The 57671-nt window shown below is 55.6% G+C and carries 53 protein-coding genes (2 of these 53 cut by a window edge); 36 read left to right on the top strand and 17 right to left on the bottom strand.

Going from position 1 to position 57671, the window contains the following annotated elements:
• On the top strand, nt 1-528 hold the end of the coding sequence (gene ubiH / locus ACTG1K_RS15840; protein ID WP_440005987.1) for a 2-octaprenyl-6-methoxyphenyl hydroxylase. It extends 696 nt beyond the left edge of the window; only the last 528 of its 1224 coding nucleotides appear in the window; its start codon lies beyond the left edge, outside the window; its stop codon occupies nt 526-528.
• Between the two features lie 136 nt (nt 529-664).
• Nucleotides 665-1933: an FAD-dependent 2-octaprenylphenol hydroxylase gene (locus tag ACTG1K_RS15835; RefSeq protein ID WP_440005985.1), complete on the top strand. Its 1269-nt coding sequence runs from the start codon at nt 665-667 to the stop codon at nt 1931-1933.
• Nucleotides 1934-2145: 212 nt separating this feature from the next.
• Here the strand turns inward: ACTG1K_RS15835 and ACTG1K_RS15830 are convergent, their stop codons facing one another.
• On the bottom strand, nt 2146-2373 hold the full coding sequence (locus ACTG1K_RS15830) for a hypothetical protein (RefSeq protein ID WP_033138042.1): 228 nt from the start codon (nt 2371-2373) through the stop codon (nt 2146-2148).
• On the opposite strand from ACTG1K_RS15830, the gene gcvT reads away from it, so the two are divergent.
• The 18 genes from gcvT (at nt 2350) to ACTG1K_RS15740 (ending at nt 22599) form a co-directional block, all read left to right on the top strand.
• Entirely contained in the window at nt 2350-3447 is a 1098-nt protein-coding gene (gcvT, locus tag ACTG1K_RS15825; protein ID WP_440005983.1) for a glycine cleavage system aminomethyltransferase GcvT, read from the top strand. The genes ACTG1K_RS15830 and gcvT overlap by 24 nt on opposite strands.
• An 86-nt stretch (nt 3448-3533) precedes the next feature.
• Entirely contained in the window at nt 3534-3923 is a 390-nt protein-coding gene (gene gcvH / locus ACTG1K_RS15820; RefSeq protein ID WP_005333898.1) for a glycine cleavage system protein GcvH, read from the top strand.
• A gap of 298 nt (nt 3924-4221) precedes the next feature.
• Complete coding sequence (gcvP, locus tag ACTG1K_RS15815) at nt 4222-7098, top strand: aminomethyl-transferring glycine dehydrogenase (protein WP_440005981.1); 2877 nt, start codon at nt 4222-4224, stop codon at nt 7096-7098.
• 538 nt (nt 7099-7636) lie between these two features.
• Complete coding sequence (gene hxsD / locus ACTG1K_RS15810) at nt 7637-7927, top strand: His-Xaa-Ser system protein HxsD (protein ID WP_157868080.1); 291 nt, start codon at nt 7637-7639, stop codon at nt 7925-7927.
• Nucleotides 7917-9224 carry a His-Xaa-Ser system radical SAM maturase HxsB gene (gene hxsB, locus ACTG1K_RS15805; protein ID WP_440005978.1) on the top strand — a complete coding sequence of 436 codons (1308 nt, stop codon included), beginning with the start codon at nt 7917-7919 and terminating at the stop codon, nt 9222-9224. Before hxsD ends, hxsB begins: the two co-directional genes overlap by 11 nt.
• An 86-nt stretch (nt 9225-9310) precedes the next feature.
• Nucleotides 9311-10453 carry an IS4-like element ISAs18 family transposase gene (locus ACTG1K_RS15800; protein WP_041204923.1) on the top strand — a complete coding sequence of 381 codons (1143 nt, stop codon included), beginning with the start codon at nt 9311-9313 and terminating at the stop codon, nt 10451-10453.
• 191 nt (nt 10454-10644) lie between these two features.
• The gene (gene hxsC, locus ACTG1K_RS15795; RefSeq protein WP_011899283.1) at nt 10645-11850 is read left to right on the top strand and encodes a His-Xaa-Ser system radical SAM maturase HxsC; all 1206 of its coding nucleotides are present in this window, start codon (nt 10645-10647) and stop codon (nt 11848-11850) included.
• Nucleotides 11851-11858: 8 nt separating this feature from the next.
• A complete protein-coding gene (hxsA, locus tag ACTG1K_RS15790) occupies nt 11859-12425 on the top strand; it encodes a His-Xaa-Ser repeat protein HxsA (RefSeq protein ID WP_158513278.1) in 567 nt (188 codons plus the stop codon).
• Between the two features lie 41 nt (nt 12426-12466).
• Complete coding sequence (locus tag ACTG1K_RS15785; RefSeq protein ID WP_042657574.1) at nt 12467-12739, top strand: DUF5334 family protein; 273 nt, start codon at nt 12467-12469, stop codon at nt 12737-12739.
• Between the two features lie 76 nt (nt 12740-12815).
• On the top strand, nt 12816-13127 hold the full coding sequence (locus ACTG1K_RS15780; RefSeq protein WP_011899280.1) for a M48 metallopeptidase family protein: 312 nt from the start codon (nt 12816-12818) through the stop codon (nt 13125-13127).
• Nucleotides 13128-13569: 442 nt separating this feature from the next.
• Nucleotides 13570-14418, top strand: coding sequence for a TnsA endonuclease N-terminal domain-containing protein (locus ACTG1K_RS15775; protein WP_440005975.1), 849 nt, complete (start codon nt 13570-13572; stop codon nt 14416-14418).
• Nucleotides 14419-14508: 90 nt separating this feature from the next.
• Entirely contained in the window at nt 14509-15456 is a 948-nt protein-coding gene (locus tag ACTG1K_RS15770; RefSeq protein ID WP_019706001.1) for an IS30-like element ISAs2 family transposase, read from the top strand.
• A gap of 62 nt (nt 15457-15518) precedes the next feature.
• Entirely contained in the window at nt 15519-17702 is a 2184-nt protein-coding gene (locus ACTG1K_RS15765) for a hypothetical protein (protein WP_011899278.1), read from the top strand.
• Nucleotides 17703-17704: 2 nt separating this feature from the next.
• Nucleotides 17705-19144 carry an AAA family ATPase gene (locus tag ACTG1K_RS15760; protein WP_011899277.1) on the top strand — a complete coding sequence of 480 codons (1440 nt, stop codon included), beginning with the start codon at nt 17705-17707 and terminating at the stop codon, nt 19142-19144.
• Nucleotides 19141-20100 carry a TniQ family protein gene (locus tag ACTG1K_RS15755; protein WP_042657575.1) on the top strand — a complete coding sequence of 320 codons (960 nt, stop codon included), beginning with the start codon at nt 19141-19143 and terminating at the stop codon, nt 20098-20100. Before ACTG1K_RS15760 ends, ACTG1K_RS15755 begins: the two co-directional genes overlap by 4 nt.
• Before the next feature lie 3 nt (nt 20101-20103).
• On the top strand, nt 20104-21720 hold the full coding sequence (locus tag ACTG1K_RS15750; protein ID WP_011899274.1) for a TnsD family Tn7-like transposition protein: 1617 nt from the start codon (nt 20104-20106) through the stop codon (nt 21718-21720).
• Nucleotides 21721-21774: 54 nt separating this feature from the next.
• Nucleotides 21775-22074, top strand: a complete 300-nt coding sequence (locus tag ACTG1K_RS15745; RefSeq protein WP_011899273.1) for a hypothetical protein — start codon at nt 21775-21777, stop codon at nt 22072-22074.
• Between the two features lie 168 nt (nt 22075-22242).
• Nucleotides 22243-22599 carry a hypothetical protein gene (locus ACTG1K_RS15740; protein WP_011899272.1) on the top strand — a complete coding sequence of 119 codons (357 nt, stop codon included), beginning with the start codon at nt 22243-22245 and terminating at the stop codon, nt 22597-22599.
• Between the two features lie 133 nt (nt 22600-22732).
• On the opposite strand, the gene ACTG1K_RS15735 is transcribed toward ACTG1K_RS15740, so the two are convergent.
• Nucleotides 22733-23116: an antitoxin Xre/MbcA/ParS toxin-binding domain-containing protein gene (locus ACTG1K_RS15735; protein ID WP_223945911.1), complete on the bottom strand. Its 384-nt coding sequence runs from the start codon at nt 23114-23116 to the stop codon at nt 22733-22735.
• Between the two features lie 904 nt (nt 23117-24020).
• Nucleotides 24021-25238: a tetracycline efflux MFS transporter Tet(E) gene (gene tet(E) / locus ACTG1K_RS15730; RefSeq protein WP_120414009.1), complete on the bottom strand. Its 1218-nt coding sequence runs from the start codon at nt 25236-25238 to the stop codon at nt 24021-24023.
• 80 nt (nt 25239-25318) lie between these two features.
• Between tet(E) and ACTG1K_RS15725 the strand changes: the two genes are divergently transcribed.
• Entirely contained in the window at nt 25319-25951 is a 633-nt protein-coding gene (locus ACTG1K_RS15725; RefSeq protein WP_011899269.1) for a tetracycline resistance transcriptional repressor TetR(E), read from the top strand.
• A gap of 522 nt (nt 25952-26473) precedes the next feature.
• Here ACTG1K_RS15725 and ACTG1K_RS15720 read toward each other — a convergent pair.
• Entirely contained in the window at nt 26474-28027 is a 1554-nt protein-coding gene (locus tag ACTG1K_RS15720) for a methyl-accepting chemotaxis protein (RefSeq protein WP_100645568.1), read from the bottom strand.
• Nucleotides 28028-28230: 203 nt separating this feature from the next.
• Between ACTG1K_RS15720 and ACTG1K_RS15715 the strand changes: the two genes are divergently transcribed.
• On the top strand, nt 28231-28941 hold the full coding sequence (locus tag ACTG1K_RS15715) for an HAD family hydrolase (protein WP_139747419.1): 711 nt from the start codon (nt 28231-28233) through the stop codon (nt 28939-28941).
• Nucleotides 28942-29066: 125 nt separating this feature from the next.
• Here ACTG1K_RS15715 and ACTG1K_RS15710 read toward each other — a convergent pair whose 3' ends face one another.
• Complete coding sequence (locus tag ACTG1K_RS15710) at nt 29067-30137, bottom strand: permease (protein ID WP_425854352.1); 1071 nt, start codon at nt 30135-30137, stop codon at nt 29067-29069.
• Nucleotides 30138-30243: 106 nt separating this feature from the next.
• Between ACTG1K_RS15710 and ACTG1K_RS15705 the strand changes: the two genes are divergently transcribed.
• Nucleotides 30244-30558: an ArsR/SmtB family transcription factor gene (locus tag ACTG1K_RS15705; protein ID WP_179902034.1), complete on the top strand. Its 315-nt coding sequence runs from the start codon at nt 30244-30246 to the stop codon at nt 30556-30558.
• Nucleotides 30559-30658: 100 nt separating this feature from the next.
• Here the strand turns inward: ACTG1K_RS15705 and ACTG1K_RS15700 are convergent, their stop codons facing one another.
• Complete coding sequence (locus ACTG1K_RS15700; protein WP_005333893.1) at nt 30659-32041, bottom strand: amino acid permease; 1383 nt, start codon at nt 32039-32041, stop codon at nt 30659-30661.
• A gap of 347 nt (nt 32042-32388) precedes the next feature.
• Between ACTG1K_RS15700 and ACTG1K_RS15695 the strand changes: the two genes are divergently transcribed.
• Entirely contained in the window at nt 32389-32724 is a 336-nt protein-coding gene (locus ACTG1K_RS15695; protein ID WP_319890379.1) for a hypothetical protein, read from the top strand.
• 239 nt (nt 32725-32963) lie between these two features.
• Here ACTG1K_RS15695 and ppsR read toward each other — a convergent pair whose 3' ends face one another.
• Nucleotides 32964-33776, bottom strand: coding sequence for a posphoenolpyruvate synthetase regulatory kinase/phosphorylase PpsR (gene ppsR / locus ACTG1K_RS15690; RefSeq protein ID WP_005333888.1), 813 nt, complete (start codon nt 33774-33776; stop codon nt 32964-32966).
• Between the two features lie 347 nt (nt 33777-34123).
• Between ppsR and ppsA the strand changes: the two genes are divergently transcribed.
• Nucleotides 34124-36496: a phosphoenolpyruvate synthase gene (ppsA, locus tag ACTG1K_RS15685; protein ID WP_440005970.1), complete on the top strand. Its 2373-nt coding sequence runs from the start codon at nt 34124-34126 to the stop codon at nt 36494-36496.
• 68 nt (nt 36497-36564) lie between these two features.
• On the opposite strand, the gene ACTG1K_RS15680 is transcribed toward ppsA, so the two are convergent.
• Both ACTG1K_RS15680 and asp read right to left on the bottom strand, forming a co-directional pair.
• On the bottom strand, nt 36565-37023 hold the full coding sequence (locus ACTG1K_RS15680) for a serine protease chaperone (RefSeq protein ID WP_440005968.1): 459 nt from the start codon (nt 37021-37023) through the stop codon (nt 36565-36567).
• Nucleotides 37024-37041: 18 nt separating this feature from the next.
• A complete protein-coding gene (asp, locus tag ACTG1K_RS15675; RefSeq protein WP_159163359.1) occupies nt 37042-38916 on the bottom strand; it encodes a serine protease Asp in 1875 nt (624 codons plus the stop codon).
• A 523-nt stretch (nt 38917-39439) separates the two neighbouring features.
• On the opposite strand from asp, the gene ACTG1K_RS15670 reads away from it, so the two are divergent.
• Nucleotides 39440-40306 (top strand): MetQ/NlpA family ABC transporter substrate-binding protein, encoded by an 867-nt coding sequence (locus ACTG1K_RS15670; protein ID WP_440005966.1) that lies wholly within the window; start codon nt 39440-39442, stop codon nt 40304-40306.
• Between the two features lie 85 nt (nt 40307-40391).
• Here the strand turns inward: ACTG1K_RS15670 and ACTG1K_RS15665 are convergent, their stop codons facing one another.
• Together ACTG1K_RS15665 and ACTG1K_RS15660 are read right to left on the bottom strand one after the other, a co-directional pair.
• Nucleotides 40392-42242: a DUF3413 domain-containing protein gene (locus ACTG1K_RS15665; protein WP_005352950.1), complete on the bottom strand. Its 1851-nt coding sequence runs from the start codon at nt 42240-42242 to the stop codon at nt 40392-40394.
• 47 nt (nt 42243-42289) lie between these two features.
• Nucleotides 42290-42517 (bottom strand): YejL family protein, encoded by a 228-nt coding sequence (locus ACTG1K_RS15660; RefSeq protein ID WP_005333874.1) that lies wholly within the window; start codon nt 42515-42517, stop codon nt 42290-42292.
• Nucleotides 42518-42590: 73 nt separating this feature from the next.
• On the opposite strand from ACTG1K_RS15660, the gene yejK reads away from it, so the two are divergent.
• The 5 genes from yejK (at nt 42591) to ACTG1K_RS15635 (ending at nt 49066) form a co-directional block, all read left to right on the top strand.
• On the top strand, nt 42591-43640 hold the full coding sequence (gene yejK, locus ACTG1K_RS15655) for a nucleoid-associated protein YejK (protein ID WP_005333872.1): 1050 nt from the start codon (nt 42591-42593) through the stop codon (nt 43638-43640).
• A 408-nt stretch (nt 43641-44048) separates the two neighbouring features.
• Nucleotides 44049-45230: a maltose/maltodextrin ABC transporter substrate-binding protein MalE gene (gene malE, locus ACTG1K_RS15650; RefSeq protein ID WP_005333871.1), complete on the top strand. Its 1182-nt coding sequence runs from the start codon at nt 44049-44051 to the stop codon at nt 45228-45230.
• Nucleotides 45231-45305: 75 nt separating this feature from the next.
• Nucleotides 45306-46958 carry a maltose ABC transporter permease MalF gene (gene malF / locus ACTG1K_RS15645; protein WP_005333870.1) on the top strand — a complete coding sequence of 551 codons (1653 nt, stop codon included), beginning with the start codon at nt 45306-45308 and terminating at the stop codon, nt 46956-46958.
• A 12-nt stretch (nt 46959-46970) separates the two neighbouring features.
• Complete coding sequence (malG, locus tag ACTG1K_RS15640) at nt 46971-47861, top strand: maltose ABC transporter permease MalG (protein WP_005333868.1); 891 nt, start codon at nt 46971-46973, stop codon at nt 47859-47861.
• A gap of 68 nt (nt 47862-47929) precedes the next feature.
• Nucleotides 47930-49066, top strand: coding sequence for an ABC transporter ATP-binding protein (locus ACTG1K_RS15635; protein ID WP_201915034.1), 1137 nt, complete (start codon nt 47930-47932; stop codon nt 49064-49066).
• A gap of 112 nt (nt 49067-49178) precedes the next feature.
• Here ACTG1K_RS15635 and ppk2 read toward each other — a convergent pair whose 3' ends face one another.
• Entirely contained in the window at nt 49179-49994 is an 816-nt protein-coding gene (gene ppk2 / locus ACTG1K_RS15630) for a polyphosphate kinase 2 (RefSeq protein WP_139442065.1), read from the bottom strand.
• 114 nt (nt 49995-50108) lie between these two features.
• Here ppk2 and ACTG1K_RS15625 point away from each other — a divergent pair, with 114 nt between their 5' ends.
• Complete coding sequence (locus ACTG1K_RS15625; protein ID WP_440005963.1) at nt 50109-50909, top strand: alpha/beta fold hydrolase; 801 nt, start codon at nt 50109-50111, stop codon at nt 50907-50909.
• 114 nt (nt 50910-51023) lie between these two features.
• On the opposite strand, the gene ACTG1K_RS15620 is transcribed toward ACTG1K_RS15625, so the two are convergent.
• Genes ACTG1K_RS15620 through ACTG1K_RS15610 form a run of 3 tightly spaced genes read right to left on the bottom strand, consistent with a single transcriptional unit; the run spans nt 51024 to nt 53195 of the window.
• Nucleotides 51024-51830, bottom strand: coding sequence for a MipA/OmpV family protein (locus ACTG1K_RS15620; protein WP_139411890.1), 807 nt, complete (start codon nt 51828-51830; stop codon nt 51024-51026).
• Between the two features lie 35 nt (nt 51831-51865).
• Nucleotides 51866-52936: an AI-2E family transporter gene (locus ACTG1K_RS15615; RefSeq protein WP_323887548.1), complete on the bottom strand. Its 1071-nt coding sequence runs from the start codon at nt 52934-52936 to the stop codon at nt 51866-51868.
• 25 nt (nt 52937-52961) lie between these two features.
• Nucleotides 52962-53195 (bottom strand): sulfurtransferase TusA family protein, encoded by a 234-nt coding sequence (locus ACTG1K_RS15610; RefSeq protein WP_236317642.1) that lies wholly within the window; start codon nt 53193-53195, stop codon nt 52962-52964.
• 121 nt (nt 53196-53316) lie between these two features.
• Between ACTG1K_RS15610 and ACTG1K_RS15605 the strand changes: the two genes are divergently transcribed.
• A complete protein-coding gene (locus ACTG1K_RS15605; protein WP_005352930.1) occupies nt 53317-54771 on the top strand; it encodes a beta-barrel assembly-enhancing protease in 1455 nt (484 codons plus the stop codon).
• Between the two features lie 90 nt (nt 54772-54861).
• Here the strand turns inward: ACTG1K_RS15605 and ACTG1K_RS15600 are convergent, their stop codons facing one another.
• Entirely contained in the window at nt 54862-55344 is a 483-nt protein-coding gene (locus tag ACTG1K_RS15600) for a TlpA family protein disulfide reductase (protein WP_440005960.1), read from the bottom strand.
• Nucleotides 55345-55404: 60 nt separating this feature from the next.
• Between ACTG1K_RS15600 and arsC the strand changes: the two genes are divergently transcribed.
• Nucleotides 55405-55755 carry an arsenate reductase (glutaredoxin) gene (arsC, locus tag ACTG1K_RS15595; protein ID WP_005361425.1) on the top strand — a complete coding sequence of 117 codons (351 nt, stop codon included), beginning with the start codon at nt 55405-55407 and terminating at the stop codon, nt 55753-55755.
• Nucleotides 55752-56135, top strand: a complete 384-nt coding sequence (locus tag ACTG1K_RS15590) for a DUF2069 domain-containing protein (RefSeq protein WP_005352922.1) — start codon at nt 55752-55754, stop codon at nt 56133-56135. Before arsC ends, ACTG1K_RS15590 begins: the two co-directional genes overlap by 4 nt.
• A gap of 56 nt (nt 56136-56191) precedes the next feature.
• Here ACTG1K_RS15590 and ACTG1K_RS15585 read toward each other — a convergent pair whose 3' ends face one another.
• Nucleotides 56192-56800, bottom strand: a complete 609-nt coding sequence (locus ACTG1K_RS15585) for an ACP phosphodiesterase (RefSeq protein WP_440005957.1) — start codon at nt 56798-56800, stop codon at nt 56192-56194.
• Between the two features lie 386 nt (nt 56801-57186).
• Between ACTG1K_RS15585 and ACTG1K_RS15580 the strand changes: the two genes are divergently transcribed.
• Nucleotides 57187-57671 carry the 5' portion of an ABC transporter substrate-binding protein gene (locus ACTG1K_RS15580; protein WP_440005955.1) on the top strand. 298 nt of this gene lie beyond the right edge of the window, so the window shows 485 of its 783 coding nt (coding positions 1-485); the start codon lies at nt 57187-57189; its stop codon lies beyond the right edge, outside the window.

Genomic DNA, 57671 nt, shown 5'->3' with positions numbered 1-57671 from the left:
CTGGTGTGGAGCGTCGGGCAGCATGAGGTGGATGAGCTGATGGCCCTCGATGAGGCGGCGTTTCTCACCCGTCTGCAGCAGGCCTTTGGCTGGCGGCTTGGTCGCTTCGAGCGATGCGGTGTGCGTCACGTCTATCCGCTCATTCTGACTGCCTGCGATTACCCGCTGGCCCAGCGCACCGTGCTGGTCGGTAATGCCGCCCACGCCCTGCACCCGATTGCCGGACAGGGCTTCAACCTCGGGATGCGGGATCTGGACCTGCTTACCGGCGCCGTAGCCAAGGCGTTGGCAGAGGGGGAGGATATTGGCAGCTTCAAGGTACTGAATGGCTACTGGCAGCAGCGTCAGCGCGATCAGGTGCAGACCGTCTGGCTCACCTCCTCGCTGGCCCAGCTCTTCTCCAATGGTCACGATCCGCTGGTGGCGGGGCGCAATCTGGCGCTCACCCTGATGGGGCGGCTCCCTTGCCTCAAGGCGCCGCTTGCCTCGCGCACCCTGGGCTTTGTCGCTGATGTGTGCGGCAACTAGCCAGCACTTGTTGAGTGGAACCTGTTGACCGGAAGATGGTGACCGCTATTCGTTGAGCAAAACCTATTGAATAAAGAGGCGATGCCTGCGGGCATCCCCTCGCTGGCCAGCCGGTCAGCCCTGAGAGGATGAGATGATGCAGATGCAAAATGTGGATGTGGTGATTGTCGGTGGCGGCATGGTGGGGTTGGGGCTCGCTGCGGCCCTGAAACATAGCGCCCTCAAGGTGCTGGTGGTGGAGGGGCAACTGCCCGACCCGCAGCTGGGGGAGGTGGCCGATAACCGGGTCAGCGCCCTGAGTCTGGCCAGCCAGCAGATCCTGCGCCATGTCGGCGCCTGGGACGGCATTGAAGCGCGCCGCCTGCAGGCCTACGACAAGATGGCGGTGTGGGAGCAGGACAGTTTTGGCCATATCGACTTCGATGCCGCCAGCCTGCGTCAGGCCAACCTCGGCCACATCGTCGAGAATCGGGTGATCCAGCTGGCGCTGCTTGAGGCGATTGAAGGTGCCAGCAATATCCAGCTGCTGACCCCCGCCAGAGCCAAGAGCCTGCAGAGCGGACCGGCGGGCGCCTTGCTGCTGCTGGAAGATGGTCAGGCCATCTCGGCCAGACTGGTGGTGGCCGCCGATGGCGCCCACTCCTGGGTACGCCGTCAGGCCGATATCCCGCTCACCAGCTGGGATTACGGCCACCATGCGCTGGTGGCAACGGTGCGCTGCGCCGAACCCCACGAGGCGGTGGCTCGCCAGATCTTCACCCCGGATGGCCCGCTCGCCTTTTTGCCGCTGTGGCAGGAGAACCTCTGCTCCATCGTCTGGTCGCTGCCTGCGGCCCGCGCCGAGGCGCTCTGCGCCTGCGATGACGAGCAGTTCAACCGTCAGCTCACCACCGCCTTCGATGCCCGCCTCGGTCTGTGCAAGGTGGGGGGGCCGCGCAGCGCCATTCCGCTCACCGCTCGCTATGCCCGCGACTTTGCCCGCGAGCGGCTGGTGCTGGTGGGGGATGCCGCTCATACCATCCATCCGCTGGCGGGGCAGGGGGTCAACCTCGGCCTGCTGGATGCCGCCGCGCTGGGGGAGCAGATCTTGCAGAACCATGCCGCTGGCGAGGATATCGGCCTGCTCGCCAACCTGCGCAGCTACGAGCGCTGGCGCAAGAGCGAGGCGGCTCGCATGCTCGCTGCAATGGAAGGGCTCAAGCGGCTGTTCAGCGGCGCCAACCCGCTCAAGAAGCTGGTGCGGGGCGTGGGGTTGCGCGCGGCCAATCTGCTGACGCCCTTCAAGGAGGGGGTGATCCGCGCCGCCATGGGGCTGGAGGGCGAGTTGCCCGCACTGGCCCGTCCTGACTGGGCTGTGGCGGCGACCAAGGGCCGTGCCATGCAGGCCAAGGGTGAAAAAAACTAATATTACCCGCTGTTTTTGGCAACAAAAGTAATCCGACAAGGCTGATGACCCGTTTTGGGTGTCAGCCTTTAATTTTGCTCTGGAGCGAAACGTTTTTCTGTAAATTGTGACGAAACGGTAAAAATCAAAATTTAATCTCGCCTGAGTCGGCTTATGGCTGTTTTTATCACTGTATTTATCTTAGTGTCTGGAGTCAGTTTTACGGGAGGGGATTAGTTTTTTTTGAGCGGCACGCTCGCCTGCTTGTCATATAATCCGCTCCGTTCAAGGAATCCCTCTTGCCTGGCAAGGGCAGGAGCGAGCACACACTTTTGGATCCGGTCGCTTTTTGCTGCGCGCAGTGCAGTCAGAGCGGTGGCACGGGTCGCAAGGGTGGTCGCTAAAGCGAAAAGGCTTTTTGCTAAGGAAAGAATGCGATGATCCAGACTACTGTACTGCATCCCAAACACCTGGAAGCCGGCGCCAAGATGGTGGACTTCCACGGTTGGGAAATGCCCATCAACTACGGCTCCCAGCTGGAAGAGCACCACGCGGTGCGCAGCGATGCCGGTATGTTCGATGTCTCCCACATGACCATCGTCGATTTGACCGGCGAACGGGTCAAAGCCTTTCTGCAACACCTGCTGGCCAACGACGTGGCCAAACTCACCGTCTCCGGCAAGGCCCTCTACAGCGGCATGCTCAATCCGGAAGGCGGCGTGATCGATGACCTCATCACCTATTACTTGACCGATACCTTCTACCGGCTGGTGGTCAACTCCGCCACCCGCGAAAAAGATCTGGCCTGGATCCGCCATCACGCCATCGATTTCGACGTCACCGTGACCGAGCGTCCGGAGCTTGCAATGATCGCGGTGCAGGGCCCCAACGCCAAGGTCAAGGCAGCTGCCGTGCTGAGCGCTGCCCAGCGCACTGCCGTGGTGGGGATGAAACCCTTCTTCGGCGTGCAGGCTGGCGATCTCTTTATCGCCACTACCGGCTACACCGGCGAAGATGGTTATGAAATCGTGGTGCCGCAAGAGAAAGCCTGCGAGCTGTGGCAAGCGCTGCTGGATAATGGCGTCGCCCCCTGTGGTCTCGGTGCTCGCGATACCCTGCGCCTCGAAGCGGGCATGAACCTCTATGGTCAGGATATGGATGAGTCAATCTCTCCACTCGCCGCCAACATGGCCTGGACCATCGCCTGGGAGCCGAGCGATCGCAACTTTATCGGCCGCGCTGCGCTGGAAGCACAGAAAGCGGCGGGCAACCAGCCCAAGCTGGTGGGTCTGGTGATGGAAGATAAAGGGGTGCTGCGTGCCGGTATGCCGGTCACCTTCACCGCGGCAAATGGTGAGAAGCGGGAAGGTGTGATCACCTCCGGCTCTTTCTCCCCCACCCTGGGCTACAGTATTGCCCTGGCGCGGGTGCCCCGTGATATCGGTGAGCTGGCCGAGGTGGAGATCCGCAAGAAGCTGGTCACCGTGAAGGTCACCAAGCCCGCTTTCGTCCGTAACGGCCAGAAGCTGGTTTAACATCGTCTTGGGGGAGGGCTGTGCCTCCCCCCCATCCCTTTTCATATTCGTTTTTAAACGCGACTCAAAGATCAAAGGAAGCACAAATGAGCCATATCCCGAGCGAACTGAAATATGCCACTTCCCACGAGTGGATCCGTGTTGAAGCCAACGGCGAGGCCGTGGTCGGTATCACCGAGCACGCCCAGGAGCTGCTGGGTGACATGGTGTTTGTCGAGCTGCCGGAAGTGGGCAAGCAGGTCAGTGCCGGTGACGACTGCGCCGTGGCCGAGTCGGTCAAGGCGGCCTCCGACATCTACAGCCCGGTGAGCGGCGAGATCATTGCCGTTAACGAAGAGCTGGAAGGGAGCCCCGAGCTGGTCAACTCCGACCCCTACAGCGCTGGCTGGCTGTTCCGCATCAAGCTCGATGACGAGAGCGAGCTGGCCAACCTGCTGGATGCCGAAGGCTACCAGAACGTGGTGGACGAAGAGTAATGCCCCCGGGCCCTGCCAACACAGCAGGGCCCCTTTGTATGACCGCCAGCCGGGCAAGCACCGGCCGGTGGAAGGGTGAAGTCGTCCGCGCCTGCCGTTTGCCAGCCTGGGAGCCTAGGGGCAAACGGGCCGGTTCGCAACAAGGCGATCCCCTCTCGATGCTGCCGTAGCATCCGGTGCCGCGTCCTGTCTGCGGGACCCAGAACATGAGTGGAGTCGGTATCAGCCGACGATCAGGAACATCAGGTCTTGGTTATCAGGATGTCATGCCAAGACTTATTTATCAGGAAATAGGGAAATGACCCAGTCACTGTTTGAACTCGAGCAAAAAACCGATTTTGTCCGCCGCCATATCGGCCCGGGCGAGGAAGAGCTGCGCCAGCTGCTGGCGACCGTTGGGGCCGAAAGCCTGGACGATTTGATTGAACAGACCGTGCCCGCCGCCATTCGCCTGCCGGGTCCGCTGGGGATCGGTGCCGGCATGACCGAAGTGGAGGCGCTGGCAAAGCTCAAGGGCTATGCCGCCCAGAACAAGATTGCCAAGAGCTATATCGGCATGGGTTATCACGATACCCATGTGCCCCACGTCATTTTGCGTAACGTGCTGGAAAATCCGGGTTGGTATACCGCCTACACCCCCTACCAGCCCGAGCTGGCACAGGGCCGTCTCGAAGCCCTGCTCAACTTCCAGCAGCTGACGCTGGATCTGACCGGCATGGATCTGGCGAGTGCCTCCCTGCTGGATGAAGCGACCGCCGCCGCCGAGGCGATGGCGCTGGCCAAGCGGATGGCCAAGTCCAAATCCAACCTCTTCTTCGTGGCCGATGACGTGCACCCGCAGGTGATCGACGTGGTTAAGGAGCGCGCGGTTCACTTTGGTTTCGACGTGGCGGTTGGCGCCGCGAGCGACGCGGTGAGCGAAGAGGTGTTCGGTGCCCTGTTCCAGTACCCCACCACCACAGGTGAGGTGAAAGATCTGCGCGCCCTGATTGCCGCGGTACAGGCCCAGAAAGGGCTGGCCTGCGTCAGCGCCGATCTGCTCTCCCTGCTGCTGCTCAAATCCCCGGGCGAGCTGGGTGCCGACGTGGTGTTGGGCTCCGCCCAGCGCTTTGGTGTGCCCATGGGTTATGGTGGCCCCCACGCCGCCTTCTTCGCCACCCGCGATGCCTACAAACGTTCCATGCCGGGCCGCATCATCGGTGTCTCCAAGGATGCCCGTGGCAAGAGTGCCCTGCGTATGGCGATGCAGACCCGCGAGCAGCATATCCGCCGCGAGAAGGCCAACTCCAACATCTGTACCGCTCAGGTGCTGCTGGCCAATATGGCGAGCTTCTACGCCGTCTACCACGGTCCGGTGGGACTGAAAACCATCGCCTCCCGCGTGCACCGTCTCACTACCATTCTGGCGCTTGGCCTCAAGGCCAAGGGGGTGGCCCTCAAGCATGCCAGCTGGTTCGATACCCTGACCGTGCAGACGGCAGATAAAGCTGCACTTATTGCCAAGGCTGAAGCCAATGGCATCAACCTGCGTGCCGATCTCGACGGTGCGGTAGGGGTGTCTCTCTCTGAAACCACCACCCGCGCTGATGTGGCCGAACTGTTTGATCTGTTCCTCGGCCAAGGCCATGGCCTCGACATCGAGGCCCTCGACAAGGCGGCGCAGGCCCATCACGCCATTCCGCAGGATCTGCTGCGCACCGACGCCGTGCTGACCCACGAGGTGTTCAACAAGTACCACTCCGAAACCGAGATGCTGCGTTATATCCACCGTCTCGAAGCGAAAGATCTGGCGCTCAACTACGCCATGATTTCACTCGGCTCCTGCACCATGAAGCTCAACGCCACCGCCGAGATGATCCCGGTGACCTGGCCCGAGTTTGGCAAGTTGCACCCGTTCGCCCCGCTGGCACAGGCCAAGGGCTACCAACTGCTGCTGGCCGACCTCGAAAACTGGCTGGTGAAGGTGACCGGCTACGATGCGGTCTGCATGCAGCCCAACTCCGGGGCGCAGGGCGAGTACGCCGGTCTCTTGGCCATCAAGAAGTACCACGAATCCCGCGGCGAAGGGCATCGCGATATCTGCCTCATTCCGGCTTCTGCCCACGGTACCAACCCGGCCTCTGCCCAGATGGCGGGGCTCAAGGTGATCGTCACCGCCTGTGACAAATCCGGCAACGTGGATCTCGACGACCTGCGTGCCAAGGCGGCCGAGGCGGGTGATCAGCTTTCTTGTCTGATGGTGACCTACCCCTCCACCCACGGGGTGTATGAGGAGACCATCAAGGAGGTGTGCGACATCGTTCACCAGCACGGTGGTCAGGTCTATCTGGACGGTGCCAACATGAACGCGCAAGTCGGGTTGACTGCGCCGGGCTTTATCGGGGCAGACGTCTCTCACCTCAACCTGCACAAGACCTTCGCCATTCCTCATGGCGGTGGCGGCCCGGGCATGGGCCCCATCGGCGTGAAGAAACATCTGGCACCGTTCGTGGCTGGTCATGCCGTGGTCAAGACCGACAAGGAGAGCCGTGACAATGGCGCCGTGTCGGCTGCACCATTCGGTTCGGCCAGCATCCTACCCATCAGCTGGATGTATATCGCCATGCTGGGTGACGAGGGGCTGAAGAGATCAACTCAGGTCGCTATCCTCAACGCCAACTATCTGGCCAAGAAGCTGGGTGAATCCTTCCCGGTGCTCTACTCTGGCCGCAACGGTCGGGTGGCCCACGAGTGCATTCTGGATATCCGTCCGCTCAAGGAGGCTTCCGGCATCAGCGAGATGGACGTGGCCAAGCGGCTGATGGACTACGGCTTCCACGCGCCGACCATGAGCTTCCCGGTAGCGGGCACCCTGATGGTCGAGCCGACCGAGTCGGAATCCAAGCGCGAACTGGATCGCTTCGTCGAGGCGATGACGTCCATCCGCGCCGAGATTGCCAAGGTGCAGGAGGGGCAGTGGAGCCTCGCCGACAACCCGCTGGTCCATGCGCCGCACACCCAGGATGACGTGATGGATACAGAGTGGTCCCGTGGCTACAGCCGCGCCGAGGCGGTCTTCCCGTCCGACGCCGTGCGCGCCGCCAAACTGTGGCCCTCTGTGAACCGCATCGACGACGTCTACGGCGATCGCAACCTGTTCTGCTCCTGCATTCCGACCGAGGATTACGCCAAGTAAGTGGCGTTTTGATCACGACCATTTAAGTTGGATACCGTGACATTGAAGTTGGAAACCGACCATTTAAGTTGGAAACTAAAAGGCCCTGCAATAGCAGGGCCTTTTTTATGCTTGGTTTGATAAAACGTAATTAAATTACAAATTAAGAATTTATTAGACCGTCGTTAGTAGATCAGTAGCATTCATATATCAAGGGCGCGGTATACTTTATACAAAAGTTTGCGTTATTACTCAAATTTCCCTATCGGGCTAAGCACCGGCATGGTGCCAAAGGATAATCTGGGTACCGAAGGAGGGCCAACGATAGGCACATGAAGGGGTAAAGCAACTCACCAACACATAATGGTAACAACATCAGCCATTCACAACACTAAGTATGCGATGTTCCGTCGTGGGCATTGCACCTAAACATTGAGCTAACGCAAGCATAGCTTAGATAATCTAAAAAATCCTAACTTGAAAATTCACTTCGATACCTCATTTTTGGTATAGTTGAAGAGTTCTTTGTTTTCCTCATATGTATTTCCTGAGTGTAATCATGATCGTAATTATCGACCCTTTTTTCAGTAAAGATGCCATATTGCGAACTTGTTACGGGTTTGCAGGTAATTTTAATTTCGAAATTCAAATGAAAAGTGGAATGTATTTCATTACTGTTGCGGCATTGGATACCACTCCGATAGCCAGCGACTTTGAGGCTGAATTTAAAAATGCGCTGATTGACCACGAGTTGCGGGTAGTGATTGAGGAAAAAACGAAGGTAGTGAAAGAGGCGTTGGTGTGTGCTGCGCTGCGTGAAGCATGGAGCGAACCGGTTGATGCGAAATAAATTTAAGAATAAAGCCTATTTTGCTGACAAAGATAAAGACTATACACTGTTTCCTTTTAACTTTGAACGCTTGAGTCAAGATGAAGTACTCATCGTCAATGCAGTTGGTGAATTTTCATTTATTCAGGATCGAGAATTGCAAGAATTGGTGGCTGGCGAACTGCCAACTGACACTGAGTTATATCAAGAGTTAAAACGAAAGAGTTTCTTGGCAGGTTCTGAGGATTCGTATGCACTGCGCTGTTTATCAGCCAAATACAGGCAGCGCAAATCTTTCCTCAGTGGCGGGCCGGGACTGCATATCTTTGTGATCACATTGCGTTGTGGAAATTCTTGCGAGTATTGTCAGGCGAGCCGCAAATCAGTGACATCGTCACAGCACGACATGTCACAAGAGACGGCCAGAAATGCGGTAGATCGGGTGTTCGAATCACCCAACCAGCGCATCACCATTGAGTTTCAGGGAGGTGAGCCTTTGCTCGCCTTCGATTTAATTAAATTTATCGTGGACTACGCTCACGAAAAAAACAGTGTGCATGGCAAGAGCCTCGTGTTTGTCATTGCCACTAGCCTGCAATACATTACCGATGAGATGCTGGATTTTATCAAGCTCCACAGTATTCAGATCTCAACGTCGCTGGATGGCCCAGAAGCGCTACACAACAAAAATCGGCCATCCTCATGTGGTAATAGCTATCAAAGTACCCTTGCGGGTATTCGAAAGGTGAGAGAGGCCATTGGCGATGAGGCCATCGCCGCCATGACCACCATCACCAAAGACAGTCTACCTTTTCACCAGGAGATCGTAGATGAGTATGTGAAGCATGGCTTCCATTCGATATTCTTGCGGCCGCTCAACATGTATGGCTTTGCCGTCAAAAGGGAAAGCAAGGTCAGCTATACCTCTGCCGAGTATTTCGCGTTTTATCAAAAGAGCCTGCAATACATCATCGATATCAATAAAGCAGGCTACTACCTAGATGAAGTCACGGCGTCCTTGGCACTGAACAACATGCTGACCGGACGTGCGGTGGGCTATGTGGATCTGCGCTCGCCCTGTGGCGATGGCACCGGGGTGCTGGTCTATCACTACAACAGCTATGTATACCCGTCCGATGAAGCCCGAATGCTCTATGACATGGGCGATAACAAATTCTGTTTGGGCTCAGTAGAGGCGCCCTATGTGGAGCTGATTTCGTCGGATGTGATGGGTGAGATATTGATGAGCGGGGTGGCCGAATCCCTTCCGGCTTGCGCCTATTGCGCCTATTTACCCTACTGTGGTGCCAACCCTTAACCATCCCCTCATATGAGCGAGGCGTGGCGCGGCTTCTGAGGTATGATCGCCATCCTTGACCAGCTAATACCCAACAGACTATCCCCATGTTTAACCACGAACTAATCCTCAACCACATCGACGATATATTTGGACAGGACATGCATGCTAAGCGTGTTCTTTCCCTCGCCAATGCTACCCTCGGGGTTATCGAGTCAGGTTCACTGGCCATCCACGCCATCGGTAGTGGCCTCTCCTTGGCCAACGGTCTCGAACGTAAACATGCGGTTAAACAGGTGGATCGCCTGCTCACTAACACCAAGCTCAATGTCTGGAGCCTCTTTGACGATTGGGTGCCCTATGTGGTCGGTGAACGTACCGAGATCGTAGTCTCCATGGACTGGACCGAATTCGATGCCGATGATCACAGTACCTTGGTTATCAGCCTGCAAACCAACCACGGTCGCAGTACTCCGCTGCTGTGGAAAACCCATCGGAAATCGTTGCTCAAAGGGCAACGCAATGCCCATGAGAAAGAGCTGCTCACCAAGCTCAAGCAGACGTTGCCAGAGGGTATCTTCGTGACGGTAGTAGCTGACCGCGGCTTTGGTTACATGGAGCTGTTCGAACGCCTGGAGCAAGAGCTAGGCTTTGCTTATCTCATTAGATTTAAAGGAAATGTTTTGGTTGGTTACCCTGGTGTAGAGCAGGTTCCAGCTCGGGACTGGCTAACGCCGACCGGGCGCACCCGAACCCTCAAAGCGGTGGAGCTAACTGGGCAGCGACAGCCTGTCGAACGGGTCTATTGTTGTCATAAGAGTGGCATGAAAGACGCGTGGTTTCTGGCCAGTAACCGGACCGACCTGAGCGCCGCCAAGGCGTTGCAACTATACGGCCAGCGCTGGGGTATCGAGACCAGTTTTCGTGATATCAAAGATTACAAATTCGGCATGGGTATGGGAGATGTGCACATCAGTAATCCGGTCCGGCGCGACCGACTGTTTTTATTCAGTGCCCTGGCCATCGTCTTGCTGACGCTGCTGGGTAAGGCTGGAGACAGTGTCGGTCTAGAGAGAACGATCAAGGTCAATACCAGCAAGAGCCGAACCTATTCGTTCTTTCGGCAAGGGGTCATCTATTACCAGTTGCTACCTAAAATGAAAGAAGCCAATGCGGTCTTGTTGATGGATAAATTTATCTACTACCTGAAGCAACACCGCTTATATACCCGCACACTTGGAATTATTTGAGTCTCTAAAAATGAGGGGATCTCTGAGGTGCCAACCCCATCCAGAACTATTCCCGTACTGGCGACTTGGGTGGACACAGGGCTAAGAATGACTTCTGCAATAAGCAGAAACCGTTGTATCGCCACTTGTTCAGCCTCCTTGAAGAGAACAAGGATGTATTCACTTCATGGGTCACAAGGGGTAAGTGAGCGATGAGCTTCAAACTGAAATTAAGAGCGGTCATTCATTATCCCTCTACAACTCGCCGCCCGTTGCGGGTAACGACAGTTGATAGCTACATCGCCACAGGAAGATCACCGGACGAGTTATGCCTGATCTACCCCGACGGGCAATATAGAGGCGAAGCCCTGCTTTCCATCAAGTGGGGGGCTATTGTCATTTATGACCATGCAACCCCGCTTTTTGACGGTCAAATCATTCACGTCACCGAGGAAGGTGAGCGCCTTGACGATGGCGACATCATTGTGACGTTAACGGATGCCGTGTATATCGCCTACAAGCAGCGCAGTGACTCCAACTCACTGTTCTTGACAGAGCGGTGCGATAACTTCTGCATCATGTGCTCGCAGCCGCCGAAAAATGTGGATGACGCGTGGCGGGTGAATGATGCACTGGACATCATTGATTTGTTGGACGATGAGCCGCGCACTTTGGGGATCAGCGGCGGTGAACCGACGACGTTAGGGGCGGATTTTTTGAAAATTCTGACCCATTGCCACCAGAAATTGCCGCAAACCCAGCTTCATATTTTGACCAATGGAAAAAACCTGAGTAATAGGGAGCTGATCGATGAGATTCAGCAGATTGGGCATGAGCGGGTGCTATGGGGTGTCCCATTGTATGGGGCAATGGCCCGCGATCACGATTACCATGTGCAGTCTCGCGGGGCATTCAATCAGACCATCAACGGCCTCTATCACCTAAAAACGATTGAACAGTCCATCGAACTGCGGATCGTCTTGACGAAAGATGTACTCAGAAATATCGAAGCGCTGTGTGAGTTTATTGTCAGAAATTTATCGTTTGTCTCTTTTGTTGCCCTTATGGGGATCGAATTTACGGGCTTTGCCAAGCAAAATTACGCTACGGTGTACTCTCCCATTGCTGAGCATTTGCCCGCGTTAAGCTCTGCCATGAATACCCTGAAAATGAATAATGTGCAGTACTGCCTTTACAATATTCCGCATTGTCACTTGCCGCTGAGTTTGCGCGATTTTGCCGCGCAAAGTATTTCCGACTGGAAAAATGGATTCCCGCAAGGTTGTGACGATTGTGCTTCGAAGGCAGTCTGCTGTGGCTTCTTTGCGTCGAACCTTGATCACAAGTCGGGTGTTTTAACTAAATCATTATGTAGTGTTGATGATGACTCTTATATTGGAGTAATAAATTTGTTATGAAAAAACTAATGTCCACGTTGCAGCGTTGGGGTGTACTGGGTCTGGGTGTGCTAAGTGGGCATGGGGTCACGGCTAGCGAAGCGCATCTCTCCGATGACGCCTTCAATCAGTTGAACTTAGACAACTTGCCCAACATGGAAGCCTCGTTGAACATGGATGTGAACAACCTCTATGCAGGCCACCGTTCACATCGCTCGCACAGTTCACATCGCTCGCACTCCAGTCATCGTTCTCACTACTCAGGCTACGGCACCTCGACCTATTCGGCCCCTGTCGCTGTGCCTTCGCGAGCATATGGCAGCAGTGTAAACAGCCTTAACCAAAGCTTGCAGGCCCCTCTCGAAGTCACTTCACCAGCCAGACGGCTGACAGCCAATGATAGCGCCATGATGGATCTGGTCATGCGGGTGCAATTAGCACTGTTCACCAAAGGCTATGATGTAGGTATTATCGATGGCAAGATTGGCCCGAAAACCCGCGCCCAGATAAAACGCTATCAGAGTGATAACAGGTTAAGTAGTACGGGAACACTGACGACCTCCTTACTCACAAGTTTGGGTATTCAAATTCAGTGAGTCATCCGGGCATTCTTAACTTAATTTAAAAAGGATTACAGATGAAAAAAATAACAATCACTCTAGCTTTCTTTGCTGCAATAATGTCTTCTAATATTTATGCATGGGAAGGTGTTGACAATGATTCTGGGAGTGACATTGAGATTGAAAGCGGTAATTTAGTAAGAGCTGGGGAGGAAATTGAATATTATGACCATGATTATGGAGAGTATCGTTCAGCGGATGTTGAGAGCGTAGAGTCTAGTGGTAGTGGTGCAGAGGTAGAAGTATATGATCATGAATCAGGTGAATATCGGACATTTGAAATGGAATGACTTCGCAGTTTCACTTGGGTAATACCTCTAATCGGTTGAGCACCGTGCCCTGACCAGCTAAGGAGGGTGCGAATAAGTGTCCTCTACAATAAAATTGAAATTTTTAGTCCTTAAAATTCAACTTGTTATAAAGGCATGGCATTGTGTTTGGTGGCTTATTCGCATCATCCCCCTGTGGGGGCGCTGTTCCCCCCATGGCCGGATCACGCTTAACCCACACCTCGTCAAAGCGTCTCGCGAGTGTATCGATTACGTCATCCTGCACGAGCTCTGCTACATTGCCGAGCACAACCACAGCGAGTCGTTTCGGCTGATGAGCCAAGTGATGCCAGGCTGGGAAAAGACAAAAGAGCGATTGGATGGGATGGCGGCTCGATTGTTGGCGTGAGTTATCTGATCGTCAGTCACTCCCACAGCCCGGCAGGTTACCCTTGCCGGGCTGTTTCTTTGGTACTGATGCCTTCTACTGATCCTCAAAGGATCCCTCTCATGGCCGAAAAGGCCATTTTTTCTGTGCAGAACAATCGATAGCCTCAGAATCATGCTCTATATCAGTTGTCCTCTTATATCTAAATTGGAATAAAAAACTTGTACTTATTATTTATAAAAATAAATATGCACTGTTGTGTGTATTTATGCGCATATAGGTAAGTTTTTGTTTTTAAAGGGGAAATATAAAAATTCAATACGTGTGGAGTTTTCACCACAGCAGCATCATCAGTTAATATTTATAAAAATAAATAAGATAAAACAACATCTTACGTTCATTCTTGTTGTTGACGATCCCCTGCCTGCTGACTAGGTTGTATGCAAGTCAGATAGGAGCGGTCATGAAACAAAAGATGGTTAAGCAGCCAATTATCACAGATGCGGAAATCGCCAAAACGGAGCGATACAACCGAGACATCCAGGCTTGGGGGTATCGGCCCTGGGTCACAGTGCGACAGTCCCATACCCATGGGCAGGGTCAGATTGTGTATAGTCACAAGACCAAACGTGAGCATCATCTGCTCAGCCGTGGTGAGCGACGCCCATTTTTTTACTTCGAACATGACCCAACGGTTATCGATATTCTGGAGCAGTACCCGCTGCCCCTGCATAAAACTCTAGAAATTGCTGCCTCTCTGAACATTGTCCATCCAGGTAATTACAAAGAGAGGGGCAATCATGGTGGTCGTATTCCAGCCAAAACCATGACTCAGGATTTTTTAGTGTTGAGGCAATCCGATAGTGGCAACGCGCGATTGACAGCGTACAGCTATAAATATTCCGATGCTCTGGATCCTGCCATCACCAATCCTCGAGTCGTTAATCGAACACGAGCAAAAGAGAAAATTGCCCTTGAATATTGGCGTGCTGAAAATATCGATTTTGTGATGGTAACTGAGAAAGATTTTGATGCTACATTTATCTACAATGTAGAGTTCTTGCGGGAGTGTTTTGATTCAAAAAATCTTCTCCAAGTTTCAGCAGATCTTTATGATCATGTAGTTTTAAAATTTAAAAATCACATGATTATGGCACCCTTATCCACACTTAGGATGTTAGCCTTGCTGGTCGCTCAAGAGATGAACATTGATGAGAGGCATGCTGTTTGCTTATTCCAACATGCAGTATATACCGGTCGTATTGATATGGATTTGACACAGCGTATTGAGTTATACCGGGAATTCAGATAATAAGTGCGACACTCATGGATGAATGGCGAGAGGTGGCCAACTGCTGATTGGTGGTACCCTTCTGCTCGCCAAAGTAAAAGCAGTATCACCATGAGCTATCAGCAGTTGACCGAGGGGCAACGATACCAGTTATCGGTGCTTCGCGCACAGGGGATGTCCATCCTTGCCACCGCACGCGCCATTGGCGTTCATCGCTCCACCCTCTACCGGGAGCTGCGTCGTAACGCCGGGCCGCAGGGCTACCAGCCAGACAATGCGCATCAGCACGCCACCCACCGACGGGCCAGTGCGGCCAAATCTCGGCTATCTGCCGATGTCATCCAGTTTGTCGAGCTGACACTCGCCTGGTGGTGGAGCCCGGAGCAGATAAGCGCGGTGGGCAAGCAGATAGGCCTCATGGTGAGTCACGAGTGGATATACCGCCATGTGGCCGCCGACAAAGCCCGGGGTGGCCAGTTGTACCGCCATCTGCGCCAGGGCCACAAGCGCTACCGCAAGGGGGCGAGCAGCCTGCGTTCTCCCATCAAGGAAGCCCGCTCTATTGATGAACGGCCGGCTATCGTCGATAGCCGGGAGCGGCTCGGTGATTGGGAGGCGGACACGGTGCTGGGCAAGCAAGGCACAGGTGCACTGGTCACCCTGGTGGAGCGCAAGAGCCGGCTCTATCTGGTCAAGCGGGTCGCGAGCAAACAGGCTGGGGTGGTGCGGGATGCGATAATCGAGATGTTAACGCCCTACATCGAGCAGGTGCATACCATCACCTTTGACAACGGCGGCGAGTTTGCCGAACACAAGGCGATAGAGGAAGCGCTGGGTGCCGAGACTTACTTTGCGCACCCTTACTCTTCGTGGGAGCGCGGTCTGAACGAGAACAGCAATGGGCTGTTGAGGCAGTTTATCCCAAAGGGAACAGACCTGAGAGAGGTCACGGACGAGGATGTCAGGAGAGCGGAGCAGTGGCTCAACCTACGACCTCGGAAATGTCTCGGATTCAGGCAGCCTGTCAAGGTATTCGAAGAGTACCGTCAGGCGGCATAGGCGAGTGTCGCACTTCGAAGTTGAATTCGCGTACCACCCTCTTCCCGCATTGCGAGGGTCTCATGAGAATTAACCAAAAAATTGTATCTAACACAAAAAATAAATCCGAGTTGCTTATTGTTGATATCTGTCTGGATAACAGGTTAATAGCTGTATCAGATTTGTTGACTGACTCACCTAAGCGCCCATTTTTTATTTCTTTGGAACATGTCGAGTCTGATATAAATTCTGCTAGGGTTTCTATTGCAGATCATGATTTTCCAGAGATATTCTATCAACCAGATTCAGCTTTTGATCCTAGATGGATTGATAAAAGAGATCAATGTCTTGCTACTATCAAACCACTGATAGTAGATCCAGATCTTAAACATCGTTATCTATATGGTGAATCAAACGGCATATTGAAACAACTCATAATTCAGTCAGGTCGTAGTAAAAAATATGTAAGCAGTTGTTTGAATCGCTATTTCAAATGTGGAGGGATGAAAAATTCACTATTGCCACGATATTACGAGTGTGGTTTGAATCATCAACTACCAACTAAAACTATTAAGTTGGACGATGGGAAAATCTGTCTGGCCTCAAAAAGAGGACGTGAAACTAATTACGGCAATCCTTATCGAGGTATTACCCAGCAGGACATTAAAAACATTGATTTATTCTCAAAGTCGATTCGCTCTGGAGAGGAAGTCGTTCTCTCTAAATTATATTTAGACTATTGTATGACCTATGCATCTGTCGAATTGAGTCCAAAAAGTGTTGGAGATGGTGAAGTATCAGAATCAGTGAAAGTATTACTTCCAAAAGATCACTTGATTTCTCCCCGTTCATTCAAACGACAATTAATGAAATGTATCGATAAACTAACATTTATCAAAAAGCGAGTTGGTAGCATTAATTATGCGCGAGATCATGCGGCTAAACCTGGTGTGGCTAAAAAAGGGCTGCGCGGACCAACTTATCGGTATGAAATAGATAGTACCATTGCCGACATTTATATTCGTGATGAATATTCACAAGATGAATTAGTGAGTATTGGACGACCTACAATATATTTGGTTGTTGATACGTATAGTACCATGATTGTTGGAATTCATGTGGGATTTGGCAATCCCTGCTGGCATGGTGCCAGTCAGGCTCTTTTTAATGCCATGAGTAATAAAATTGATTTCTGTCGGGAGTATGGCGTTGATATAAAGGAGTCTGAATGGCCCTGCCAAGAAGTATGTCGTGAGTTAACGATGGATCGGGGATCTGAAAATTCGGATAACAATATTACTGCAATATTGCAAGGCCAAATCGGCATCAAGGCCGCAAATTTAAATGCACTCCACCGTGGCGATATGAAAGGCACGGTCGAAAAAAGCTTCCATTTACTGCAAGAAATGGCAATACCACCTCATGCAGGAAAAGTGATGAAAGTGCCGAAAAAAGAGGACCAACATCCGTCTCGTAAACCATTGTATAGTTACAGCGACTTTATGAACCGCTTGATAAATACTATTCTCTTTTTGAATAATAATCGCGCTAGTATTAATTCTCAAAACTTTGAAATGTCACGAGATGGTGTTGGTTTTACTCCTCGTGATGTCTGGAATTGGGGGCTAAAGCAAGCTGTCATAGGTTCCAGAGTGTCCGCAGATAAGCTGCGTTTTGCATTATTGCCCGAGGCTGAGGCAACGGTTATGTCACAGGGCATTTATTTTAGAGGCTTGTACTATAGTTGCAATGAAATTGTTCGTAGGAACTATCTGGATAAAGCCAGGAATCTTGGTAGGTTTAAGATTAAAATTCGCTACTCAGATGTCACCACCAATTATATATGGCTTAAAGATGCGGTATTGGGCGATGTTATCCAGTTGGATATTAATGACCGGAGTGAGGCCTATAAAAATCATAATTGGGAGAATGTCATGCGACAGCAGGAAATCACTAAGGAACGTCTCGCAAATATGAAGGAGCGCGAGTTCAGTGAGCGAGTCGCACTTGTACAAAAGTTCGATAAACAGGATAAACAAATACAGGCCAGTATCAGGCGGCATATAAAAAGCAATGCCAAAAGCATTCAAGGCGGCATGAAAGATCGCAAAATGATAGATGCTGCCATGCAACGACATCGGGAGGGGCAGTCCATTGTTGCCGAATTGGTTCCTGTCGCTCAGCTAGATACAAATCCTCGACCATTATCGGCGATAGGCCAGCAAGATCTCACTGATCCAACAATATTCACAGTTCAGGAAAAGTAACCATGGCGGAACCGAAATATTTTGCACACCCCAATGTGAGTTATCGTGGTAATCCCTATATTGAGGGGTTAGGTATGCCACTCTCTTCGGCACAGTTTTATGCGAACTGTGAGATTCCTTTTCACTATGAATTAGATCTTAGCGGGGTAGATGAATCGCTACATTCATATTTTATCCGTACTGCCATTGACCAACTGGCGGCGGTTTATACATCTCCAGATGAGGCGTACCGTTTATACGACCAGATGCGACGGATGATCGAGGCCGGGTATGTTCGACGCAACCCAGTTGGGGCTGATGTACGTCGGATATTAGCTGCGATTGATCGTGATAAGGCTGAACCGTGGAAGGCTGCACATGTATTGGAACTGGAGTTGTCGGTTCAATACAGCCTGTTACTGCTGGGACTGAGTGGACGTGGAAAGTCCACGATGGTAAAGCAGATTTGCAGGCAGATCCCACAGACGATAGAGCATGGTGATTATACGGATCACCATGGCAACGAGTTTGTTATTAACAGAATACAGGTGACCTATCTGTATATCGAGGTACATGATCGCCGTGGCCAAAAGGCATTACTACTGAACTTGTTGGAATCGCTGGATGCAGTCACTGGCGAGGATTACAGTCATGCGCATCGAGGTAGATCTGTCAATGAATTGATTTCGGTGGTGCAAAAGGCGTTTATCAGCCATGGGGTTGGTTTGTTGATCCTCGACGAAGCACAGAATCTGGCCAAGTCGGCCAAGAGTGAGGTGATCAGCAACAACGAAAAAACCACCATGAAATTTCTGGAGGAATTATTCAATCGAGTTGGTATACCACTGATGTTTGTCGGGACGCTGGCCACGATGAAATTATTTGAAAGCGAGATGACGCTCACTCGCCGAGCGACCAAAAATGGTTCTATGCAATTGGTGAGTTGTGACCTCGAAAGCTCATTTTGGCACCGCTTTATTCGCCTGATCTGCCAGACTAGATTGCTGAAAAACCAGACAACCTCGGAAGACGTGTTGCGCCAGCACATTCATTATTTAAGCGCAGGTATTCCAGCTATTGCGACTAGCCTAGTGCGGGTCACGCTTTCGTATCTGACCCATTTGAAACCTCAAGATCAAGATCTCTCGATAGCTGCATTGGATCGCTGCTTTAATCGCGATTTTAGAATACTCAATCCTGCGCTGACCGCATTGCGTAATGGTGCCTATTACCAATTTGAGGATCTCTCACCGATGCTCATACTGGAATCGGTGGCGAGTGGTCATGAGGTCGCTCAGCAGGTGCAACCACAGTCTGGAACTCATCTGCTGCAAGGTGATGTTAAGCTCAGCAATAAGTCGCAGAAAATAGATGTAAAACAACAGAAAACATTGGAACAGTTATCGCCGGAATTATTGTTAGGCCAGCTTGGGTATCACCTGGATACAGGTAAGCCGAAATGATCCTGCATCGATTGGAGTTGCTACCGGGCGAACATCTGGGGGCGGTGGTAGGCCGGATGCATGTGTTGAGCACGCACGGAACGTTTACAGCAACGGCCCGGGCGTTGGGGCTGAGCAGCCCACAAATCCGCCCTCACCGTTTATGTCACCCCGACGATCCTACCCTCGATACCCAGTTTCGGGCACGAGACGTTCAACGTGCGTGGCAGGATCACTCTGTCGGCAATTATTTAGCCCCCTTCCTGACTCCGCACGAGCAAGGGAGCGTGGTGGCAGCGTTGGCGGGTCATACGCCGCTCCGGCTGAGGGTGACCGGCCAACATAATATACAGCACCGACACTGGCGCTGGTGCGCAGGCTGTATCGCAGAAGATCACGAGATCCATGGCATGCCGTATTACCACCGGGATCATCAGTTGCCAGGGGTGTTTCATTGTCATCGACATCAACTCGGCTTGTCCGGGTGCTGCGCAGGCTGTGGTTTTACCGCCACGCTGTTGTCGGAACAACCCATCCCTCCCTACGATAACCTCTGCTCACAGTGCGGCCACTGGGTGGGGGGATATGATGGTCATTTTACCGAGCCGATGCGCGAGATCGAGTTAGCGTCGCTGGTATTGGCCCATTCCGCCAGCGCACTTACCCTACGCTCGCTGACCCAGTTGGTGAGTGATTCGATGGGGATATCGGGCGAGGCGATGCGCACGGTCAAGAGTATTAAAGCGATCAATATGTGGTTCAAGCAGATGGATGCGCAGAGCGATCCCCAGACATTGGCTGCGTATTTCATCAACTCTGGACGGATCGGTCAGGGCTGGCAGTTACCCCCCCAACTGCGTAATGCACGGGGCTATCATGAGCAGTCAGCCCGAGATCCGTTGCATCCTCTGGCCCACCTTCTGCTATTGCAGCATGCAGGTATCGATCTGGTAGGGCTCCTGGGATCTGAGGGGTGAGCGGTGTTGACCTCAGTGAGCCCAACCTATATTCCTGGCGAATCAGCCTACAGCTGGGTTAGCCAGTGTTTCGTACATTCTGCCTACAGTGACCGAAACCGCTTCTGTGAACGATTGTTCCATCGTCCTGCCATTCGGTTGCATCCGGTATTGCCAGGCCATATTGAGGTTACTGCCCAGGCTGCTGGAGTGGATCCGCAATACCTGCTGCACTATGGCACGGGCTTCCCGCTCTATGCCTTCGCGCTGGACGAGCAATCCCAAGTCCACGCCCTAGCGGCCGCCATGCTGGGTGAGGGGAGGGGGATCATCGCCCTGTCAGGGCAGGCCGCCAGCAAACTACATTTTGGCGGTGTCTGCCTTAAATGGTGTCCCGCCTGCCTGCGGGGGGATGAACAGGTCGTGGGTTGCGGCTACTGGCATACGGCGCACCAACTGTACGGGGTCACCGCCTGTGAAACGCACCAGCTGCGTCTGCATACCCTGGTGGCCGGTGCAGGCGGCATCGACCGCCGATTGTTCCTGCCGGATCCCGCGATACCCTGTGAACCATCACGACCATCCGCACATGAAATCTATCTCTCTGCATATATCACCGCTCTGCATCGGCATCTGTGCGTCCAGTCACCAACGGAGTCGCTAGCGGAGCTGTACCAGCGATGGCTCGGGCAACAGGGCTATCTGACGGCCCGAGGCCATCTGCGCAGCCAGGCCCTGTTGCAGGCCATGACGGAGTTCTGGCAGGGGTTGTTTGCCGATATAACGCCGATAGTGCCGCCGGGACTGGCCAACTATCGATACGTCTCGGGGCTGGTGCACGGTGACCGCAGTCACCACTACCTGAAACATGTGATGCTGATGGCGTTTGTGAGTCGCAGCCCAGCGGAGTTCTTCTCCATCGAGGCGCAGCAGGTGTTGCCTGTGCCGCCAGCGCGTGACGCGCAAGCCGCCGAGCGAGCAGTGCTAAGGTGGTTGGCAGAGCCGCTCTCCATGCGCCAGATCGCCCGCCACACCGGTTACAGTGTCGGTTATATCAAGCAACTCGCGTTGCGACACAACCACCCCGTCGAACACCGAATCCAGCGCATCACTGCGGCAGTGGCGCAGGGGATATGGCGGCAGGCGTTCATGGGGGTAAGCCGACAGCAGATCGCCCATTGCCATGGCGTCTCAGTCGGTGCGGTCGAAGCCATCATTCAGAGCCATCAGGGGTTGTCTGATTGGCGGCGGCATTTGGGCAGAGTGCGCAAGCTGCGTGAGCACCGCGATACATTGACGACATATCTGGCACAGCATGTCCATGCCAGTCGCGGTGTCATCGAGCAGGCGTGCCGAACGGCATTCAGCTGGCTCTATCAGCATGATCGCGTCTGGCTGTATCAGCAGTTGCCCGCTCCCAAACGGGCTGTTCACCATCCCAGCGTGGATTGGGCACAACGGGATCTGGAACTGGCTGCACGACTTGGGCAGCTGGCCGCACAGGCAAGATCATTGTCAGCCCTGGAGCGTGCGCTTGGCAAACCGGATTGGCTCAGGAAATACAAAGCTAGATTACCGCTCAGCTATGCGCTGGCTGTGCGACTTGTCGCTGCTTACGCAGCCCAGCATGCCAAACCCTGATGGTTGCCGTCGATATAGGCACGGCTGTCAGGGGTCAACACGAGGAGTATTGCCATGAAAGTCGAAGCCATCGTCCCCACCACGCAGGTCGTCGATATTCTCTGCGATGTCTGTGGCAGTAGCACGACAACCACCATTGGTACGCAGGAGTTCGGCACGCTGGCAGCGCGCTGGGGGTATGGTTCGCAGCACGATGGTGCGCAATATCAGGTGCATCTTTGCGAAACCTGTTTTTTCGAAGCGTTGGCAAACCTGAGGCAGGCTCATCGGTTGCAAAACCTGTTCGCGGAAGACTATCAACCCGCCGATCCGGACCACTTTGGGCGAGTTGAAGGAAATCAGGAGCTTATCTAACGATGAAGCGATTGAGACCCGTCGGCTCACGCAGGAGCGTGCCAGCCTGCGCCCAACGGCAATCAGACAACAGATACTCTCGTGTTGCATGGGAATAATTGCATTCTGCCCGTCACAGCAGGTTGTCCAAGAACCTAATTTATCCTGCGCTATGAAAGGAGCCGTGGTATGAAAGTTACACCAGAGGGGTGGGTGGTATTGCGTATCCCACCAGATGAAAAGGAGGAGCGAGTTGGCGTATTCAAAATATTTGCATCTTGGCGACAAGATGACAGATGGCGACTTTCCAGCGGAACTGGAACCCTATCAACGATAGCAAGACAGGGTGACTTTCTAGTATGGAAACAGTCATCTGGTAATGATTACTGGCTGCCATTTGATGGGGAAAATGGCATGACTTTTTATACCTGCGGGGTCCTTGAGAACATGTTAAATGCGCTTGAACTAGATCAAGGCGAGGTCATCATTCATCTCCTCAGGGATGGGCAGTTTGACTACGAAGAGCTTCGTCACCTTGAGTTTTGATTGCGTCAAAATAGCTTCGGAAATACTGGCCATTCATGTTAATGGATTCGTTTGGGCTTAAGCGGGCGATTCGACACGCTGCAAGCGGTTGAAAGGGGTCGTTCTGGTATAAACGATGACATGTACGGGTGAATCAATAAGGGACGCCGTGTTCAATTCCTCCTGCAAGGTCGATAACCGCCTGAGCGCCCATCGGTGAGGTGAGCACCTCAGCGGGCCTTTCACCCCCAAATCCCCAGGCTGGTCGAGTGAGCCATCGTAATGACTTGGTAATATCGCCGTTGTACAGGGATATGACAGCCTCCAGCGCTAGTACAACCCAGTAGAGGCGATCTCCCTGAGCGGGAGATAGGTGAACTCCCCGCCTGATTTGGCGACTCAACTCATCACGGTGAATGCCGATCATCGCACAAACAGTACGAGTGTCCGACCCTAGCAGGGCAACCAACTTGATGACGACCTCAGGGGAGACTCCGGCAACAATGTGCTGATGAGCCGCCAGCCTATTGCGAGGCATATCGAGGGATGCAAGAACATCGGTCACAGATGAACTGCTAGCGGTGAGAGCGTGGTTAGCACGATTCATGTAGCCAGTTGTCTCCATATGGGCTCTGTTGATGATGGTCGTGAACGTTGTCGGGCCCAATGTAATCCATCACTCAAGAGTTCATTGGGATCTCACCTAGTTTGGCGCACTTCGTTGGCCGTCGACGAAAGCGTTGGCGCTTTTGTGACGAATCAGGACCTGATTTGGCGATGAGCCGATTAGTGACGTTAATCGGCTCATTATCTAGGCCTTTTTGAGCCGATTAGGTTCTGGCATCGGCAACGCAGGCGTGTGTCAACCGGTGAGAGGTGTCATCTGATGACGAAAGCTTTCGCTCAGTCTCCGCTTTGCCGTCTGGCATCTCGCCCGAGCAGGGCTATCAACTGGCGTTCGCGTCTGCCGGTAGCGGGTGGGTCATTGAGTTAAACCGATCAAAATACCCGCTTGATGGCTTTTCTTGGAGTAAATCAGAGTGGCCTCCTCGCTGAGTCAAACTCACCAGCGATTTGTCATAAACTTTCACGCTAATCAGGCCCAGACTAGCTTCGGCTGAGGGTGTAAAACTGGCGCTAATTTACTATTTGGCTGCGAAGTGACCATTTTGCTAAGCAAACACTGCAATTAAACATAATGGGCATTATGCGCTGACAGATTGGCATGGTGGCTTGCAATTGTGGAGGACAGTTCTTTATTCTGTTTACCATACTTTCAGTATGGCGACAGTCGTTATGGAGTAGCGTTAATACTACTCAAATAATATGGCTTGCATTGTAGGTTCTCGTAGTAGTCCAATGTGTTACATTCACAATTTCTGATGCTGTGCAACGGTCGGTTTCACGTCTAGGAATTGGGGGCATTCAGTTACCATTACCATTTAAAGAAATGGCTGTGAATTGCTCTGATTTTTCGGGTGGACTGCCCTGCCGGGATAGAAAAACCTCAGTATAGTCAGTGCAACTACATACAATCCGCATCCAACTATCCACACCCAACCATTCCAAGATTCGTGGGTTGCACTATACAAAAATGCAAAAATAAGTGGACCGATTACACCCGTGAGGTGTGTCAAACTGGTCAGCAACCCTTGCAATTGTCCCTGTGCTACCTGACCGACACGAACAGATATAATTCCCTGCAAAGCGGGAAGAGTTATGCCACCACAAGCGAGTAACAGCACAACTGGCCAAACCATCCAGCTTTGCGTAATGACTGCCAATAAAAGTAGGCCACAGCCATCAGCCAAGATGCCAACCACGATAGCTCTCTGTTCTCCCAAATGTTTAGCGATAAAACCAGCAGCAAGTCCTTGAAACAGAGCGTGTGTAAGCCCAAACACAGCCAATGAAACACCGACCATTACGCCATCCCATGCGAAGCGCTCTTCTCCGAATAAAACCCATAATGTTGCAGGGATTTGGCCAATCAATTGAATGATGAAAAAGACAACTAGCAATCCCGATAATGGGGAGATCATCTCGCGTATGGAGGATGTGGTTTCATTGATTGTTTCATTCTTTATCTCGTCACTAACCTGATTAGCATTATGGGTCTCATGTAAAATGAATAGGGAGACCAGAAATGCCAGCCCGTTAATGGCAGCAGCGAACATAAACGGTGCCTGTACCGAAAGTTGACCTGCAAAACCACCAATGACTGGTCCAGCAATCATACCGCCACCAAAACAGGCACCCATCATACCAAACCAATGTGTCCTGGATTCCTCAGGTGTGACATCGGCAATTGTTGAGGCTGCAACAGCTCCAGTCGCACCGGTAATACCAGCAATTAAGCGTCCCAGATACAACACCCACACTACGCTGGCTGTTGCCATTAATGCGTAGTCCAGTGTTGCACATAAAAGTGAAAGTAATAATACAGGGCGACGACCTATGCGATCTGACCAGCGGCCGAGAAGAGGGGCAAAAATCACTTGCATCATTGCATACAGCGCCAATAAAACACCGTAGTTCTCCGCAACATTAGCCTTTCCAACAAACTCCCGTAATAACGCCGGTAAGACAGGCATAATTATGCCAATCCCTATGGCATCTAAAAAAATGATGACCAGTGCCATCATCACAGTGCGGTTCATAGTTAACGCTCCCTATCGGTGATAGGGTTTGAAAAGTAACTCTATCAGTGATAGATTGTCAACAGCGAAAGGAGATAGTGATGGCACGACTAAGCTTGGACGACGTAATTTCAATGGCGCTCACCCTGCTGGACAGAGAAGGGCTAGAGGGCCTGACTACGCGTAAGCTGGCGCAGTCCCTCAAAATTGAGCAACCGACTCTGTATTGGCACGTGCGCAACAAGCAGACCCTTATGAACATGCTTTCAGAGGCAATACTGGCGAAGCATCACACCCGTTCAGTACCGTTACCGACTGAGAGTTGGCAGCAGTTTCTCCAGGAAAATGCTCTGAGTTTCCGTAAAGCATTATTGGTCCATCGTGATGGAGCCCGATTGCACATAGGGACCTCTCCTACGCCCCCCCAGTTTGAACAAGCAGAGGCGCAACTACGCTGTCTATGCGATGCAGGGTTTTCGGTCGAGGAGGCTCTTTTCATTCTGCAATCTATCAGCCATTTTACGCTGGGTGCAGTATTGGAAGAGCAAGCCACAAACCCGACAGAATACAATACAGTGATGGACGCTGTGCCACCATTATTACAGGAGGCATTTAATGTTCAGACGAGAACCACTGCTGAAACGGCCTTCCATTTCGGGCTGAAATCATTAATAGTTGGATTCTCTGCACAATTAGATGAAAAATATATGTCCATCCAGGGTAATAATAAATGATGCTGTCTATGGGGCAGTGCTAACGGTAGTAATTTTAAATCTATCGCCAGTGATTTTTATTTTTCACGCGACAAGTATTCTTGAAAATGTGTATGTGCATAGCCTTTGATAAATTAGGGAGATCCGAACAAAAGGGGGATTTCTTTGCGGGTCTGGCGGTGTTTGCCATTGAACTCGTAGTCAGCGAAGGTCAGTTGATGGCTCACGTTGGTTCTCATCCATGGTACTAAGAAAATCTGATGATCTCGTGTCAAGGATTTGTTCGCACCCTCCCCATCACGTCAAATAGAGCCTGTTTTCCAACTTAAATGTCCTGTTTGCTCACGGAGCAGATGTAGTATTACTTTTGAGTTTCCAACTTAAATGTCACATTTGGTATCGTTAACTCATTGAATACTTTGATCTGCCAGTTTCCAACTTAAATGGTTGTGATCACGTTTAGGTGCAACAGTTAAGCCGTATAAACAACAGGGCCACCCAGACGGGTGGCCCTTCGTTTACATGGACTTTATCTGCATGCTGCTATCCGAACGTCCGGCTTAAGTCCTTGAGCTGGCTCGCTTTGCTCTGCAAGTTGGCACTGGTTTCACTCACTTGATCGATTTTGAGACTGTTATCGTGAGAGAGCGAGGATATCTGGTTGATATTGCGACTGATCTCCTCGATGACCGCTTGTTGCTCGGTGGCCGCGGCGGTGATCTGGTTGGAAAAATCAGAGACCTTGTCTATCTCGACCACAACCTGATTCAGGTTGCCGGTACTTGCCCGGGTAGTGGCGAGGCAGGCGTTGGTTCTGGTCACATTGAGATGCATCATCTCTTTCCATCCCCCCAGGGTTTGCTGGATATGGCCAATGCTGTTCTGGATCTGCTCTGTCGCCTTGTGGGTTCTGGTCGACAGGCTGCGAACCTCGTCCGCCACCACTGCAAAGCCGCGCCCCTGATCGCCTGCCCGTGCGGCTTCGATGGAGGCATTAAGCGCCAGCAGGTTGGTTTGATCTGCAATGCCGCGAATTTCGCTCATGATGGTGCCGATCCGCTCGGATTCGCTCGCCAGCTCAACGGCTGACTGGAAGGCCTGCTCTGCCTGGGTGGCCAGCGCCGACATCTCTTCTCCTGCTTCCGAAAGCTGGGTGCTGGTGGTGATGCAGTGGCTGCGGGCTTCTTCGATCTGGCTGTTGCTGTCTTGAATATTGCGGTTGATCTCCTCGGCGGCCGAGGCCATCTGGGTGACGGCGGTGGCAATCTGCTGGATCTGCGTGTCTTGCGAAGAGATATCCTGGCTGGCCAGCGAGGCGGAGCCGCGCAGGTCATTGGCCATGGCATTGAGCGAAGCCGTGGTGTCATCCACCCGGCCGAGTACGGTACGGATCTTCGCTTGCCCGAGTTTGATATGGAAATCGGCGATGCTGTGGGGGGCATCCCCCGAGAAGATAAGGCGGCTGATGCTGTCGTAATCCTGCTCGAGCTGCTGCAAGAATCGCGGCGTGAGGAAGAGAGGGTGGCGATTGAACCAGATTGTTGCCAAGAGGGGTATGATGACCCAGAGCGCCTGGAGCGGTGAGATCAGCCAGAGCGCGCTGATCACGCTGACGAGCAGCAGGGGGATGGTCATCATGGCCGGCGTGAGTTGACGCAGGCCCATGTGAATGGCAGAGCCGGTTTCACGGGCTTTAAGGGTTTTGTACATCTGGCTGGCACGCGCTTTGTGCTCTGCGGCGGGGCGGCAGCGGACGGATTGGTAACCCACCATCTTGCCATCTTCATAAATCGGGGTGACATAGGCATCAACCCAATAATAGCGACCATCTTTGCAGCGATTTTTTACCATCCCTCGCCATGGTTTACCCGCCTGCAGGTGGGCCCAGAGATCGGCAAACGCTGCCTTGGGCATGTCGGGGTGGCGCACCAGATTGTGATGCTGCCCCAACATCTCTTCCAGGCGATAGCCTGCCACCTGACAAAACGCCGGATTGGCGTAGGTGATGTCCCCTTTGAGATCGGTCGTCGATACCAACTGGATATCGTCGGCAAATTCAACCTCGGTATCTGTGGTGTGAAGCGAGCTGGTTACCATGATCAGACTCCGGTTTCGGCGTAACGGAATACTTCGTCTGAGTATGGCAGAGGATGTTCATTTATTGTGTTGTTGCACATTAACTCTTGTGCTACTGCGTGGGGACGGGATGGGTCTCACATTTTTACAGCGCGGTTTGGCGAGGGGAGGCAAGCCAAGTAACATGGCGTGACTTATGGCTGTGCAGCGAGACAGGTAACGCAATGAAGTTGGATGCGATTTTATGGGATTATGACGGTACTCTGGTCAATTCGGTGCCGAAGAATATCGATATCACCAAGCAGATCCTGGCTGAGGTCGCCCCCCATCTGACCGGAGAACATCTGCCGCGCTATCTGCGCAGCGAAGCGGAGTATCACCATGCCAATCACGCCGCCAAGAACTGGCAGGCGCTCTATATGGATTACTACGGTTTGTCGCGGGACGAGATGGTGCTGGCTGGCAGTCTGTGGGCCAAGCATCAGGAGATGAACCGGACCGAGGTGCGTTTTTTTGCGGGGCTGGAGGCGGTGATTGACCATTTCTCTGCCATTCCCCACGGAATTTGTTCGCAGAACTCCCAAAAGAATATTCGCCGGGTTCTGGAGCAGCATGGCGTGAACAGCCTGTTCAAGGCTGTGGTCGGCTATGATGACGTGCCCGGACAGCAGCAAAAACCCCATCCTTACGGTGGCCTCAAATGTCTGGAGTCTATCTTCGGCCCAGCTAGGTGCCAGTCGCTGATCTATATCGGTGACCATGAAGCGGATGTGCAGTTTGCCCGTCATTTGCAAGCGGCGCTTGGCGAGCAGAGCCGTGTGATATCGGTGGCTGTCGCCTATAGCCGCGCGACCCCGGAGCGCTGGGAACACCAACCCGACCATATCGCCCGTGACGTCGAGGATCTGCTCCCCATCGTCGGGCAATATCTGTAACGCCGGTTGCAGATTGCCGTACGGAATAGACAAACGCCGATCAGTTGATCGGCGTTTGTCTATGGGAAGCCTGATGGTTTCACACTCAGCTGGCTTAACCCCCTGTCTGTTTAATGATGGGCGACTTAAAACAACAGTTGCGTCAGGTAGCCCATCAGGATCGCCATGCCGAGGATCACGGTAAGGAAGGCCGCAATCATCGGGGTTCTGAACATGGATTTGAGCAGGATCACCTCGGTCAGGCTGGCACCGGCACTGCCGATGATCAGCGCCATGACAGCGCCCATCCCCATCCCTTTGCCCAGCAGTACCGACGCCAGCGGGATCACGGCCTCGGCGCGGATGTAGAGCGGGATCCCGACGATGGCGCTGAAGGGGATGGCCAGCGGGTTGTCGGCGCCGGCATGGGCGGCGATCCACTCGGCCGGAATAAAACCGTAGATAAACGAGCCGATGAGTACCCCCAGCAGCAGGAAGGGCAAGACCGCTTTGAACTGCTGCCAGGCATCGATGCGAGCTTTGACCCAGGCTGTGGGGAGCTGTGGTGCTCTGGTCAGGGCTGCCGTGCCATCGCCGCAGCAGGAGAGGGTGGCCTGTTCTGCCATCTCTGGTTGAGGTGCTGGGCAGCACGCTGCCCCGTTGAGGGGTTTGATTGCGCGAATGGCGCCGCGTTGGGTGTCACTGCAATGTGCTTGAGTGGTGGTGCGGGTCGCCGGGCCACAGCCGCTACCGCAAGAGGGGGTGGCCTCTTTGGGGTCGATGACATGGCGCTCGAACCCCAATCTGTCGAGCAGCATGCTCGCCATGACGGAGACGCTGGCGGCGATTACGGCGTAGAGCAGGGTCACTTTCCAGCCAAAGGTGGCCCACATCAATCCGACGATGATGGGGTTCAGCAGTGGCGAGATAAACAGGAAGGTGAGAGTGGGGCCAAAGCCAGCCTTGGCCGAGAGCAGCCCTCTCAGCATGGGGATGGTGGAGCAGCTGCAAAAGGGGGTGACGGCGCCGAGCAGGGCCGAGAGCAGATAGCCCTTGCCATGGCGCGCCCCCAGCATCCGCTGGATCTTCTCGTCGGGGATCTTCTGGCGGATCAGGCTGACCCCGGCGCTAATGACCAGAAACAGCACCGACAGCTCGACAGCCAGAAACAGGAACATCTGGGCTGCATCGGTCAGCATGGTTAACCACTCATTCATTGTCGTATCCTCACTTGGCTTCTATATTTCCAAAATAATCGAAATAAATGGTCGGTCAAGATATTTCTGGTATTATCGAAATATCAAATTTGTGGAGGGCGCAGAGATGCAACTGGAAGAGGTTGCCAAGGCATTGAAAGAACTGGGTCATCCGACCCGGCTGTTTATCTTCAAGCATCTGGTCAAGGCGGGAGAGCAGGGGCTGCCGGTGGGGGAGCTGCAAAAGCAGCTGGTGATCCCCGCTTCCACCCTCAGCCATCATATCGCGGCACTGGTCTCGGTGGGGCTGGTGAAGCAAAACCGGGAGAGTCGCACCCTGCTTTGCGTCTCTCAATACGCGGTGTTGGAGGAGATCATCGCCTTTTTCCGCGATGAGTGTTGCGTCAACAGCCCGGAGCATCGGCAAGATCTGCCTTCCTGAGGGCTATGGCTGCTAGTAGTGCGGTCAGTTGCGCTGCGCGCAATAAAAAAACGCCGATCATCCGATCGGCGTTTTGCATTGTTTTTCTCAGCTACGGGCATTAACCCAGATTGGCTGCGACCTTGCTTTGAGCTTGTCCTTTGCGCTTGATGACAAAGCCAATGCCCAGTACCACCAGCCAGGCGGGGATCAGTTCGACCGAGATGCGGAAATCGGGGGTCATATACATGATCACCAGAATACCGGCCATGAACGCGAGGCAGAGGTAGTTGCCGAAGGGATACCAGAACGCCTTGAACTTGGGCTGGACGCCTTCCGCGACCTTGGCCTTGCGGAACTTGAGGTGCGCGAGGCTGATCATCGCCCAGTTGATCACCAGTGCGGAGACCACCAGCGCCATCAGCAGGCCGAACGCCTTGCCCGGCATCAGGTAGTTGATCAGCACGCAGAGCAGGGTGGCGATGGCCGAGACCGAGAGGGCAACCAGCGGCACGCCGCTCTTGTTGGTCTTGAGCAGGGCTTTCGGGCCGTTGCCCTGTTTGGCCAGACCGAACAGCATCCGACTGTTGCAGTAGACGCAGCTGTTGTAGACCGACAGTGCCGCCGTCAGCACCACGATGTTGAGTACGGTGGCGACCAGATTGCTGTCCAGAGCGTGGAAAATCATCACGAACGGGCTGCCGCCTTCCACCACTTTACCCCAAGGGTAGAGGGACATCAGGATAGCCAGAGCACCGATGTAGAAGATTAGGATGCGGTAGATCACCTGATTGGTGGCCTTGGGAATGCTCTTCTCGGGATTGTCCGCTTCGGCGGCGGTAATACCCACCAGCTCCAGACCGCCAAAGGAGAACATGATCACCGCCATCGCCATCACCAGACCGCTGATGCCGTTGGGGAAGAAACCGCCCTGAGCCCACAGGTTGGTGACGCTCGCCTCGGGTCCGCCGGCACCGGAGATGAGCAGATAGCCGCCAAAGCCAATCATGCCGATGATGGCGACCACCTTGATGATGGCGAACCAGAACTCCATTTCGCCAAACGCTTTGACGTTGGAGAGGTTGATGGCGTTGATCAGTACGAAGAAGAAGGCTGCCGACATCCAGGTCGGGATCTCGGGCCACCAGTACTGGACATAGATGCCCACCGCGGTCAGCTCGGCCATGCTCACCAGCACGTAGAGCACCCAGTAGTTCCAGCCGGACGCAAAACCGGCAAACTCACCCCAGTATTTGTAGGCAAAGTGGCTGAATGAACCGGCTACCGGCTCTTCCACCACCATTTCGCCGAGCTGGCGCATGATCAGGAAGGCGATAAAGCCGCCGATGGCATACCCCAGCAGGACCGAAGGGCCTGCCATCTTGATGGTTTGGGCAATGCCCAGAAAGAGGCCGGTGCCGATGGCGCCGCCCAAAGCAATCAACTGAATGTGGCGGTTTTTAAGGCCGCGCTTCAGCTCCTCACCGTCTTGTTTCAAATCCATGGGTCTGTCCTTACGTCTCTGTTGTCTCTGGTCGGTGTTGGGCTCATCCTGAGCAGGCCGAATTGCGTAGCCAAAACCTGACGAAATCTGTATTTATTTCGTTACGCCATGCCATTTTCAATTTTTAGTGTTGGCTGGCAACTGAAGCAGAATAGTGATAATCCGCCATGAATGCACCTATTTTCCATCTCTAATGGCCGTATTTTGTACCAAAGGCAGCTTTTTCATGATTTGAAGAGGCTTCTTGGTAGTTTTTGGTTGATGTTTGTGCAATCGAATTCTGTTTTGTTGACATTTTGTCTTGTTGGTGTGCTTTTGTGGTGCCGAGCCACAAATGGATGCAAATGATGCCAAACAAGCGAGAGTACAGAGAAGAGTGCAGGGAGTTGGAGTACAGAGAGCGCGAAAGCGTACTGCAACAAGGGGTTGCCCGGGGTGTACTGGTGGCGCTCTGGTTAGGGATTGCTGCCAGTCCGCTGTTGTTGCTGGTGGCCGCGATTATGTTGCTGGGTTGGCTGTTACTCGGTGATCAGGGATTGCTGCACTACTGGCAGTCGCTGTTGCTGGTTGGTGGGGTAACGGGGGCGCTCGTTGGCGGCTGGCTGGCGGAGCGGGTTCGCCTGCGCCACGGTTTGCTGGCCTTCTATGCCCGGTTGATGAACAACCCTGAGCTCAATCGTTAGTTAACGCTGGCTGTTTGCCGAGCGCAGCAGAACGGAATCGAATAGCGGCTAATTGGCAGCAGGTGACAAGGGCACAACGCCAAGGTCGACAAGAAGAGGGATAAGCATTTGTGGTGCTTATCCCTTTTTTATCCACGCTTTTCACTGTCATCTATGTGAATTGCAGTTCGCCACAGCTGACTTTCGCCGCGACACTGTAATTTTTATCTTTTGTTGATGCCGATAGCCGTCAAGCTGGCTTAACAGAGCTGGCGGCGCAGACCGGTTGCCTCGAGGACCTTCGCGCTGATCTCCTCCACCGAGTGGGAGCTGGTATCGAGGAAGCGGATCGCCTCCTGGCGAAACAGCCTTTCCACGCAGGCCAGCTCCTGCTCGCACTGTTCGATGGAGGAGTAGCGGCTGTTAGCGCGGCGCTGGTTGCGGATCTCGTGCAGCCGCTGCGGCGCTATGGTGAGGCCAAACAGCTTGTGACGGTTGGCCTTGAGGGGGGCGGGCAGCTCCAGCATCCCCATGTCCTGCTCGATAAAGGGGTAGTTGGCGGCGCGAATGCCGAACTGCAGCGCCAGATAAAGGCTGGTGGGGGTCTTGCCGCAGCGGGAGACCCCGATCAGGATGATGTCCGCCTCATCGTACTCCCTGGTGGTGATGCCATCGTCGTTGGCCAGTGCGAAGTTGACTGCCTCGATGCGATCGTCATAGAGCTTGCGATTCTCCATGCCGTGGGTGCGGTGGAGGCGGGGTTCGGCCTTTACCCCCAGCTCCTGCTCCAGCGGGCTGACGAAGGTATTGAGAAAGTCGTGGCCGCACGCTTCCGATTTCAGTACCTCTTCCCGTACCAGCGGGTCGACAATGGTGTGAAACAGGATGGGGCGCACCCCGGTCTGGCGGAACTGCTCGTCGATCCGCATCCGCACCTGACGGGCTTTCTCCAGTGTCTCCACAAAGGGGATAGTGATCTGCTCGAAGGCCAGCGGAAACTGGCTCAGTACCGCGTGGCCGAACACTTCGGCGGTGATGGCGGTGCCGTCTGAAACATAAAATACGGTGTGCACGTAGGGCTCCTGTGATACCGCGGGTGGGGTCGCATGGGGTAAGGGGTGAGAAGTATCTCCCGAAACCATACCAGTTTTGTCAACCGGTCTGCTGTGCCCAAGTTGTGAAGTGGCTTGCAAACCTGAATCGTTATCTTTTTGTGTCGCCATTGTAGAATGTTCCGGTCATTCGACCATCCCCAACGCTTGCTCGGGGATTTTTTTGAAAACCAATAGAAAACGTTTTCATGGTCGTTGGCAACAAAAGAAACAGACAATAACGCACCTGACTTACCCATAACCTCATCGATTAAATCGGGCGCACGAGGTGCTATGGCATCGGTGCCCACCAACCTGGAGACATCCAAGTGCAACAGTACGTGCTCTGGTACGAACAACTCGGAATGCAGGACGTAGAACGAGTTGGCGGCAAGAACGCATCCCTTGGCGAGATGATCAGCAACCTCTCTGGCGCCGGCGTATCCGTGCCGGGGGGCTTTGCCACCACCGCCTTTGCGTTTAACGAGTTTCTGGAGTCAAGTGGCCTCAACGGCAAGATCCACCATCTGCTCGACAATCTCGACGTGGACGATATCGCAGCCCTCAACCGGGCCGGTCAGCAGATCCGCGACTGGGTGATCGAAGCCCCGTTCCAGCCCGAGCTGGAGCAGGCTATCCGGGTTGCCTATGAAAAGTTGAGTGCCAGTGTCGAGGCCTCGTTTGCGGTGCGCTCCTCCGCCACCGCCGAGGATATGCCGGACGCCTCCTTTGCCGGTCAGCAGGAGACCTTCCTCAACGTACGTGGCATCGATGCCGTCATGACGGCGATCAAGCATGTGTTTGCCTCCCTGTTCAACGATCGCGCCATCTCCTATCGGGTGCATCAGGGCTATGACCACAAGGGCGTTGCCCTCTCGGCCGGGGTGCAGCGGATGGTGCGCTCGGATCTCGCCGCCTCCGGCGTCATGTTTACTCTGGATACCGAGTCCGGCTTCAACGACGTGGTCTTTATCACAGGAGCCCATGGTCTTGGCGAGATGGTGGTGCAGGGCGCGGTCAACCCGGATGAATTCTATGTGCACAAGCCGACCCTCAAGGGGGGGCGCCCGGCGGTGGTGCGCAAGACCCTCGGCTCCAAGCTTATCAAGATGACCTACTCGGACGATGCTGGTCACGGCCGTCAGGTGAAGATTGTCGATACCAATGAGGCCGAGCGTAGCCGCTTCTGCATCAGCGATGAGGAGGTGATAGCGCTGGCGAAACAGGCCCTCATCATCGAGCAGCATTATGGCCGCCCGATGGATATCGAGTGGGCCAAGGATGGTCAGGATGGCCAGCTCTATATCGTGCAGGCGCGCCCGGAAACCGTGCGTAGCCGCCAGGAGGCTAACACCCTCGAGCGTTTTGCCCTCAAGCAAGCGGGCAAGGTGTTGATCGAGGGGCGGGCCATCGGCCACAAGATTGGCGCGGGTCCGGCGCGGGTCATCTCTTCCATCAGCCAGATGGACGAAGTGCAGCCCGGCGATGTGCTGGTGACTGACATGACCGACCCGGACTGGGAGCCCATCATGAAGCGGGCCTCCGCCATCGTCACCAACCGGGGTGGCCGCACCTGTCACGCTGCCATTATCGCTCGCGAGCTGGGCATTCCGGCGGTGGTGGGCTGTGGCAACGCCACCGACCATATTCAGCCGGGCCAGCGGATCACCGTCTCCTGCGCGGAAGGGGATACCGGTTTTATCTATGACGGCGAGCTGGACTTCGATGTGGCTGTGACCGAGGTGGGCAATATGCCGCGCCTGCCCATCAAGATCATGATGAACGTCGGCAACCCGGACCGCGCTTTCGACTTTGCCCAGTTGCCCAATGCCGGGGTAGGACTGGCACGCCTTGAATTCATCATCAACCGGATGATCGGCGTGCACCCCAAGGCGCTGCTGGAGTTTGACCAGCAAACACCAGAGCTCAAGGCCACCATCGCCAAGATGATCGCCGGTTACGACAGCCCGCGGGAGTTCTACGTGGCCAAGCTGACCGAGGGGATCGCCACTCTGGGTGCTGCGTTCTGGCCGGAGCGGGTGATTGTGCGGATGTCAGACTTCAAGTCCAACGAGTACGCCAATCTGGTGGGCGGTCGTGGCTACGAGCCCCACGAGGAGAACCCGATGATCGGTTTTCGTGGCGCATCCCGCTACATCGCCGATAGCTTCCGCCCCTGCTTTGCCCTCGAATGCGAGGCGATCAAGCGGGTGCGCGATGTGATGGGGTTGACCAACGTCGAGGTGATGATCCCCTTCGTGCGCACCGTGGGCGAGGCGGAGCAGGTGATCGACATCTTGGCCGAGAACGGTCTGCGCCGCGGCGAGCGGGGGCTCAAGGTGATCATGATGTGCGAGATCCCGAGCAATGCCCTCTTGGCAGACAAGTTTTTGGAGCACGTGGACGGCTTCTCCATCGGTTCCAACGACATGACCCAGCTCACCCTTGGGTTGGATCGGGATTCCGGGCTAATCGCCCATCTGTTCGACGAGCGTAACGAGGCGGTCAAGGCACTGCTGTCGATGGCGATTCAGGCCGCGCGCAAGGCGGGCAAGTACGTGGGGATCTGCGGTCAGGGGCCATCCGATCACCCGGACTTTGCCGCCTGGCTGGTGGAGCAGGGGATCGACTCGGTGTCGCTCAACCCGGATACCGTAGTCGATACCTGGCTCTATCTGGCGGAGCAGCATGGTGCCAAGTAAGCCACTATCAAAATGAGCTGCACAGAAAGGGGGCCATAATGGCCCCCTTTGTTATCTGGTGTCGCGGCCTATTTCGGCTGCTGTTCGGCCCCCGACAGCTCGATCTGCACATTCACCCCTTCGCTCTTGAGCTTGGTGGCGATGGCGTTGAGATCGGTGCCCGATTTAGCCTCCAGCAGGGCGATACCACCACTGCTCTGCTTGAAGTTCAGGCCGTGGCGAGTCGCCAGCGCCTTGGCGTTGGCATCGTCAGCTTCCACCAGCAGGGTGCCGCTTACAGTCAGCTCCGGGCTGGCGGCCCCTTGCATCAACACGTCACCGCGGCGCAGGGTCTGTTGCGGGACCTTGCTGTCAAGGCTGCGGGCGACCCGCTTCTTGCTGCCGTTGTCGGGAATGAGGTAGGTCTGGCCGTTCACCTCTATGGTGCTGTACTGTTTGCCATCCATGGTGATGGACTCCTGGGCGCAGAGCTGTCCCGAGAGGGGGGCCAGCAAGGTTGCCAGAAGCAAGGTAACAGGTTTGTTCATGGTAATACTCCTAGCGTGTTAGCTGCGGTTGGCATCGTGACCCAGGACCCGCAGGGACCATGAGATCAGCTTGCCCGGTTGGCGATTGTTGCGCTCGGTCAGGGTGGTACGCTCACGGGTCTCGCGATTGAGCAGAGAGACCTGACGGGTACCGTTGGCAACGTCGGTTACTTCCAGTCGCCATGTGCCTTGCGCCGATTCGCCGTAGAACTTGTTGGATAGCATCCGCATGTCGCGCAATCCCTTGGTTCGCACAAAGCCCAGCTGCTGCTGGTCGAGAGATTGGCCGACCAGGCTGTTGAAGGGGCTCAGCAGGATGCTGCGGGTGCCAGCGGGGGAGACCAGTTCGATCAGCAGATCGGGCAGGCGCTGATGATCCAGACTCACCATCACCTGAACCGCTTCTACCGTCAATGGTGTCGCGATGCGGGTTGTCGAGCTGGTCGGGCTGTTGCCCACATCCGCAATGGCGGCGGCACTGCCGGTGACATTGATCTTCTGCCATGGCAGCTGTACCAGCGGGGGCAGGGGCTGGTGATTGGCTGCCAGCTCAAGGGCCTTGTTGACGTCGATCAGACCGAAACCGTAAGTCGGGCTGAACCACATGCCGGCGGCATTGCGCTCCCAACCTTCCAGTCCTTTCACGTCGCGCACCTTGCCGGTGCTGCTGGTGTAGCTGACCATCACGGGCTGATGTTTGGCATCGACCCGGGTTGCGCTGCGCGCCAGCAGATCCCGCAGGTCACGTACCGACAGATCCGGGTAGGCGGACATCAGCAGCGCCATGGCGCCGGAGGTGCTGGGGGTGGCGGAGGAGGTGCCGTTCATCACGCCGTTGTAGTCGCAGCTGGCATCCAGTTGCGGGTTGCCGTGCAGCCGGTTGGTGCTGGGATCGTCGGTGCGGTTGTAACCCATGTCGCAGCCGGGCAGATCCGTGGTCACCATCGCCGGAGAGTCTGTACCGTATTCGCCGCCGGTCGCGCTCAGGAAGATGTTGCTACCGACGCTGGAGTAGGAGGATCTGACGCCATCGGCGTTGAGCGCGCTCACCACCAAGTTCCAGAAGTTGCTGTTGGAGGGATCAAGGTTGCTGTTTTCAAACGGCAATTTGGGACCATTGCCGGTGCGGTTAAGCACATAGCCGCCCGCCGCTATCTTGTTGAAGCCGTTGCCGGCGGCCTTGATATAGGCCGCGCCCTGCACCTTGAGGGTCTGCTGTTCAAACAGACGATCAAGTTGGGATTGATCCAGAGAGTTGGCAGAGCGGGGATCCACCACACTCATGCCGTAGCTCTGGTTGAACACCCGGTTGTCGCGGCTGGCATCGCTGTCGCCAAGGGCGTAGAGCCAATCTTTCTGCAACTGCTGGCTGTTGTCATCCAGCAGGTTGAACCCCTGCAACTGGGCTCGCGGGGCAATCCCCTTGGTCCCGATGGCGTTGTCCACCGCTGCAATGATGCCGGAGACCGAGGTGCCGTGGGCCGAATCCGGATCGGTCGGTGTCGGGTCATCGCTGCCGGTCACCACGTTTTTCGACCCCGGGCGCACGTTCTCCGCCAGATCCGGGTGGGCGATAGCCAAGCCATCATCCACCACGGCCACATTGACTCCCTGGCCCAGCACACCGGTGCGATGAGCCCACCAGAGGTTGAGATCATTGCCCGCTATGCCGCCACGGGAGCTGAATCCATCCTGACCGTTGTTGAGCAGATACCACTGCTGATCCTGCAGGGGATTGGCACCTGGCAGGCAGCGCTCGGTGCTGCTGCGTCCGATATCCATGCCGCTCTCCTTGCCGGTGAGCGGCGCACAACCTTCATTTGCCTGAACGAGCGCACTGGGCAGGGTCGACAGCAGTGCTGTGATCGCCAGTGCTAACGATGTTTGCTTCATTATTTTTTTAACTCCATCTTGGATCGCACTCATCCTGAGTGCGACGGAAATCTATACACGGGTGACAGGGGTTCAAAAAGAGCCATTTTCAAAAAACGTAATGAGGTTCAAAGAAATCCGATTCAGTTTGTGGTAGGTATTCCAATGACACTGGTTATGTGTTCTATTGAGAATGGTTCTCACCGCTCGCTACTGATCTTTTTATCCGTAATTCACTCCTCTCGCGACTCTCCTTCGCCGCAGCCATCCCGATTCGGGGCAATCCCGAGGGGAGTTCGTGCGCTCTTGAAAGTGAGTGGCATGGTTGTGTGTGCCAACGTGAGTACAGCTATGCATTCGGGGGTGACAGCAAGGGTGATGAGGTGGAACCAGCGGTTTATTGCTTGGCGGCAGTGGATGGCTCTGTTATGGTAACCAAAATAGCCGTTTGGATGGCTAGATTGCTGCGGTTTGAGGGGCCTAATCTCTGAGAGCCACCCCGCCGTAGTCCCATAGCTTGATGCGTACCTGACAGGGAGTCCCTATGCCGTTTCGTTCCTTCTTATCTTCTCTTTTTACTGCTTCCTTGCGCGCCACCGCTGGCGTCAGCACTTTTATTGCCGCGATAGCGGTCGGGAGCCTCTCTTTTTCCGCAATTGCCGCCGATGCGCCCTTGCCGACCAGACAGGAGATTGTGATTGGTACCACGGTGGGGGATTTTGCCGACATGGTGACCGACTCCATCAAGCCGCAGCTGGAGGACAAGGGGTACAAGGTCAAGCTGGTGGAGTTCACCGACTATGTGACGCCCAATATTGCTCTGGCTGACGGATCACTGGATGTGAACTGCTTCCAGCACAAACCCTATCTGGAGAGTTTTGCCAAAGATCGCGGCTTGTCGCTGGCGCCCATTACCCAGGTGCCAACCGGCCCGATGGGACTCTATTCCGGCAAGCTGGCAGCACTCGACAAGGTGAAAGAGGGGAGCACGGTGGCCATCCCCAACGATCCCACCAATCAGGCGCGGGCGCTGTTGATGCTGCAGGATCTTGGTTGGCTCACTCTCAAGGAGGGGATAAACCCGCTCAAGGCGAGCGAGTTTGATGTGGTGAACAATCCGCACAATCTCAAGCTGGTGTTGCTGGAGGCGGCGCAACTGCCCCGCTCGCGCGAGGATGTGGACTTCTCGGTGATCAACGGTAATTTTGCTGCCTCCAGCGGTATCCCGTTCAGTGAAGGACTGTTTCTGGAGCGCAGCTACGATTTCATCAACTGGGTGGTGGTGAAAAGCGCAGATGCGGATCAGCCGTTTGCCAAAGATGTGGCGGCAGCCTACAACTCGGCGGCTTTCAAAGCCTATGCAGCCAAGCGTTTCGTCGGCTACAAGTACCCGCAAGGGTGGGGTGGCTAACAGTCGTGAACGTGGCCCGGCTATACAACGAAAAACGCCCCGAATTCGGGGCGTTTTTTATGGTATCAAGTCATCATCGCGGGCTTCACTGGTTGCGATAGAAGCGGTTCAGCTCGTTCATCACCTGGATCATGGCGCCCATATCCGGGGTGCCGTGCTTGATCGGGCGATAGCTGTTGCGCTCCAGCAGTTCGAAGTCACCCTGCTTGTTGAAGTGGGTGATGGTGTCCCCTTCATAGATGGCGAAGTCGTTCTGATCCCCGGCCAGCAGCCAGTTGCGCGGGCTGGTATCAAACAGCGAGCGGCCAACGCTGTAATCGCGCGCCGGATTGCGCACGCCCAGCATCCCCTGCATCAGGGTCGGCGCCAGATCGAAATGGCTGCTCGGTTGTTCCCGAACGTCACTGCCGCGCCCCGGCCAGGCCAGTACCAGCGGTACCTGCACCTGATAGGGTGAGTAGTTGCTGCCTGCGCCCCAGCTGTTGCTGCGGGTGTCGTTGAACTCCTGGCCGTGGTTGGAGGTGATGACAACGATGGTGTTGCTGTCCATCCCCTGCGACTGCAATTTGGTCAGCATCTGCTCAAGCAACTGGTCGGTATAGAAGACCGAGTTCTTGTAGCGGTTCTCCAGTTTTTGCAGGTTCTCCGCCCGATAGGCGGTCGCCGGATTGAAGTTGGCGAGCTCCGGTTGGAACGGCCCCTTCATGGTGGCGGGTAATTGGTAGTCGCCTGGGCTCGAGAGATAGACCAGCGAGAACCAGGGACGCTCGGGAGAGCGCTTCTCCAGCCACTGTTGCCAGTCGGTTAGCAGCTTGCCATCGTCACTCTGTTCGGAGACAAACACCTGTTTGCGCAGACCGGCGAGGATGCTCTTGCGATACTTCTGGGCATCTTCCATCGCGCCGAACAGCCCGAACTGGTAATCCTGGCGCAGCATCTCGTCGAACAGCACCGGCGGACGCTTGTCGCTGCTGATGTCCTTGTAGTAGTGACCGGGCAACCCGTAGAAGAGGCTGAACATCCCCATCAGGTCGTCGTTGCCGCCACTCAGGTGATTGCGGAACGTCAGATGCTGATCCGCATAGCGCTGCAGATTGGGCATGTTGATGTTGTTGAGCATGTCAAAGCGCAGCGAATCGACCACCACAATCAGCAGATTGTTGTGAGTCAGGGGGGCGTTGACGTTGAGCGGGCGCAGCGGATAGTGCATCCGGCTGTCGCTGTTATCCCCCTGGGAAGCAGCCTGCTTCTCGTACTGATCCAGATCCAGCCAGCCATGTTTGGCCAGGAAGGAGCGGGCCGTCATAGGGTAGGAGAGGGGGAAGTTGGCTCTCTGCATGGTGATCGGCTGATAGAGGGTCGCATCCGCCCAGCTGTTGACCACGTGGGTCAGAATAAAGCAGATCAGCAGGGCCAGCCCCACCTGATTGCCGTACTGGCGGCGCTTGCGCTTGTTGATCTTGCGCCAGACATAGGCCGACAGCAGCAGTTGCAGCAGGAAGATGGTGGGCACGGCAACGAAGATGATGCTCCAGATTGAGCCCTCTTCGGTTTGCGCCTGATCCAGCAGCAACTGCCATACCTGACTGTTGAGGTGGAACTTGAACAGCCGGAATACCTGGGTGTCGATCAGCAGCAGCACCAGCGCCAGGGTGGCGATGATGGCCGAGATGAACCGCAACGACTTCTCCTTGGGCAGCACGAAGCTGAGCGGGAAGATCGTCAACAGGTAGGTGACAAAACTCAGAAACGAGAAGTGGCCAATCCAGCTTACAACGAGATAGATCACGCCAAGCGTGGTCGATGGCCAGCTGATGGCACCCAGATAACGGGTGGCGATGAGCATGGCCAGAATAATGTTGAAGAAGGAGAACCAATGCCCCCAGGTGATCAGGCGAGAGACATTATCACGATAGGGGTTACCGGTTTCGACCATAGTGATCCATCTGCGTTGAGAAACGTCAAATCAACAGAGTCGGGGACTCAGTGTGCGTCGTGGCGATTATCGACCGATGCGGTCAGGGCCTGGACAAACTTTTCAGTGATGGCCTGGCGCTGGGCCGGTGCCATACCGTTGATGATATTGGTGGTCAGATTGCCAAGCACCATAAGGCTGAGATCTACCGGCGCTTTATGCTTTTCCAGCGCGGTGATCAGGTCGTTCATCAGGGCGTCAAATTGCTCGTTATTGTACTTTGATACGATAGGCATAATCTTCAGTTCATCTCGGTTCAAAGCGCCTTATAATACTTCACCCTTTCGGCTAACACTATGGCTTTGTGACATGAGTCTCGATATCGACAAGATCATTCTTCACTCCTTGCGCCAGGGCGGCGATGGTCAACCCCACGCCGATACCCGCAGCCAGACCCTGCCCCCTGATGAGGCGGTACAGGGACTGATGGCGGAACTGCATCGGATCTACAACGGCAAAGGCGGCAAGGGCTTTGGCTTCTTTGCCGACCCCGAGGCCGCCGTCGCCGAGCTGGCCGACGGTGAAGAGGCTCCCAAGCAGCCTTCACCCGCGTTTCGTATCGCCCTCGAACAGCTGCTCGACGAGCAGACCGAATTCGTTCCCTTCTCGGTCACCGTGACTCAGATGCTGGTCAAGCAGCTGGTGGAGCACGCCCTCGATGAGCAGGGGGTGCTGCTGTTTGCCAAATATAACTACGTCGGGGTCGATTATCTGCTGATTGCCCTGCTGGAGGGCAAGGAGAGCGTCACCGTCAGCGAAGCGCTGGAATTGCGCCATATCCAGTATCTGGATATCGGCAAACTCAATCTGGTGGCCCGCATTGATTTGACCGAATGGAAAACCCAACCTGATTCGCGCCGCTATATCACCTTCAGCAAGGGGCGCATTGGTCGCAAACTGGGCGACTTCTTTATGGATCTGCTGGGTGCCCGCGAGGGCATGGATGCCAAGGTACAAAATAAAGGCTTGCTGCAGGCGGTCGAAGATTATTGCGACAGTCGTCAGCTCGAACCGACCGAGCGCAATGACTATAAAAAGCAGGTCTTCAAATATTGCACCGAACAGGCGAGTGCCGGTGAAGAGATCGAAATCAAGGAGTTGTCTGCAGAATTGCCCGGCGACGGTGACCTCGATTTTTACAGCTTTATTGGTCAGGAGTATGAGCTGGAAGAGCGCTTCCCGGCGGATCGCTCTACTCTGCGTGGTTTGACCAAGTTTGTCGGCTCCGGTGGCGGCCTGACTCTGAGCTTTGAGCAGAAGCTGTTGAACAGCCGGATCTTTTACGATCCCCAGACCGACACCCTGACCATCAAGGGTGTGCCGCCCAATCTCAAGGATCAGCTGCTGCGCCAGTCGTAGTCATGCTCCCGAGTGTGATCAACTCGTCATTTCTCGCAAAAAGAGACTCCGCCCCGGCGGGGTCTCTTTTTTTATTGCGCTCGGGCAGACCTCGAAACTGGCGCGGTACTTTGTTAACAAATCAAACAAAATAAACCACCTGAAAGGGTTTTCATTGAGGTGAAAACCCTTTCATTAATGAAATTTTATTTCATTTTGGTAATTATTATTCTGTGGTTGTCTGGAATTAAGCCGATAAATGGCCGTAATTCCCTGAAATAAGAAAATGTTTTCAAAACTTTCTGGAAGGAAATACGTAATTGCATTTCAAAAATGCGAGTTGCGTCATGTGAGCCGTTTGCCGCTTGGGATAATATTCATCTCGCACACAATGCTCTTACAGCGCGGAACTAATACAAGGAAAGGCTCATGAAAAAGAAATTGCTGTCATCCCTGATCGGTCTGGCCACTCTTGGCGTCGCTTGCTCTGCTACTGCTGCCATCGATGAAGGCCAGCTGACCATCTGGATCAACGGTGACAAGGGATACAACGGTCTGGCTGAAGTGGGTAAGAAGTTTGAAGCAGAAACCGGCATCAAGGTTACTGTGGCTCACCCGGATCAGGTTGAAGTGAAATTCCAGCAAGCCGCCGCCACTGGCAACGGCCCGGACATCTTCTTCTGGGCTCACGACCGTTACGGTGAGTGGGTCAAAGCCGGTTTGCTGGTTCCGGTAACGCCGAACGCTGCCACCAAAGGCAAATTTGAACAGCTGGCATGGGATGCCATGACTGTTGATGGCAAAACCTATGGCTACCCGGTTGCCATGGAAGCAGTCAGCCTGATTTATAACAAGGACCTGCTGCCCGAGCCGCCGAAAACCTTCGAAGAGATCGCCAAGATTGACGAGACTCTGAAGAAAAACGGCAAGCGCGCCATCATGTGGGCTTATGACACCCCGTATTTCAGCTATCCGCTGGTGGCTGCCAACGGTGGTTACGCCTTCAAGAAAACCGCTACCGGTTATGACGTCAAAGATACCGGCGTGAACAACGCAGGTGCCAAGATGGGCGTGGGCTACATCTCCGAGATGATCAAGTCCGGTCACCTGGAAAAAGGCATCGACTACGGTGTGATGGACGCCAAGTTCAACAAGGGCGAAGTGGCCATGATGATCAACGGTCCCTGGGCCTGGAGCAACCTGGACAAGAGCGGCATCAAGTACGGCGTAGCGCCGCTGCCGACCCTGAACGGCAAGCCGGCCAAAGCCTTCGTTGGCGTACTGGGTGCCACCATCAACGCCGCCAGCCCGAACAAGGATCTGGCTATCGAGTTCCTGGAAAACTACCTGCTGACCGATGCCGGTCTGGCGCCGGTTAACGCCGACAAGCCGCTGGGGGCCGTTGCGCTGAAATCCTTCCAGAAGACCCTGGAATCCGATCCGCACATCAAGGCCACCATGCTGAACGCCCAGGCTGGCGAGCCGATGCCATCCGTTCCCGAGATGAGCCGTTTCTGGTCTTCCTTCGAAACTGCCCTCAAGAACGTGACCTCCGGTCGTCAGGGTGTTGACGAAGCTCTGGATACCGCTGCCAAGCGTATCGTTCAGTAAGCACGCACTACCCGGGAGGCCGTCATGGCCTCCCACTCTCTCAAATCTCTCTTGGCGTTATAAAGGTTAATTGGCATGGAAGTAGTACCTTCTGTTGAGTCCTATGCCGGTCCGAAGGATAAGCACACCTGGCTTAAGTGGACCATAGCGGCCCTGGTTGCCATCCTCAACGGCTACGCAGCCGTGATGATGTACGCCAGTGGCGAGTGGGTATTCGCGCTGCTGGATCTGGTGGTGGTTTCCGTCGGTCTGTATGTCTTCATGAACAAGAAGACCTATGCCCATCGCTACATCTTTCCGGGTGTTGCGGGCATGGTTGTGTTTATCATCTTCCCTCTTGCCTACACCATTGGCATTGCCTTCACCAACTATTCGGGGTCCAACTTGCTCTCCGTGGAGCAGGCGCGGGACTACCACCTGAAGAAAACCTACAAGGTGGCGGGCGGTGAATTCGATTTTACCCTGCTGGGTGGCGACAACGGCCAGTTCCAGCTGCTGCTGACACAGGATGATCAATCCTTTATCAGCCAACCTGTTTCCCTGATGACCAACAAGGCCCGTGAGCTGGCGTCCCGCGAGGGCCGTGTGCAGAACACCCAGCAAGTGGTCGAGCTGCAGCCCTTCACTGGCGAAGCGGCCAGCAAGGCCGCACCGATCCGCGCCATTGTTGAGCATCGTACTCACCTGAGCGACCTTGATCTGGTACTGCCGGATGGCGGTACCCACCTGACCCTGAGCAGCCTGCGCAAGTTTGCCGCCCAGAAGCAGCACTACACCCGTCTGATGGATGGTGCCGTGCTCAAGTCCGGCGTGGTGATCAAAGACAGCAACCTGCTGCGTGATACCCAGAATGGCGAGCTGATGCTGCCCAATGGTGAGACCGGCTTCTATCAGTACATCGACGAACAGGGTCAGTTTGTCGGCAAGGGCATTGCTCCGGGCTTTGTGGTGAGCGTCGGTTGGAAGAACTTCGCGCGCATCGTCACCGATCCGGGCATCCAGTCACCCTTCCTGCAGATCTTCATCTGGACCGTGATCTTCTCAACCTGCTCCGTCGCTTTCACCTTGGCTATCGGCATGGTGCTGGCCTGTCTGGTGCAGTGGGAAGAGCTCAAGGGGCGCGGTTTCTATCGGGTCATGTTGATCCTGCCCTATGCGATCCCGGCGTTTATCTCCATCCTGGTGTTCAAGGGGTTGTTCAACCAGAACTTCGGTGAGATCAATATGTTCCTGGAAGCGGCGTTTGGCATCAAGCCGGACTGGTATACCAACCCCTTCCTGGCCAAGGTGATGATCCTGATTGTCAACACCTGGCTCGGCTACCCCTACATGATGATCCTCTGCATGGGCCTGCTCAAAGCCATTCCGGAAGATCTCTATGAAGCGTCCGCCATGGATGGTGCCGGTCCGGTACAGAACTTCTTCAAGATCACCGTGCCGCTGCTGATGAAGCCGCTGACACCGCTGTTGATTGCCTCGTTCGCCTTCAACTTCAACAACTTCGTGCTTATCCAGTTGTTGACCAACGGTGCGCCCGACATCATCGGCGCCAGCACCCCGGCCGGTACCACCGACTTGCTGGTGAGTTATACCTACCGGATTGCGTTCCAGGGATCGGGTGGTCAGGACTACGGTCTGGCCAGTGCCATCGCCACAGCTATCTTCCTCATCGTGGGTGCGCTGGCGCTGCTCAACCTGAAATTGTCCAAAGCCGACAAGCAGCTGTAAGGAGGCTTCAACATGGCAATCGTACAACCCAAATCAGTCAAATACCGGGTGTGGGCAACCCACCTGGTCATGTGGGGCTTCCTGGCGTTGATCATCTTCCCGTTGATCATGGTTATCGCCATCTCGTTCCGTAACGGTAACTTCGCGGTAGGGGAGATCATCCCCTCCAATCCGACGCTGGATCACTGGAAGCTTGCGCTGGGCATGTCCATCACCAACGCCGACGGCAGCATCACGCCGCCGCCGTTCCCGGTGCTGACCTGGTTGTGGAACTCCATCAAGATCGCCGGCATCACTGCCCTGATGATCGTGACGCTCTCCACCACCTGTGCTTACGCCTTTGCCCGCCTGCGTTTTCGTGGCAAGTCCACCATCCTGCAGGGCATGCTGATTTTCCAGATGTTCCCGGCAGTGCTGGCACTGGTAGCCATCTACGCGCTCTTTAACAAGATTGGTGACTATATTCCCTGGCTGGGTCTCAACACCCACGGTGGCCTGATCCTGGCGTACATGGGGGGGATTGCCCTCCACGTCTGGACCATCAAGGGCTACTTCGAGACCATCGACTCCTCCCTGGAGGAGGCGGCGGCCATCGACGGTGCGACCCCGTGGCAGGCATTCCGTCTGATCCTGTTGCCCCTGTCGGTGCCCATCCTGGCGGTAGTGTTTATTCTGGCCTTTATCGGTTCCATTACCGAGGTGCCCATGGCCTCCATCCTGCTGCAGGATGTGAACAATCTGACCCTGGCGGTCGGGGCCCAGCAGTACCTCTATCCGCAGAACTATCTGTGGGGTGATTTCGCGGCGGCCGCAGTGCTCTCCGGTTTCCCCATCACTGTGGTGTTCCTGCTGGCACAGCGCTGGTTGGTTGGCGGTCTGACCGCCGGTGGTGTGAAAGGTTAAGTTTATGGCCGGGGGAGCTGACTCCCCCCGCTATCACGATTTGCAAAGATTCAAGAGCGGAGCTCGTCATGGCTGAAGTAGTACTCAACAACGTTCGCAAAAATTACGATCCGGCTGTTCACAAGGACACCCTGCGCAACATCAACCTCTCCATCAAGGAGGGCGAATTCATCGTCTTCGTCGGCCCGTCCGGCTGCGGCAAATCCACCTTGCTGCGGATGATCGCGGGTCTGGAAGACATCACCAGCGGTGAGCTGACCATCGGCGGTCGCTACATGAACGACGTGCCGCCGGTAGAGCGCAACGTGGGCATGGTGTTCCAGTCCTACGCCCTCTATCCCCACATGAACATCTACGAGAACATGGCCTTTGGTCTGAAGCTCAAGAAGATGGACAAGGAGAACATCCACAAGCGGGTGATGCGCGCCGCCGAGATCCTGGGTCTTGAGCCGCTGCTGGACAGAAAGCCCAAGGCGCTCTCCGGTGGTCAGCGTCAGCGTGTCGCCATCGGTCGCTCCATCGTGCAGCAGCCGCAGGTGTTCCTGTTTGACGAGCCGCTCTCCAACCTGGATGCCGCGCTGCGGGTCAAGATGCGGATCGAGATCGCCAAGCTGCACAAAGAGCTTAACTCCACCATCATCTACGTGACCCACGATCAGGTGGAAGCGATGACCCTGGCCGACAAGATTGTTGTGCTGAGCCCGCTCAAGGCCGAAGCTGCCACCAACCTAGAACAGTTCGGTTCACCGCTGGATCTCTACCACAACCCGGACAACAAGTTCGTGGCGGGCTTTATCGGCTCTCCCAAGATGAACTTCCTGGCGGGCGAGTTGCTGGAGATTGGCGAGCAGGAGTGCCTGGTCAAGTTGACCTCTGGCGATACCGTGCGTGCCCGGGTCGATGCCCGCAGTGGCGCTGTGGGTGACAAGGTGGAGCTGGGCATTCGCCCCGAGCACCTGATGCCGCTGGATCACCCCCATGCACACAGCAGGGTGAGCGGGATCGTGCAGGTGGCCGAGCACCTGGGCGCCGAGTCCTTCGTTTATATGGATGTGGATGGTCACGACTTTACCGTCAAGGCCACCTCGGATGTGGATGTGGCGACCGGTCAAACCTACAGCGTGGGTATCCCGGCCGAAGCCTGCTACTTGTTCGATGCCAAGGAGCAGGCGTTCCCCCGTACCGCCAAATATATCCGTACCTGATTTTTTGTTGTGCTGGTTTTCCTTTCTTAATAATCAATGCCTTTTTGCCGGTCGTCAGACCGGCTTTTTATTGCCTGCGATTTGAACATGCAGATAGGCAAGGTAACTCGGTTCAAGCCTCGAGTTCGGCGGTAATATCGGGTACAAAGGTCTGGCTGGCCAGCGGCGGGCGCTCATACCCTTCGGTCTTGATGGGGGGGAGCTTGATGGGCTCGTAGTGGATCGCCTCGTAGGGTACCTTGCTCAGCAGATGTGCAATGCAGTTGAGGCGGGCACGGCGTTTGTCATCTGCCTCCACCACGAACCAGGGACAATCCTCGGTGTCGGTGTAGGTGAACATGTCATCCTTGGCGCGGGAGTATTCCACCCAGCGTGACCGGGACTGCAAATCCATCGGGCTGAACTTCCAGCGCTTGATGGGGGTGTTGATCCGCTCTTTAAAGCGCTTCTCCTGCTCCTCGTCACTGACCGAGAACCAGTATTTGATCAGGGTGATGCCGGAGCGGATCAGCATCCGCTCAAACTCGGGGCAGGCGCGCAGAAACTCGCGATACTCGGCGTCGCTGCAAAATCCCATCACCCGCTCGACTCCGGCCCGGTTGTACCAGGATCGGTCAAACAGCACCATCTCGCCAGCGGCGGGCAGGTGGGCCACATAACGCTGAAAGTACCACTGGGATCGCTCTCGATCGGAGGGGGCGGGCAGCGCCGTGACCCGGCAGACCCGGGGGTTGAGCGGTTCGGTGATCGCCTTGATGACGCCCCCTTTACCGGCGGCGTCCCGTCCTTCGAACAGCACCACTACCTTCAGCCCCTCCTGCTTGACCCACTCCTGCAGCTTGACCAGCTCCTCCTGCAGGTGGGCTAGGTGGTGTTCATAACATTTCTTGTCCAGTCGTGGTCGCTTCTTGCTCTTGTCCTTCGGCATCTTCTTCTCCTTTTTGAGTCCCTTCTTGCCGTCACTTCAGCTTGCACCAGGGAGAGTCGACTGCCAAGGGGGACGTGATACACTGCCCGCCCATCGCTGGCAACAGGAGATAACATGAAGCATTTTATGGAGATAGCGGGCCGCCGGATGGCCTATCTGGATGAAGGGCAAGGGCCGGTACTGCTGTTTGGTCACAGCTATCTGTGGGACAGCACCATGTGGGCGCCGCAAATCGAGGCGCTCAAGGGCAGCTATCGCTGCATCGTTCCCGAGCTGTGGGGCCACGGCGATTCCGATCTGCTTCCGGAAGGCGCCTGCACGCTGGCAACCCTGGCGCGCGATCATCTGGCGCTGCTCGATGCCCTCGGGGTCGACGAGTTCGTGCTGGTGGGCCTCTCCATCGGTGGCATGTGGGGTGTGGAACTGGCGCGCATGGTGCCAAACCGCCTTAAGGGTCTGGTGCTGATGGACAGTTTTGTCGGCCTCGAGCCGCAGATCACCTGCGAGCGCTACCTCGGCATGCTGGCGATGATCGAGCAGCTCGGCACCGTGCCGGCGCCCATCATCGAACAGGTGGCGCCTATCTTCTTTGCCAACCAGCCCGATGCCGACTTGCTGGCCGATTTCAAGGCGCGTCTGGCCGCCTGGCCAAACGAGAAGATTGCCGCCATGGTGGCGGTGGGCCGCAGCTTTGTGACCCGCGAAGATCGTATCGAGTGGCTGGAGGAGATCACCACTCCCGCACTGGTGATGACAGGCTGCGAGGACAAGGCCCGTCCGGTGCTGGAGGGCTATCTGATGGCCGAGGTGCTGGGTTGCCCGTTTAGGGAGATCCCGATGGCTGGCCACATCTCGTCGCTGGAAAATCAGTCCTTCGTCAATCAGCAACTGACCGAGTTTCTGGCGGCGCTGTAAGCCTGAATTGGCAGCCTGAGTAGGCTGTACTACCAGCCTGATGATGGTCGTGAAAAAGGGAGCCGAGGGCTCCCTTTTGTTTGGTCGTGTCTCACGGTTCAAGACTCATAACTGTTACCAGATATAGCCCAGCGCAAAACCCGCATAGAGCTCGCCATCGTGCTGGACGATGGGGCTGTTTTTGATGTCCCGATCATACCATTCGTAGTTCATGGCAAACATGCCAATCCAGTTGGGGCTGAAGCGGTAACTGGTGATGAGGGCCGCCATCGGGGAGAGGGTGGTACCGGTATCCCAGGCGGGCCGCTGGGCGGTGGCCTCGCTCTCGGAGATACCGCCAAAGTAGTAGTTGGCCATCTTGTCGCTGCGCAGCATCAGCCCCATCCCCGGCATGATCAGCAGGTTGTCACGCAGGATGGGGAAATCGGCCCACAGCAGCAGCTCCTGTCCCTTGCTGCGGCCGGTGACATCGCTGTTGGCCCGCACGGTCAGCAGGGCATAGGGGGTGATGATGTTGCCACCGATCCCGCCTTCCAGCTGCCATTTTCGCTGCTCCATGCCAGTAAAGGCCGGAGAGTCCTCGGGATCCAGATTGCCAAAACGGACCCGGCCATAGCCGTAGAGGGCCACGTTCTCATCCTTGTGGAAGTAGTAGCGGGCCCGATCTCCCAGAAACATAAAGTCGTCGCCGAAGTAGATAAAGCCCGGGATGGCGTAGAGGGCGTTGTCCTGCGCTTCATAACGGGCCTGTCCCCCGATGAGCGCCGCACCGGCGACAAAGCCCTGTGGCACCGGGCTGGTAGGGCTGTCGCTGGTGAGCAGATCCATGGAACCAAGGTCGATATCGGCGCGGGCGGGCAGGGCGGCAGCGAGGAGCAGGGCCGTCAGCCCTGCTGCTCTGATTTGACGAAAAAAGGTCATGGACACTCCGTTGTCACGATTGCAGGGGAAGCAGGTTATTTTGCGGCACTGGGCATCTCTTCACGTTTTGGCCAGGCATTGAGCACCGCCTTGACCAGGGTGGCGAGGGGAATGGCGAAGAAGACTCCCCAGAATCCCCACAAGCCGCCGAAGACCAGCACGGCGATGATGATGGCCACCGGATGGAGGTTGACCGCTTCCGAGAAAAGCACCGGCACCAGCAGGTTGCCATCGAGGGCCTGAATGACCAGATAGGCCACCATCAGCCAGGCAAACTCCGGGGTGAGCCCCCATTGGAATAATGCCACCATGGCCACCGGCACGGTCACCACGGCGGCGCCGATATAGGGGATCAGCACCGAAAAGCCGACCGCGACCGCCAGCAGCACCGAGTAGCGCAGTCCCATCAGGGCGAAGGGGACATAGGTGGCGATGCCGACGATCAGGATCTCGATCACCTTGCCGCGGATGTAGTTGATGATCTGGTTGTTCATCTCCACCCACACCCGGTTGACCAGGGTGCGGTTGCGCGGCAGGAAACGGCGCAGGCTGCCCATCAGTACCCGCTTGTCCTTGAGCATAAAGAAGACCATCAGCGGTACCAGAATGAGGTAGATCATGATGGCGACCACGTTCACCAGCGAGCTGAGGGAGGCGCTTACCAGATGCTCGCCGCCACTGAGGATGCGCTGGCGAATATTGTCGATGACGGTCTCCACCAGGCTGACGTCGATGAGCTCGGGGTATTTGTCCGGTAGGGTGCGGACATAATCCTGAGCGTGGGTCAGCATGGCCGGTGCCTCTTTGGCCAGATTGATCCCCTGACTGACCAGCGTCGGGATAAGACCCAGCAAGGAGGCGACTGCTACCGCAATAAAGAGGATCAGAATGACGCTGGTGGCCAGGGTGCGCGACAGCCCCGCTTTTTGCAGCCGGGCGACCGGCCACTCCAGCAGATAGGCCATTACCAGCGCCACCAGCAGGGGGGCCAGCAGATCGCCAAACAGCCAGATGATGGCAAAGCAGAACACCAGCAACAGGAAAAGGGTAACGGCATCGGGATCGGAAAAACGGGTCTGATACCAGCGCTTCAATACTTCTAACATGACTGCATCCTTACATCACTGGGGCTCAAGATGGTTGTTTCGCCCCGACAACCAACTGCAAAGAGAGGGTTTTGTCCGCTTCTTGCTGCATCTCGACATGGTGGCCCTGACGGTGCAGATAGGCCGGAATATCCTGCCGGGAGCCCGCATCGGCCAGCCGGATGGTGACGGTTTGACCGCTTTTGGCCCCCCTTAACCAGAGCTTGAGCCGGATCAGCGGCTCAGGGCAACGCCAGGGGGTCAGGTCGAGAACTTCCATGGGGGCTCCATCAGGCAGGTGGCCGCTATTATGGCCGTGATAAGAGCATGAAACAACGCTTGTAGCCCTTGATAGGCAAGGGTATTCTGCCGAGGCCCTTTCTGATGGAGATAGAGATAACGTGGCACGTTTTTCCCCCCTGATGGCATCGCTTCCCCTGCTGGCTTCCCTGATGGGCGCCACGTTTCATGCCGAGGCCAACAATCAGCTTCCCGACATCGGCACGGCCGGGGTTGCTGCCCTGCCCATCGAGCAGGAAGTGCGTTACGGCAACGCTTTTATGCGCTTTGCCCGTGCGGGTCTGCCGATCATCGATGATCCGGTGCTGAGCCAGTACATTGATGATCTGGGTCAGCGACTACTGACCAACGCCGATGGGGTGCGTTTCCCGTTTACCTTCTTCCTCATCAATGATCCCACCATCAACGCGGCCGCCTTCCTCGGCGGGCGGGTCAAGGTGCACACCGGCCTCTTCCTCTACGCCGACAGCGAGAGCGAGCTGGCCTCGGTACTGGCCCACGAAATCACTCACGTGACCCAGCGCCATATCGCCCGTTATATGGAAGCGCAGGCGAGCAGCTCGGCGGTGACCCTGGCCGGTCTGGTGGGCTCCATCGCGCTGGCGGTGATCAACCCGACTGCCGGTATCGCTGCGTTGCAGACTACGCTGGGCCTCTCCATGCAGTCGGCCATCAACTACACCCGCGACAACGAATATGAAGCGGATCGCATCGGCATGAAGACGCTTTATGATGCCGGTTTCGACCCTATGGGGATGGCCAACTTCTTCCAGAAACTGGCTGCCGAATACCGTTACGCCAGCAAGCCGCCGGAAATGCTGCTCACTCACCCGCTGCCGGAGACCCGGATCAGCGAGGCCCGCGCTCGGGCGGGCAGCTATGGCCGCCGCGACTTGCCGCCCAGCCTCGACTTCTGGCTGGCCAAGGTGCGGATTCAGGTGCGTTTTGGTACCGATACCCCGCAGGGGCTGCTGAGCTACTTCGATAGCCGGATCCAGAAGGGGGATTACCCGCTCAAGGATGCCGCCATCTATGGCAAGGCGCTGGCGCTGATCCAGCTCAAGCGCACCGACGAGGCGGATACCCTGATGCAGGAGCTGGCGGCCCGTCATCCGGAAGATCTCTTTATCGTCGATGCCCAGACCGACATCGATCTGGCCAAGGGGCGCAGTGCCCAAGCCATCGCGCGCCTCGAGAAGTTCCGCAGCCGGATGCCGGATAACGAAGTGGTGGTGGTCAACCTCGGCAACGCCTACCTCGAGAGCGGCAACTACAAGAAGTCCATCGCCATCCTCGACCCTTATGCCCGCGCCCATGAGGAGAACAATCTGGCCTGGAACCTGCTGGCCGATGCCTATCGCAAGGCGGGCAGAATGACCGAGCTGCATATGGCGCGGGCCGAGATGCTCGCACTGCGCGGGGATTATCAGGCGGCCATCGACGAGCTGATCGTGGCACGTGGTACCACCAGCGATCGGATGACCCTGGCTCGTCTGGAGGCGCGCATCACCGAGCTGGAGCGGGCCAAGAAGGATCTCGACAGCCTCAAGGGCTAACGAAACCTATCAAACAAGGGCGCACTATGGTGCGCCCTTGTTGTTTATGGCGGTGGCGTTGATGTGGGGGACGGTGATAGCAGCGATGGGCTAGTGACTCAGGCTGCTGGCGGTCGCCTTGAGCATCTCGATCTGCTGCTGGTCGAGCTCGCCGACCAGCGTCTGCTTGAGCTTGCCCTCGCTATCGAGCAGGTAGCTGGTAGGCAGGCCGCTTGGGCGAGGGAAGGGGAGCCTGGCATCTTCATTGGCAATAAGGAGCGGCACCTTGATGTGATACTGCGCAGCCAGCTTGTCCAGCTCTGCTGGCGTGGTCGGGTCGTAGTTGATGGCCACCACTGTGATCTGGCCTTCTGCCGCCAGCCCGTTGAGGCGCGGCATCTCCCGCAGGCAGGGGGCGCACCAGGGGGCGAAGTAGTTGATCAGCAGCGGCTTGCCGGCAAAGTGGCGCAGGCTGACCGACTGCCCTGTGGCAGCGGTAAATTCGGGGGCGGGTGTGCAGGCGCCCAGCAGGCCAGCCACAATCAGCCAACAAATTCGTTTCAATTCCTTTCCACTGCCGCTTACCCTGACCATCACTTTCCCCTACAATAGCGCCGTTTCTAATCCCATCTTGCGATTAATCAGGGAGTTACCATGAGCGAGACCCAAATCTACCACAATCCGCGCTGCTCCAAGAGTCGCGAAACCTTGGCGCTGCTGGAACAGCACGGGATCGCCCCTGATGTGGTGCTCTATCTGGAGCAGGCCCCGAGCGAAGATGAGATCCGCAACTTGCTCTCTCTGCTCGGTTTTAGCGATCCCCGCCAGTTGATGCGCACCAAGGAAGAGCTCTACAAGGATCTGGGATTGGCCGATGTCAGCGGTGATGCCCTCGTCCGCGCCATGCATCAGCATCCCAAGCTGATCGAGCGTCCCATCGTCATCAAGAACGGTCAGGCCCGTATTGGTCGCCCGCCGGAGCAGGTGCTGGAGATCCTCAAGTGAGCACCCGCTTCGCACGTTGGCTGACTCTGGTCGGCTTCTTCGGCCTGCTGTGCTGGGTCATCCTCTGGCATCTGTGGCTGTCGCCCCATCCGGACCTCAACCCCTGGCTGCTGCCGGTGATCTGGACGGTGCCGCTGCTCTTCCCCCTCAAGGGGATAGTGCAGGGCAACCCCTACACCCACGCCTGGGGCAACTTCGTGTTGATGCCCTATTTCCTCCACGCCCTCACCCTGATCACCACGGATGAGGGGGAGCGGTGGCTGGCGGTGGTGGAGCTGGTCTTCACCACTCTCGCTTTTGTCGGCACCATCTATTACGCCCGACTGCGTGGTCGGGAGCTGGGCTTAAGCATTCGCAAAAAGAAAGACGAAGCCAACTGATGACAAACGCCCCGCAAGGGGCGTGTTTTATGGGGAAGCAGCTCTATCCAGAGGGATCACTGTGCCCCTTGGGCTGCCCGATATTGGGCCAGCTGCTGCTGGCTAAAGTCCATCAGCTGGGGATAGAAGCGCAGAAATCCCGCCTCGCATGTTTGCCACTGCGACTCATCGAGGGTCAGCAGCGCCTCTCCCAGTTGTACCGGGCGGCGCAGTCGGCGACCTATGCCATTTAGCGCTTGCCCCAGCCCCTCCCTGTGGCGGTAGGAGGCGATCCAGTTCTGCTCGGCCATCCGTTTGAGGGGGAGTGGCAGTCCGTCCGGCAGGCGTGGGTGATCCGCCAATAGCTGCTCATAACCGCGTTGCAGGAAGCGGGGCAGGGGCTCGGTGCTGAACAGTCCCCAGTGCAGGCTCAGCCAGTGGTCGTAGATCATATCCACCACTATGCCGCCAAAGCGGCGCCAGGGGGCCTCGAAACAGGCGACGGCCGCCTTGTGCTCGGGGTGGCTGTCGGTGAAAGCGTCAATTTTGCGGTGTAGCCAGATCCCCTCATCGAAGTGGGCGGCAAGACCCGTGGGCATCGTGCCTTTGACGAAATCGCCGAGCAGATTGCCGGTGAGGGAGCTTCGGGTGTGGGCAGCCAGATGGAGATGGGCCAGAAAATTCATCGGTCGCTGTGGGTCTGTTATGGGATGGCAAGGTGCTTCGAGCCTAACGGATCCCGCCCGCCTTGACCATGATCGGGATTTTGCTACTGCCCTGTGGCTGCCTATTGCCGAGCAAAATTCGGGCGTGCTAAGGTGATGCCATCTTTGTCACAGGACGCGACAAACCACCATGATGCGCAAAGCCAGAGGCTTTTTTCTGGCCTTCTACTTCAAGCCTTTCTATCTCTCCGAGTGGTTCGACGAATAGATCGAACCTCTGGAGCAGTTCACTGACGCCCGCTCGGGCGTGATCTCGCTCATCCAGATTTTGCCGCTTTTGGTCATCTTATGCATTCGCCTGCGATGCCTTGTCCGCGCCTGTGCGCTTTTTATGTAATGGAGTACTCATGATGAAGATCAGACTGACCCTCTCAGCCCTGTTTGTTGCCAGCCTGCTGGCCACCCCCGCCATGGCCAAGGAGTGGAAAACCGTGCGCTTCGGGGTGGAGGGGGCCTACCCGCCCTTCTCCTGGACCGATGCGTCGGGCGAGATCAAGGGGTTTGATATCGATCTCGCCAACGCCCTGTGTCAGCAGATGGCGGTCAAGTGCGAGCTGGTGGCGCAGGATTGGGACGGCATGATCCCGGCCCTGCTGTCGCGCAAATACGATGCCATCATCGCCGCCATGTCGATCACCGACGAGCGGCGCCAGAAGGTCGACTTCACCGAGAAATATGCCCATATTCCCAATCGCTTTGTGGCGGCCAAGGGGACCGAGCTGACGCTGACCCCGGAAGGCATGGCGGGCAAGCGCATCGGGGTGCAGCGTGCCACTACCCACGACAAGTACCTGACCGACAATTTTGGCTCGAATGTCACCATAGTCCGCTA

Origin of the sequence: Aeromonas sp. 102P (assembly GCF_051920345.1) — a bacterium.
GTDB classification, from domain to species: Bacteria; Pseudomonadota; Gammaproteobacteria; order Enterobacterales; family Aeromonadaceae; genus Aeromonas; species Aeromonas veronii.
This window is presented reverse-complemented; position numbering and strand designations above follow the sequence as displayed.

Coding starts and splice junctions, on each gene's coding strand:
- ACTG1K_RS15835 (WP_440005985.1), top strand. CDS start 665: ATGCAGATGCAAAATGTGGATGTGGTGATTGTCGGTGGCGGCATGGTG.
- gcvT (WP_440005983.1), top strand. CDS start 2,350: ATGATCCAGACTACTGTACTGCATCCCAAACACCTGGAAGCCGGCGCC.
- ACTG1K_RS15830 (WP_033138042.1), bottom strand. CDS start 2,373: ATGCAGTACAGTAGTCTGGATCATCGCATTCTTTCCTTAGCAAAAAGC.
- gcvH (WP_005333898.1), top strand. CDS start 3,534: ATGAGCCATATCCCGAGCGAACTGAAATATGCCACTTCCCACGAGTGG.
- gcvP (WP_440005981.1), top strand. CDS start 4,222: ATGACCCAGTCACTGTTTGAACTCGAGCAAAAAACCGATTTTGTCCGC.
- hxsD (WP_157868080.1), top strand. CDS start 7,637: ATGATCGTAATTATCGACCCTTTTTTCAGTAAAGATGCCATATTGCGA.
- hxsB (WP_440005978.1), top strand. CDS start 7,917: ATGCGAAATAAATTTAAGAATAAAGCCTATTTTGCTGACAAAGATAAA.
- ACTG1K_RS15800 (WP_041204923.1), top strand. CDS start 9,311: ATGTTTAACCACGAACTAATCCTCAACCACATCGACGATATATTTGGA.
- hxsC (WP_011899283.1), top strand. CDS start 10,645: ATGAGCTTCAAACTGAAATTAAGAGCGGTCATTCATTATCCCTCTACA.
- hxsA (WP_158513278.1), top strand. CDS start 11,859: ATGTCCACGTTGCAGCGTTGGGGTGTACTGGGTCTGGGTGTGCTAAGT.
- ACTG1K_RS15785 (WP_042657574.1), top strand. CDS start 12,467: ATGAAAAAAATAACAATCACTCTAGCTTTCTTTGCTGCAATAATGTCT.
- ACTG1K_RS15775 (WP_440005975.1), top strand. CDS start 13,570: ATGAAACAAAAGATGGTTAAGCAGCCAATTATCACAGATGCGGAAATC.
- ACTG1K_RS15770 (WP_019706001.1), top strand. CDS start 14,509: ATGAGCTATCAGCAGTTGACCGAGGGGCAACGATACCAGTTATCGGTG.
- ACTG1K_RS15765 (WP_011899278.1), top strand. CDS start 15,519: ATGAGAATTAACCAAAAAATTGTATCTAACACAAAAAATAAATCCGAG.
- ACTG1K_RS15760 (WP_011899277.1), top strand. CDS start 17,705: ATGGCGGAACCGAAATATTTTGCACACCCCAATGTGAGTTATCGTGGT.
- ACTG1K_RS15755 (WP_042657575.1), top strand. CDS start 19,141: ATGATCCTGCATCGATTGGAGTTGCTACCGGGCGAACATCTGGGGGCG.
- ACTG1K_RS15745 (WP_011899273.1), top strand. CDS start 21,775: ATGAAAGTCGAAGCCATCGTCCCCACCACGCAGGTCGTCGATATTCTC.
- ACTG1K_RS15740 (WP_011899272.1), top strand. CDS start 22,243: ATGAAAGTTACACCAGAGGGGTGGGTGGTATTGCGTATCCCACCAGAT.
- ACTG1K_RS15735 (WP_223945911.1), bottom strand. CDS start 23,116: ATGCCTCGCAATAGGCTGGCGGCTCATCAGCACATTGTTGCCGGAGTC.
- ACTG1K_RS15725 (WP_011899269.1), top strand. CDS start 25,319: ATGGCACGACTAAGCTTGGACGACGTAATTTCAATGGCGCTCACCCTG.
- ACTG1K_RS15720 (WP_100645568.1), bottom strand. CDS start 28,027: ATGGTAACCAGCTCGCTTCACACCACAGATACCGAGGTTGAATTTGCC.
- ACTG1K_RS15715 (WP_139747419.1), top strand. CDS start 28,231: ATGAAGTTGGATGCGATTTTATGGGATTATGACGGTACTCTGGTCAAT.
- ACTG1K_RS15710 (WP_425854352.1), bottom strand. CDS start 30,137: ATGAATGAGTGGTTAACCATGCTGACCGATGCAGCCCAGATGTTCCTG.
- ACTG1K_RS15705 (WP_179902034.1), top strand. CDS start 30,244: ATGCAACTGGAAGAGGTTGCCAAGGCATTGAAAGAACTGGGTCATCCG.
- ACTG1K_RS15700 (WP_005333893.1), bottom strand. CDS start 32,041: ATGGATTTGAAACAAGACGGTGAGGAGCTGAAGCGCGGCCTTAAAAAC.
- ACTG1K_RS15695 (WP_319890379.1), top strand. CDS start 32,389: ATGCCAAACAAGCGAGAGTACAGAGAAGAGTGCAGGGAGTTGGAGTAC.
- ACTG1K_RS15680 (WP_440005968.1), bottom strand. CDS start 37,023: ATGAACAAACCTGTTACCTTGCTTCTGGCAACCTTGCTGGCCCCCCTC.
- asp (WP_159163359.1), bottom strand. CDS start 38,916: ATGAAGCAAACATCGTTAGCACTGGCGATCACAGCACTGCTGTCGACC.
- ACTG1K_RS15670 (WP_440005966.1), top strand. CDS start 39,440: ATGCCGTTTCGTTCCTTCTTATCTTCTCTTTTTACTGCTTCCTTGCGC.
- ACTG1K_RS15665 (WP_005352950.1), bottom strand. CDS start 42,242: ATGGTCGAAACCGGTAACCCCTATCGTGATAATGTCTCTCGCCTGATC.
- ACTG1K_RS15660 (WP_005333874.1), bottom strand. CDS start 42,517: ATGCCTATCGTATCAAAGTACAATAACGAGCAATTTGACGCCCTGATG.
- yejK (WP_005333872.1), top strand. CDS start 42,591: ATGAGTCTCGATATCGACAAGATCATTCTTCACTCCTTGCGCCAGGGC.
- malE (WP_005333871.1), top strand. CDS start 44,049: ATGAAAAAGAAATTGCTGTCATCCCTGATCGGTCTGGCCACTCTTGGC.
- malF (WP_005333870.1), top strand. CDS start 45,306: ATGGAAGTAGTACCTTCTGTTGAGTCCTATGCCGGTCCGAAGGATAAG.
- malG (WP_005333868.1), top strand. CDS start 46,971: ATGGCAATCGTACAACCCAAATCAGTCAAATACCGGGTGTGGGCAACC.
- ACTG1K_RS15635 (WP_201915034.1), top strand. CDS start 47,930: ATGGCTGAAGTAGTACTCAACAACGTTCGCAAAAATTACGATCCGGCT.
- ppk2 (WP_139442065.1), bottom strand. CDS start 49,994: ATGCCGAAGGACAAGAGCAAGAAGCGACCACGACTGGACAAGAAATGT.
- ACTG1K_RS15625 (WP_440005963.1), top strand. CDS start 50,109: ATGAAGCATTTTATGGAGATAGCGGGCCGCCGGATGGCCTATCTGGAT.
- ACTG1K_RS15620 (WP_139411890.1), bottom strand. CDS start 51,830: ATGACCTTTTTTCGTCAAATCAGAGCAGCAGGGCTGACGGCCCTGCTC.
- ACTG1K_RS15615 (WP_323887548.1), bottom strand. CDS start 52,936: ATGTTAGAAGTATTGAAGCGCTGGTATCAGACCCGTTTTTCCGATCCC.
- ACTG1K_RS15610 (WP_236317642.1), bottom strand. CDS start 53,195: ATGGAAGTTCTCGACCTGACCCCCTGGCGTTGCCCTGAGCCGCTGATC.
- ACTG1K_RS15600 (WP_440005960.1), bottom strand. CDS start 55,344: ATGGTCAGGGTAAGCGGCAGTGGAAAGGAATTGAAACGAATTTGTTGG.
- arsC (WP_005361425.1), top strand. CDS start 55,405: ATGAGCGAGACCCAAATCTACCACAATCCGCGCTGCTCCAAGAGTCGC.
- ACTG1K_RS15585 (WP_440005957.1), bottom strand. CDS start 56,800: ATGAATTTTCTGGCCCATCTCCATCTGGCTGCCCACACCCGAAGCTCC.